The 52148-nt window shown below is 71.3% G+C and carries 45 protein-coding genes and 2 pseudogenes (1 of these 47 cut by a window edge); 17 read left to right on the top strand and 30 right to left on the bottom strand.

Features of this window, described 5'->3' with window-relative positions:
* The 3 genes from EV382_RS32520 to pcaF all read right to left on the bottom strand — a co-directional run.
* Positions 1-1435 (bottom strand): GGDEF domain-containing protein (locus EV382_RS32520; RefSeq protein ID WP_130408255.1); only part of this gene is annotated, 1435 nt, incomplete at its 3' end.
* A 4-nt stretch (positions 1436-1439) separates the two neighbouring features.
* Positions 1440-2252 carry an SAM-dependent methyltransferase gene (locus tag EV382_RS32515; RefSeq protein WP_130408253.1) on the bottom strand — a complete coding sequence of 271 codons (813 nt, stop codon included), beginning with the start codon at positions 2250-2252 and terminating at the stop codon, positions 1440-1442.
* A 110-nt stretch (positions 2253-2362) separates the two neighbouring features.
* Positions 2363-3568: a 3-oxoadipyl-CoA thiolase gene (gene pcaF / locus EV382_RS32510; RefSeq protein ID WP_130408251.1), complete on the bottom strand. Its 1206-nt coding sequence runs from the start codon at positions 3566-3568 to the stop codon at positions 2363-2365.
* Positions 3569-3675: 107 nt separating this feature from the next.
* Here pcaF and EV382_RS32505 point away from each other — a divergent pair, with 107 nt between their 5' ends.
* The 4 genes from EV382_RS32505 (at position 3676) to EV382_RS32490 (ending at position 7916) form a co-directional block, all read left to right on the top strand.
* Entirely contained in the window at positions 3676-4641 is a 966-nt protein-coding gene (locus tag EV382_RS32505; protein WP_130408249.1) for a glutathione S-transferase family protein, read from the top strand.
* Positions 4634-5317, top strand: coding sequence for a DUF998 domain-containing protein (locus tag EV382_RS32500; protein WP_130408247.1), 684 nt, complete (start codon positions 4634-4636; stop codon positions 5315-5317). The genes EV382_RS32505 and EV382_RS32500 overlap by 8 nt, the downstream gene beginning before the upstream one ends.
* A 169-nt stretch (positions 5318-5486) precedes the next feature.
* A complete protein-coding gene (locus EV382_RS32495) occupies positions 5487-6779 on the top strand; it encodes a dicarboxylate/amino acid:cation symporter (protein ID WP_208758671.1) in 1293 nt (430 codons plus the stop codon).
* A 72-nt stretch (positions 6780-6851) separates the two neighbouring features.
* Positions 6852-7916 carry an NADH:flavin oxidoreductase/NADH oxidase gene (locus EV382_RS32490; protein WP_130408243.1) on the top strand — a complete coding sequence of 355 codons (1065 nt, stop codon included), beginning with the start codon at positions 6852-6854 and terminating at the stop codon, positions 7914-7916.
* 83 nt (positions 7917-7999) lie between these two features.
* Here EV382_RS32490 and EV382_RS32485 read toward each other — a convergent pair whose 3' ends face one another.
* Positions 8000-11635, bottom strand: a complete 3636-nt coding sequence (locus tag EV382_RS32485) for an ABC transporter ATP-binding protein (RefSeq protein ID WP_130408241.1) — start codon at positions 11633-11635, stop codon at positions 8000-8002.
* Positions 11636-12667: 1032 nt separating this feature from the next.
* Between EV382_RS32485 and EV382_RS32480 the strand changes: the two genes are divergently transcribed.
* Positions 12668-13231: a hypothetical protein gene (locus EV382_RS32480; RefSeq protein WP_130408239.1), complete on the top strand. Its 564-nt coding sequence runs from the start codon at positions 12668-12670 to the stop codon at positions 13229-13231.
* Positions 13232-13463: 232 nt separating this feature from the next.
* Here EV382_RS32480 and EV382_RS32475 read toward each other — a convergent pair whose 3' ends face one another.
* Positions 13464-14303, bottom strand: coding sequence for a GNAT family N-acetyltransferase (locus EV382_RS32475; protein ID WP_130408237.1), 840 nt, complete (start codon positions 14301-14303; stop codon positions 13464-13466).
* A 5-nt stretch (positions 14304-14308) separates the two neighbouring features.
* Positions 14309-15562, bottom strand: coding sequence for an MFS transporter (locus EV382_RS32470; RefSeq protein ID WP_130408235.1), 1254 nt, complete (start codon positions 15560-15562; stop codon positions 14309-14311).
* Between the two features lie 112 nt (positions 15563-15674).
* Here EV382_RS32470 and EV382_RS32465 point away from each other — a divergent pair, with 112 nt between their 5' ends.
* Entirely contained in the window at positions 15675-16268 is a 594-nt protein-coding gene (locus EV382_RS32465; protein WP_130408233.1) for a PadR family transcriptional regulator, read from the top strand.
* 78 nt (positions 16269-16346) lie between these two features.
* Here the strand turns inward: EV382_RS32465 and ispG are convergent, their stop codons facing one another.
* From ispG to EV382_RS32425, 8 genes are all read right to left on the bottom strand, one after another.
* Entirely contained in the window at positions 16347-17519 is a 1173-nt protein-coding gene (gene ispG, locus EV382_RS32460) for a flavodoxin-dependent (E)-4-hydroxy-3-methylbut-2-enyl-diphosphate synthase (RefSeq protein ID WP_130408231.1), read from the bottom strand.
* Between the two features lie 9 nt (positions 17520-17528).
* Positions 17529-18779, bottom strand: a complete 1251-nt coding sequence (locus EV382_RS32455) for a M50 family metallopeptidase (protein WP_130408229.1) — start codon at positions 18777-18779, stop codon at positions 17529-17531.
* Entirely contained in the window at positions 18779-19990 is a 1212-nt protein-coding gene (gene dxr / locus EV382_RS32450) for a 1-deoxy-D-xylulose-5-phosphate reductoisomerase (RefSeq protein WP_130408227.1), read from the bottom strand. Before dxr ends, EV382_RS32455 begins: the two co-directional genes overlap by 1 nt.
* A gap of 183 nt (positions 19991-20173) precedes the next feature.
* Positions 20174-20833: a Uma2 family endonuclease gene (locus tag EV382_RS32445; RefSeq protein WP_130408225.1), complete on the bottom strand. Its 660-nt coding sequence runs from the start codon at positions 20831-20833 to the stop codon at positions 20174-20176.
* 111 nt (positions 20834-20944) lie between these two features.
* Complete coding sequence (locus EV382_RS32440) at positions 20945-21196, bottom strand: hypothetical protein (RefSeq protein WP_130408223.1); 252 nt, start codon at positions 21194-21196, stop codon at positions 20945-20947.
* Between the two features lie 147 nt (positions 21197-21343).
* Entirely contained in the window at positions 21344-21775 is a 432-nt protein-coding gene (locus EV382_RS32435; RefSeq protein ID WP_130408221.1) for a hypothetical protein, read from the bottom strand.
* Between the two features lie 38 nt (positions 21776-21813).
* Positions 21814-22005, bottom strand: a complete 192-nt coding sequence (locus EV382_RS32430; RefSeq protein ID WP_130408219.1) for a DUF397 domain-containing protein — start codon at positions 22003-22005, stop codon at positions 21814-21816.
* A complete protein-coding gene (locus EV382_RS32425) occupies positions 21995-22876 on the bottom strand; it encodes a helix-turn-helix domain-containing protein (RefSeq protein WP_130408217.1) in 882 nt (293 codons plus the stop codon). Before EV382_RS32425 ends, EV382_RS32430 begins: the two co-directional genes overlap by 11 nt.
* Before the next feature lie 133 nt (positions 22877-23009).
* Between EV382_RS32425 and EV382_RS32420 the strand changes: the two genes are divergently transcribed.
* Together EV382_RS32420 and EV382_RS33900 are read left to right on the top strand one after the other, a co-directional pair.
* Positions 23010-23264 (top strand): hypothetical protein, encoded by a 255-nt coding sequence (locus EV382_RS32420; protein WP_130408215.1) that lies wholly within the window; start codon positions 23010-23012, stop codon positions 23262-23264.
* A gap of 176 nt (positions 23265-23440) precedes the next feature.
* A pseudogene (locus EV382_RS33900) lies at positions 23441-23656 on the top strand (hypothetical protein); the annotation flags it as partial.
* A gap of 119 nt (positions 23657-23775) precedes the next feature.
* Here EV382_RS33900 and EV382_RS32410 read toward each other — a convergent pair.
* The 3 genes from EV382_RS32410 to EV382_RS32400 form a co-directional block, all read right to left on the bottom strand.
* Positions 23776-24021 carry a type II toxin-antitoxin system RelE family toxin gene (locus EV382_RS32410; protein ID WP_130408213.1) on the bottom strand — a complete coding sequence of 82 codons (246 nt, stop codon included), beginning with the start codon at positions 24019-24021 and terminating at the stop codon, positions 23776-23778.
* Entirely contained in the window at positions 24018-24317 is a 300-nt protein-coding gene (locus EV382_RS32405; RefSeq protein WP_208758538.1) for a type II toxin-antitoxin system Phd/YefM family antitoxin, read from the bottom strand. The genes EV382_RS32410 and EV382_RS32405 overlap by 4 nt, the downstream gene beginning before the upstream one ends.
* A 132-nt stretch (positions 24318-24449) precedes the next feature.
* Entirely contained in the window at positions 24450-28127 is a 3678-nt protein-coding gene (locus EV382_RS32400) for a CARDB domain-containing protein (protein WP_130408211.1), read from the bottom strand.
* A gap of 483 nt (positions 28128-28610) precedes the next feature.
* Between EV382_RS32400 and EV382_RS32390 the strand changes: the two genes are divergently transcribed.
* Entirely contained in the window at positions 28611-29462 is an 852-nt protein-coding gene (locus EV382_RS32390) for a YhjD/YihY/BrkB family envelope integrity protein (protein WP_130408209.1), read from the top strand.
* An 83-nt stretch (positions 29463-29545) separates the two neighbouring features.
* Here EV382_RS32390 and EV382_RS32385 read toward each other — a convergent pair whose 3' ends face one another.
* The 4 genes from EV382_RS32385 to EV382_RS32370 form a co-directional block, all read right to left on the bottom strand.
* Entirely contained in the window at positions 29546-30757 is a 1212-nt protein-coding gene (locus EV382_RS32385) for an ABC transporter permease (protein ID WP_130408207.1), read from the bottom strand.
* Positions 30754-31431, bottom strand: a complete 678-nt coding sequence (locus EV382_RS32380) for an ABC transporter ATP-binding protein (protein WP_208758670.1) — start codon at positions 31429-31431, stop codon at positions 30754-30756. The genes EV382_RS32385 and EV382_RS32380 overlap by 4 nt, the downstream gene beginning before the upstream one ends.
* A 62-nt stretch (positions 31432-31493) precedes the next feature.
* Positions 31494-32627 carry a biotin/lipoyl attachment domain-containing protein gene (locus EV382_RS32375; RefSeq protein ID WP_208758537.1) on the bottom strand — a complete coding sequence of 378 codons (1134 nt, stop codon included), beginning with the start codon at positions 32625-32627 and terminating at the stop codon, positions 31494-31496.
* Positions 32614-33216, bottom strand: coding sequence for a hypothetical protein (locus tag EV382_RS32370; protein ID WP_130408203.1), 603 nt, complete (start codon positions 33214-33216; stop codon positions 32614-32616). Before EV382_RS32370 ends, EV382_RS32375 begins: the two co-directional genes overlap by 14 nt.
* Positions 33217-33328: 112 nt before the next feature.
* Here EV382_RS32370 and EV382_RS32365 point away from each other — a divergent pair, with 112 nt between their 5' ends.
* From EV382_RS32365 to EV382_RS32355, 3 genes are all read left to right on the top strand, one after another.
* Entirely contained in the window at positions 33329-34030 is a 702-nt protein-coding gene (locus tag EV382_RS32365) for a response regulator transcription factor (RefSeq protein ID WP_208758536.1), read from the top strand.
* Positions 34020-35891, top strand: coding sequence for a HAMP domain-containing sensor histidine kinase (locus EV382_RS32360; RefSeq protein ID WP_130408201.1), 1872 nt, complete (start codon positions 34020-34022; stop codon positions 35889-35891). The genes EV382_RS32365 and EV382_RS32360 overlap by 11 nt, the downstream gene beginning before the upstream one ends.
* Before the next feature lie 125 nt (positions 35892-36016).
* Positions 36017-37612, top strand: a complete 1596-nt coding sequence (locus tag EV382_RS32355) for a phytoene desaturase family protein (RefSeq protein ID WP_130408199.1) — start codon at positions 36017-36019, stop codon at positions 37610-37612.
* 333 nt (positions 37613-37945) lie between these two features.
* Here the strand turns inward: EV382_RS32355 and EV382_RS32345 are convergent, their stop codons facing one another.
* Entirely contained in the window at positions 37946-39526 is a 1581-nt protein-coding gene (locus EV382_RS32345; RefSeq protein WP_130408197.1) for a Rieske 2Fe-2S domain-containing protein, read from the bottom strand.
* A 196-nt stretch (positions 39527-39722) separates the two neighbouring features.
* Here EV382_RS32345 and EV382_RS32340 point away from each other — a divergent pair, with 196 nt between their 5' ends.
* On the top strand, positions 39723-39944 hold the full coding sequence (locus tag EV382_RS32340) for a DUF2631 domain-containing protein (RefSeq protein WP_130408195.1): 222 nt from the start codon (positions 39723-39725) through the stop codon (positions 39942-39944).
* 86 nt (positions 39945-40030) lie between these two features.
* On the opposite strand, the gene EV382_RS32335 is transcribed toward EV382_RS32340, so the two are convergent.
* The 3 genes from EV382_RS32335 to EV382_RS32325 form a co-directional block, all read right to left on the bottom strand.
* Positions 40031-41188, bottom strand: a complete 1158-nt coding sequence (locus EV382_RS32335; RefSeq protein WP_130408193.1) for a DivIVA domain-containing protein — start codon at positions 41186-41188, stop codon at positions 40031-40033.
* 31 nt (positions 41189-41219) lie between these two features.
* Entirely contained in the window at positions 41220-42377 is a 1158-nt protein-coding gene (gene rlmN, locus EV382_RS32330) for a dual-specificity RNA methyltransferase RlmN (RefSeq protein ID WP_130408191.1), read from the bottom strand.
* Positions 42378-42481: 104 nt separating this feature from the next.
* Complete coding sequence (locus EV382_RS32325; RefSeq protein ID WP_130408189.1) at positions 42482-43861, bottom strand: phosphatidate cytidylyltransferase; 1380 nt, start codon at positions 43859-43861, stop codon at positions 42482-42484.
* Between the two features lie 385 nt (positions 43862-44246).
* Between EV382_RS32325 and EV382_RS32320 the strand changes: the two genes are divergently transcribed.
* A complete protein-coding gene (locus EV382_RS32320; protein ID WP_130408187.1) occupies positions 44247-44699 on the top strand; it encodes a hypothetical protein in 453 nt (150 codons plus the stop codon).
* A 52-nt stretch (positions 44700-44751) separates the two neighbouring features.
* Here EV382_RS32320 and frr read toward each other — a convergent pair whose 3' ends face one another.
* The 5 genes and pseudogenes from frr to EV382_RS32295 all read right to left on the bottom strand — a co-directional run bounded on the left by frr (position 44752) and on the right by EV382_RS32295 (position 49441).
* On the bottom strand, positions 44752-45309 hold the full coding sequence (gene frr, locus EV382_RS32315; protein ID WP_130408185.1) for a ribosome recycling factor: 558 nt from the start codon (positions 45307-45309) through the stop codon (positions 44752-44754).
* A 73-nt stretch (positions 45310-45382) separates the two neighbouring features.
* The gene (gene pyrH / locus EV382_RS32310) at positions 45383-46150 is read right to left on the bottom strand and encodes a UMP kinase (protein ID WP_030335195.1); all 768 of its coding nucleotides are present in this window, start codon (positions 46148-46150) and stop codon (positions 45383-45385) included.
* 161 nt (positions 46151-46311) lie between these two features.
* Complete coding sequence (gene tsf / locus EV382_RS32305) at positions 46312-47139, bottom strand: translation elongation factor Ts (RefSeq protein WP_130408183.1); 828 nt, start codon at positions 47137-47139, stop codon at positions 46312-46314.
* Between the two features lie 134 nt (positions 47140-47273).
* Positions 47274-48149, bottom strand: coding sequence for a 30S ribosomal protein S2 (gene rpsB / locus EV382_RS32300; RefSeq protein ID WP_130408181.1), 876 nt, complete (start codon positions 48147-48149; stop codon positions 47274-47276).
* A gap of 250 nt (positions 48150-48399) precedes the next feature.
* A pseudogene (locus EV382_RS32295) lies at positions 48400-49441 on the bottom strand (hypothetical protein).
* Between the two features lie 202 nt (positions 49442-49643).
* Here EV382_RS32295 and EV382_RS32290 point away from each other — a divergent pair.
* The 3 genes in view from EV382_RS32290 to EV382_RS32280 are tightly spaced (at most 30 nt apart) and all read left to right on the top strand, a layout consistent with a single transcriptional unit that may run on beyond the window.
* A complete protein-coding gene (locus EV382_RS32290; protein WP_130408177.1) occupies positions 49644-50003 on the top strand; it encodes a YraN family protein in 360 nt (119 codons plus the stop codon).
* Positions 50004-50033: 30 nt separating this feature from the next.
* Positions 50034-51554 (top strand): YifB family Mg chelatase-like AAA ATPase, encoded by a 1521-nt coding sequence (locus tag EV382_RS32285; RefSeq protein ID WP_130408175.1) that lies wholly within the window; start codon positions 50034-50036, stop codon positions 51552-51554.
* Positions 51551-52148, top strand: partial view of a DNA-processing protein DprA gene (locus EV382_RS32280; RefSeq protein ID WP_130408173.1) — the 5' end (the start) only. Its footprint extends 623 nt past the window's final position; only the first 598 of its 1221 coding nucleotides appear in the window; its start codon is at positions 51551-51553; its stop codon lies beyond the right edge, outside the window. The genes EV382_RS32285 and EV382_RS32280 overlap by 4 nt, the downstream gene beginning before the upstream one ends.

The raw sequence follows: 52148 nt of genomic DNA, 5'->3' as shown, positions 1-52148 counted from the left end.
CGACCAGCGCCGAACGGGCGATGTCGCGGGCGCCGCGCTCGGGGTCGTAGACCGCCCACCGGCCCCGGCCCGCCGCCTTGGCCCAGTAGAGCGTGGTGTCCGCCGCCTTCATCAGCTCCGACGCGGTGGTCTCCGAGGCGGGGCACTGCACGATGCCCACACTGGCCGAGACCGCCAACTGGTGCTCACCGACGTGGACCGGGGCCGCGACCGCCGCCAGCGCGGCCTCGGCGACGGCGACCGGGTCGTCGGTGTCGTCCCCGCCGTCGACGAGGATCACGAACTCGTCGCCCCCCATCCGGGCGACCAGGTGCCCGTGGTCGGCCACGCACGCGGCGAGCCGCCGGCCGATCATCACCAGGAGCCGGTCACCGAGGTCGTGGCCGAGACTGTCGTTGATCGCCTTGAAGCCGTCCAGGTCGAGGAAGCACACCCCGACCTGCTGACCGATGCGCGCGGTGTCGAGCACCCGGCCCAACGTCTCGAAGAACAGCGTCCGGTTGGGCAGCCCGGTCAGCGGGTCGTGCAGCGCCTGGAAGCGCAGCCGCTGCTGGAGTTCGTACCGCTCGGTGATGTCCTCGATCATCGCGACGGTGAATCGGGGCCGGCCCTCGTGTCGGATCAGTGAGACGGCCAGATCCGTCCACACCACCGTGCCGTCCTTGCGGTAGTAGCGCTTCTCCACCCGGGCGGCGTCGTGCTTGCCCTCGATCAGCTCCTGGTAGAGCTCCCACATCCCGGCGGCGTCGTCGGCGTGGAACAGCGCCGCCACGTTGATTTCGCGCAACTCCTCGATCGAGTAGCCGAGCATGTCGGCGAACGCCTGGTTGACGTCGATGATCCGGCCGTCCACGCCGGCGATCCCGATCCCGATCGCGGCGCCGGTGAACACCGCCCGGAACCGGGCCTCGCTCTCCCGCAGCGCCTGCTCGACCTCGTCGCGCGCCTGCCAGGCCGACCGGGCGATGCGTTCCTGCTGGCTGAAGGTGCGATCGCGCAGTGCGCGGGCGAACCCGGCAGCCAGGCCGCCCTGCATGGCCGCGATCCGATCGGCGAGGTCGGCCGGCCGGTCGCCGTCGTTCAGGACCTGGCGCGGGAAGTCCGCACCCAGCGCGTGCAGCGTCCACTCCAGCGCCTGCGGCTCGGTGAGGTGCGCCTCCACCAGTGCCCGCCCGACCTCCTCGGCCGGTCGGGCGGTGAACCGCTCCGCCCGGACCGCCTGGGCCAGCCGGATCGTGTGCACCAGCAGCAGCCGCTCGGTCTCGGCCGCGCTGAGCGGCACGAAACCGAGGCGGCGCACCGCGCGGGCCCATTCCGCGGCGTACCCCTGAGCGTCGGCCCGGCCGGCTTCGACCCCGGCGGGGTCCCGACCCGCAAAGACCCCGGCGGGGTCCCGGCCCGGATAGACCCCGGCGGGGTCCGGGACGGCGGCCACGAGATCAGCCGGCGGGCTGGTCGTACCGGGCGACGGCACCGAAGGCGCCGAACCGCTCCGGGTGCTCGTCCACGTCGGACGGTGAGTCCGGGCGCCAGAGCGGCATGTGCACCACGCCCGGCTCCAGGACGGTCCAGTCGCCGAAGAAGCCGGTGACCTGTGCGCGGGAGCGCAGGGTGATCTCGGTGTCGGTACGGGCGGAGAGGCGCTGGGCGTCCAGCATCTCCTGTGGCTGGTCCTCGAAGGTGGAGTGCGAGATGACCAGGAAACTGCCCGGCGCGGCGGCGTCCCGCAGGGTGGCCAGGATCGCCTCGGGCCCGTCGGCGTCCGGGATGAAGTGCACCACCCCGGCCAGCAGGATGCCCACCGGTCGGCTGAAGTCGATCAGCCCGAGCCGTCGGGTCTCGGCGAGGATCCGCTCCGGGTCACGCAGGTCGGCGTGGATGACCCCGGTCAGCTCGTTGCCGGCGAGCAGCTCCCGACTGTGCGCGACGGCCACCGGGTCGATGTCGACGTACACCACGCGGGCCTTGGGGTTGACCCCCTGCGCCACCTCGTGCACGTTGCCCACGGTGGGAATTCCGGAACCGATGTCGAGGAACTGGTCGATGCCGGCGTCGAGCAGCGCCCGGACGGCCCGGCGGAGGAACTCCCGACCGGACCGCATGGTGGCGGCGAGATTCGGGGTCATGCTGGCGATCTGCTCGGCCAACTGCCGGTCGATCTCGAAGTTGTGCGCCCCACCCAGAAAGTAGTCGTACACCCGGGCCGCGCTCGGCCTGGTCAGATCGATCTCGGTCGGCAGTCCGTCCGGCATCAGTGTGCTCCCCAGTTCATCGCCGCGGCGCGGGACGGCACCGGCGTACGGGCGCGCCGCAGGCACGCGCGAGCACCGGTCGACCCGCGGGTCGTGTGGTGTGGACCACTCTAGGCGGCTGACTCCAGCAACAGCGAGATGCCTTGACCAACGCCGATGCACATCGTGGCCAGAGCCCGGCGACCGCCACGACGGCGCAGCTCCAGGGCGGCGGTCAGGGCCAGCCGCGCGCCGCTGGCACCGAGCGGGTGCCCCAGCGCGATGGCCCCACCGTTGGGGTTGACGTGGTCGGCGTCCACGGGCAGCCCCAACTCGCGCAGCACCGCCACCGACTGCGCGGCGAACGCCTCGTTCAGCTCCACCACGTCCACCGCGCCCACCTCGACGCCGACACGGTCGAGGAGCTTGCGGGTGGCCGGCACCGGGCCGATCCCCATGATCCGGGGCGGCACACCGGCCGCGGCCGCGCCGACGACCCGGGCCAGCGGGGTCAGGCCGTACCGGAAAACCGCCGCCTCGCTCGCCACCAGCAGCGCCACCGCGCCGTCGTTGACGCCGGAGGAGTTGCCGGCGGTGACGGTGCCACCGTCGCGGAACGGAGTGGGCAGCGCGGCCAACTTCTCCAGTGAGGTCTCCCGGGGGTGCTCGTCCACCTCGACCAGTCGGGTCTCCCGGCGACCGGCCGGCACGGACACGGCCACGATCTCCTCGGCGAACCGGCCGTCGGCCTGCGCCTTGGCCGCCCGCTGCTGCGAGCGGTACGCGAAGGCGTCCTGCTCGGCCCGGCTGACGCCGTACTCGGCGGCGACATTCTCCGCCGTCTCCGGCATCGAGTCGACCCCCCACCCGTCGCGCATCAACGGGTTCACCAACCGCCAACCCAGGGTGGTGTCGTACACCTCGGCCGAGCGGGAGTACGCCGATGTCGCCTTCGGCATGACGAACGGCGCCCGGCTCATGCTCTCCACCCCGCCGGCGATCACCAGGTCCGCGTCCCCGGCGACGATGGACCGGGCGGCGGTGGCGAGCGCGTCCAGGCCCGAGCCGCACAGCCGGTTGACCGTGCTGCCCGGCACCTCCTGGGGCAGCCCGGCCAGCAGCGCCGCCATCCGGGCCACGTTGCGGTTGTCCTCACCGGCCTGGTTGGCGCAGCCGAGCACGACGTCGTCGACACGCGCCCAGTCCACCGACGGGTGGCGGGCGACCAGCTCACGGATCACGTGCGCGGCCAGGTCGTCGGGGCGGACGCCGGCCAGCGCGCCCGCGTACCGGCCGATCGGGGTGCGGACACCGGCCACCAGGTATGCCACGGTCATCGCGAGTCCTTAGGGGGTGCAGACGGCGGGGGGTGGGGCACGCCCACCGGGTCGCGAGGGCTGCCGGCCGCCAGGATATCCGCGCCGACAGCGGATAGGTTGACGGCATGGCCCGGCCCCAGTTCAGCGCAGAGACCAGCGGCGGTGGCGCGTTCGTCCGCCAGCCGAACCGGTTCACCGGTCGGGTCACCGCCGACTCGACCTCCCCACCCGGCGGCGGCCCGGACGAGCAGGACCGCTGGCCCCTGGAGGCCGGCCGTTACCGGCTGATCTGGTGCCGCGCCTGCCCCTGGGCGCACCGGGCGAGGATCGTGCGCGGCCTGCTCGGGCTGGACGACGCGATCTCGCTGGGCACCGTCGACCCGATCCGGGACGAACGGGGCTGGGCGTTCGCCCTCGACCCGGACGGCTTCGACCCGGTCCTCGGCGTGAGCTTCCTCTCCGAGGCGTACCTGGCCACCGACCCGGACTACACCGGCCGGGTGACCGTGCCGGCGCTCGTCGACACCCTGACCGGCCGGGTGGTCACCAACGACTATCCGCAGCTCACCCTCGACTTCTCCACGCAGTGGCGGTCGCTGCACGCGCCCGACGCGCCGGACCTCTACCCGGTCGCGCTGCGCCCCGAGATGGACGCGCTGATGGCCGAGATCCACACCGACGTGAACAACGGCGTCTACCGGTGCGGGTTCGCGACCTCCCAGGAGGCGTACGACGAGGCGTTCCGGGCGCTCTTCACCCGGCTGGACGCGCTCTCCGAGCGGCTGGTCGGGCAGCGCTACCTGATGGGCGACGCGATCACCGAGGCGGACGTACGGCTGTTCACCACGCTGGTCCGCTTCGACGCCGCGTACCACGGGCATTTCAAGTGCAACCGCAACAAGCTGACCGAGATGCCGGTGCTCTGGGCGTACGCCCGGGACCTGTTCCAGACGCCCGGTTTCGGCGATACGGTGGACTTCGACCACATCAAGCGGCACTACTACGGCACGCACCAGCAGATCAATCCGACCGGCATCGTGCCACTCGGGCCGGACGAGTCCGGCTGGAGCGCGCCGCACGGGCGTGGCTGACCCGGGTCGGTCCGCCGCGACGACCGCGCCGGGGGCCCGCGGTGACACCGCACGCCGGGTCGCCGCGTCCGCCGCGGCCGGCTGCACCCTGGCCGGTGCGGTGGCGGTGACGCTCGCCGTTGTCGCCGGTCCCGGTCCAGGGCTCACCGGGTACGTCAGTGAGGCGGGCATCGCCGGCAGCGCCCACGCCGGGGCGTACCGGATCGGGATCCTGGCCCTCGCCGGCGCGCTGCTGCTGATCGGCGCGGCGCTGCCCCCCGGGGTGTGGGCGGCGGCCCCGGCGCTGCTCGCCACCGGGGCGGTGTTCACCGCTGTGTCGGGGGCGGTGACCTGCTCCGACGGTTGCCCGTTGCCGCCGTTCGAGCGCGCGACGACGGCGGACCTGGTGCACGGTGGCGCGAGCATCGCGGCCACCGCGGCGGTGGTCTTCGCCATGATCACGCTGGCCGTCTCCGGGTCGGTCGGCCGGACCGTGCGTCGGCTGGCCGGCGGGGCGGCCGCGTTGGCGCTGCCGCTCTGCGCCACGGTGGGGCTAGCGATGCTCGTGCTCGGCCGGGGCTCGGTGGTGGGGGTGCTGGAACGGCTGATCCTCGCCCTCGCGGTGCTGTGGGGTTTGGGCACCGCCACCGCGCTGGCCCTCTGTAAGGAGCCTCACGCCGTCGGGTCCTTCCATTGAGCGGCAATCGGCGTATCGTCGTCGAGCGATGACCAACGTCTGGGACCTCACCGTCCGCCTGTATGTCGATCTCCGACTGCAGGCCAGCGGCATCTGTCCGGGCTAGCCGCGTTTCCTACGCCTGCCCCGATCGAACCGGACAATTGGATACATCCCCATGCCCTTCAGCCTGCGCAAAATTCCCTTCTCCGTGCAGATCCTGCTCGGCCTCGCTCTCGGTGTCGCGCTGGGCTTCCTGGCCCGCACCAACGACCTGAGCTGGCTGACCACCACCCTGCACACCGTCGGCAGCCTCTTCGTCCAGCTCCTCAAGCTGGCCGTGCCACCACTGGTCTTCACCGCCATCGTGGTCAGCGTGGTCAGCCTGCGCGGCGTCGCCAACGCCGCCCGGCTCGCCCTCAAGACCCTCATGTGGTTCGGCATCACCGCGCTGGTCGCGGTGAGCATCGGCATCGGCCTCGGCCTGCTCACCAACCCGGGCAAGGGCGTGACCCTCGACCTGGGCGGCGCGGCACCGCCGAAGAACACCGGTTCGTGGACCGACTTCCTCACCGGCATCGTGCCCACCAACCCGGTCGGCGCGTTCGTCGAGGGCAACGTCCTCCAGATCGTCTTCCTCGCCGTCGTCATCGGCGCCGCCGCCCTGCTCGTCGGTGAGGCCGCCGAACCGTTCGTGGCGCTCAACCGCTCCCTGCTGGAGATCGTCCAGAAGGCGCTCTGGTGGGTCATCCGGCTCGCCCCGATCGGCACCCTCGGCCTGATCGGCAACGCCGTCGCCTCGTACGGCTGGGACCTGCTGGCCCCCCTCGCGAAGTTCACCACCGCCGTCTACGTCGGCTGCGCCATCGTGCTGTTCGTGGTCTACCCGCTGGTCCTGGTCCTCGCCGGCCGGCTCAACCCGCTGCGCTTCTTCGGCGGCGCCTGGCCGGCGATCCAGCTGGCCTTCGTGTCCCGCTCCTCGGTCGGCACCATGCCGGTGACCCAGCGCTCCGTCGAGCGCCTCGGCGTGCCCCGCGAGTACGCCTCGTTCGCGGTGCCCTTCGGCGCCACCACGAAGATGGACGGCTGCGCCGCCATCTACCCGGCCCTTGCCGCGATCTTCGTGGCCCAGGTGTTCGGCGTGCACCTCGGCATCGGCGACTACCTGCTGATCGCCTTCGTCTCGGTGGTCGGCTCGGCGGCCACCGCCGGCCTGACCGGCGCGCTCGTGATGCTCACCCTGACCCTCAGCACGCTGGGCCTGCCGCTGGCCGGCGCCGGCCTGCTGCTGGCCATCGACCCGATCCTGGACATGATCCGCACCGCCACCAACGTCGCGGGGCAGGCCCTGGTGCCGACCGTGGTCGCCGCGCGCGAGGGCATTCTCGACCGCGCCGCGTACGAGTCCGCCGGCCAGCGTGACCTGACCGAACCGGAGCCGGCCGCCAACACCCGGCCCGAACTCAGCCCTGTCCCCGCCTGATCACACCACCTCCACGACGACGGGCCCCTCTCCCCCCCGGGGGCCCGTCGTCGTGTCGGAGAGGATGACCCCATGAGCTCCCTGTTCACTCCCCTGGCCCTACGCGCGGTCACCCTGCCCAACCGGATCGCCCTGGCACCGATGTGCCAGTACTCCGCCGGCCCCGACGGTCTGCCCACCGACTGGCACCTGATCCACCTCGGCAGTCGCGCGGTCGGCGGTGCCGGCCTGGTCCTGACCGAGGCGACCGCCGTGCTCCCCGAAGGCCGGATCAGCCCACAGGACACCGGCCTCTGGTCCGGGGCGCACGTCGACGCCTGGCGACCGGTGACCGCGTTCGTCGCCGCCCACGGCGCGGTGCCGGCCGTGCAACTCGCGCACGCCGGCTTCAAGGCGTCCACCTACCGCCCGTGGGCCCCGGAGCGCGGCGGTGTGCCGGACGCCGAGGGCGGCTGGACGCCCGTCGCCCCCGGCTCGGAGCCGTTCGCCGCCGACTACCGGACCCCGACCGGCCTCGACGAGGCCGGCATCGCCGGTGTGGTCGAGGCGTTCGCGGCCGGCGCCGCTCGCGCGCTGGACGCCGGCTTCGCCGCCGTGGAGATCCACGCCGCCCACGGTTACCTGCTCAACGAGTTCCTCTCGCCGCTGACCAACCACCGCACCGACTCCTACGGCGGCGACCGGGCCGCCCGGATGCGACTCACCCTGGAGGTGGCCCGCGCGGTGCGCGCCGCGGTCGGCGAGGACGTGCCGGTGCTGACCCGGATCTCCGCCACCGACTGGGTCGAGGGCGGCTGGACGATCGAGGACAGCGTGGTGCTCGCCGGCGAACTGGCCGGCGTCGGCGTCGACCTGGTCGACGCGTCCTCCGGCGGGGTGAGCGTGGACCAACGCATCCCGCTCGGCCCCGGCTACCAGGTGCCGCTGGCCGCCCAGATCCGCCGCGAGGCCGGTGTGCCCACCGGCGCGGTCGGGCTGATCGTGGAGCCCGAGCACGCCGAGCAGATCGTCACCAACGCCGAAGCCGACCTGGTGCTGCTGGGCCGGGAACTGCTGCGCGACCCGTACTGGCCGCGCCGCGCCGCCGCGAAGCTCGGCGTCGCGTACTCCGGGCCCGCCCAGTACGCCCGCGCCTGATCCCCGCCGGTGCGGGGCGGCTGCCAGCCCGGCAGCCGCCCCGCACCGTCAGCGCCACCCCGGCGCTCGGGCCGCCCCCGCGCTCAGCCGGCCAGGTGCGACCAGTCGCCCTCCAGGTCCTGCCAGGTGCCCTGGGCCGCCACCGTGCCGCCGAGCAGCACCACCACGTGGTCGGCCCGGACCAACGCGGCGCGCTTCGCGGTCGAGCCGACCACTGTCACCCCGTGGCCGCGCAACGCCTGCCACAACGCCAGCTCGGTGGTGACGTCCAACGCCGACGACACGTCGTCGGCGACCAGCAATTCGGTACGCGGGGCCAGCGCCCGAGCCAGCGCCAACCGCTGCAACTGCCCGCCGGAGAGCCGGGTGCCCTTGTGCCCGATGAGCAGGCCCAACCCACCACCGGCGGCGGCCAGGTCGTGGTCGAGCTGGGCGGTGCTGACCGCCCCGGCCGCGTCGACCTGGTGCCCGAGCGCGATGTTGTCGGCCACCGTGCCGGAGAGCACCCGGGGCAACTGACCGACATAACCGACCTGGTTGGGGCGCAGGAACAGCTCCGGCTCGGTGACCGGGTCACCGTTCCAGGCCAGCTCGCCGGTGTGGTGCACGATCCCGGCCAGCGCCCGCAGCAACGAGGACTTGCCCGACCCGACCGGCCCGACGACCAGCACCAACTGCCCCCGCTGCACGGTCAGGTCCACGTCCCGCACGGCCACCGTGCCGTCGGAGTGCACCACCGAGAAACCGCGCAGCTCCAGCTGGCGCAGCGGATGCCGGGGCGGCATGGTCGGCGCGGGCGCAGTCCCGGCGCTCAGGTCGACCTCCGGCACCCCCGCCGAGTACGCGCTCACCCCGGTCATCGCCGTCGTGCGCCGCGTCCAGACCCGCGCCGAGGGCAACTGCGAGATCAACGACGCCGTCGTCCAGGCGAACCAACGGGCCGCGCCCAGGGTGGAGACGGCCACCAGCACCGCCCCGGCGGAGAGCGAGCCGTTCAGGTAGAGCGCCCAGGCGCCGATCGGCAACAGCCCGCTGGCCATCGACGGCGTGGACCGCGCCCACACCTGCACCGAGATCTCCCGCCGCTGCCGGTCGCTGCGTAGCACGTCCAGACCTGCCAGGTGACGCAGCACCGCCGTGGTCGCGCCGGCGAGCTTCACCGTCCGCGCCGCGGAGAGCGCGGAGACCAACGCCGTGGCGAACGCGGCCCGCGCCGCCACCGTCGCCCGGGCCGCCCGCTCCAGCTTCGGCCCGAACAACGTCGCGGCCAGGCCGGAGACGACCATCGTGCCGAGGAAGAACAACCCGGGTACGACGCTGCCGGTGACCGCCGTCATGGCGACCACGAGCACCAGCGCGACCGTCTGGTCCAGCACGTTGTCGGCGAGCTGAACCACCCGCTCGGTGTCCCCACCCTGCGCCACCACCTCAGCGGGTGTGTGTGAGCTGACCCGACGCGGCCCGGTCTGGCCGTGCACCAGGCGAAGGCCGATGCGCAGCATCTGCCGCACCCACCACTGCGGGAACCAGACGTGGGTGTAGAACGGCAGCGGCAGGGTGACCAGCAGCCCGGCGACGATCCCCACCGCCGGCAGGTACGGGTTGCCGGTCCCGTCGACCAGGTCCGCCCAGAGCCAGGGCAGCACCGGGCCGTCCAACCCGAGCAGGCTGAGCCCGAGGAACAGCACGATCGCGGCCGCCCCGTACCGGGGATCGTTGGTGCAGAGCCGGAAGATCTCCCGCAGCGTCCGGGCCGGCGGCACCGGCGGCAGTGGCGGCGGATCGGCCCGGGTGGGCCCGGTCGGGTTGGTCTGCCCGGCCTGCTTCTTCAGCCCGCTCGGCTCGACCTGCTCGGTCGGCGTGACCGGGGTGGCCTGCTCCGTTGGAGTGAGCGGGGTGGTCGGCGTGAGCGGCGTGGTTGGTGCCATCGGCCCGACCAGCTCGGCCGGTTCGACCCGCGCGGGCAGCGGCTCGCCCGGCCAGGGGTCGGCCGGGGCGGGGCCGACCAGCAGGTCGGTGCCGCCGCCGCGACCGGCCGGCGCCACCGTCGCGTACGCGGCGGCGTGACTGGTCGCCAACAGTTCCGCGAAACGCGTCGACGTCTCCAACGGGCCAGCCTCGACCACCACGCCGTCGGCCAGGACGACCACCTCGTCACAGCGGCGTACAGAGGAGAGCCGGTGCGCGATGACGATGCCGATCCGGTCACGCAGCAGACGTTCGGTGGCCCGCTGCACCCGCGCCTCGGTGACCGGGTCCAGACGCGCGGTGGCCTCGTCGAGGATCACCACGTGCGGCTCCCGAACCAGGATCCGGGCGAACGCCACCAACTGCTCCTGACCGGCGGAGAGCACATGGCCGCCCTCCCCCAACCGGGTCGCCAATCCGTCCGGCAGCTCGGCGATCCAACCGGCCAGACCCAGCTCGTCCAGTGCCCGAGCCGCCGCGTCTAGCAACTCCGGGTCGAAAAGAGCGACGTTCTCGGCGAGCGTGCCGGCCAGGATCTCGGTGCGCTGCGGCACCAACGCCACCCAGCGGCGCAACTGCTCCACGTCGAGGTCACACAGGTCGGTGCCGCCGAGGAAAACGGTGCCGGGCGGCACGTCCACCGCGCGGGTGAGCACCTTCGCCAGAGTCGACTTGCCCGACCCGGTCCGTCCGATCAGCGCGTACGAGCGACCACGGGCGAAGGTGAGGCTGACCCCGCGCAGCGCCGCCCCCCGGCCACCCTCCCCGTACCCGAAGGTCAGGTCCCGGATGCGCAGGTCACCGTCGCTCGGACTGGCCCCGCCCACCGGTTCCTGCCGGGCCTTCTGGAGCAACTGCACCCGCGCCCACGCGCCGAGAGCCTCCTGGATCTCCGGCACCATCCGGCTGACATGTTCCGCGGTCGCCCCGAACGCCAGGGCCAGCAGCCAGATGGCGGTGAGCCGGGCGGCGTCGATCCGGCCGGTGGCCAACGCCCAGGCCCCACCGAGCACCACCGCACCGATACCGGCCCGGATCGTCGCGGTCGCCACCGTCGCCACCCGGGCGGACAGCACCCACACCACACTGCCCCGCGACAGCACCGCCGCGGCCCGCCGGGCGTACAACCGCAGCACGTACGGCCGAGCCAAACTGGTGCGTACGTCGTCCTGGCCGTGCACCGCCTCCTCCATGACGGCGGCCAGGTCGGACCACGCCTCCTCCTCGGCCATCCGAGCCGGGCCGATCCGCGCCGTGGGCCGCCGCAGTCCGACCGCGAGCACCACCGTGAGCAGCACCATCGCGACCCCGGCCGGCCACCACACCACCAACGCCACGACCATCGACAACAAACCCACACAGAGACCCTGGGCGAGCCGGGTGCCCTGGTTACGCACCGCCGACGCCACCTGATAGACGTCCCCGTCGATCCGGTCCAGCAGCTCACCCACCGGGGTGGTCTCCAGGGTGGGCAGATCCTGCCCGAGAGCGACGCGACAAAGCCGACGACGCACATCGGCCGACCAGTCCGCGGTCAAACCGGCCATCAACAGACTCACCGCGAGGTCGCTGAGGACCACAGCGACCAGAGCCGCCGCCAGTACGGCGAAGAACCCCGCCGACCGATGCACCAACACCGCACCAGCCAGCGCCGACGCGCCCGCCTGCCCCGCGGCACCCAACACGATCAGAACGGCCACGATCGTCATACGACGGGTAGAAGTGCCCCACAGATCACGGAGCAGGCGCATGGAAGTCCTCCGGGACGAGGGGGGCGGAGACCTCAGCCTGCCGGCACGAACCCGCCTACTCAACCGAATTTCCGGCCCCTGAGCAGGACCTTCGTCACCTCAGCCACGAGTGGCGATGGCTGACCGGTTCAGGCCCCGTCCCGCTGTCGCACTCGAGGCGAGGCTCGGCGCGGAAGGCTCGGCGCGGGGGCACTCCGCACGCGGCGCTCGATGCGAGGGCTCGGCAACGGCGCACCGGATGGGCGTTTCACCCGATTTGGCGGGAGGCTGTCATGTCACGCCGCGATCAAACTTCCTGATCCACTCGGGTTTCATGAAGTCGGGGTGTCCCGGCGTCCCGGATCCCCCGGTTTTCATGAACGCGAGTGGATCACCCAAGCGAGGGGCCGATGTGACGCCGCCGCCCTGACGTGGGTGTGGGCGGTTTGTCCGGTGACGGGTGGTTGTGGGGTGTGGTCGGGTGCACCCGTGGGCCGGAATCGCGGCGGGCCCGGGTCGTTACACACCCTGACACTCGCAGCACCACCGCCCGCCCCGCACGGGTGCGGGACGCCGGTCCCGGCAGGCTGGAATGCCAGCCTCCGCCCGGTCGTTGCAGTCCCCACGACCAACCGCACCGCCTCGACGAGGGTGCCTGGCAGGTGGGCCAACCCCCGGGAATGACCCCGGCCCGGCGGTCGTTGCAGTCCCCACGGCCAACCGCACCGCCTCGACGTGGGTGCCTGGCAGGTGGGCCAACCCCGGGAATGACCCCGGCCGCCCGGTCGTTGCAGTCCCCACGACCAACCGCACCACCTCGACGAGGTGCCCGGCAGGTGAGTCGCCCCCGGGAATGACCCCCGCCGCCTGGTCGTTACACAGGGACCCGGCGCCACGAGCCCTCCGCCCGTGAGTCGCCGACCCCGACGCCCGATAAGCGTCACCCCCCAAGACTTTCCCCTTGTTTGTGCAGCGCCGGACGAGGTGCTCACACCCCTGCCGCCGCCCCCCTTGGTGGTTCGGGTGTTCCTACCCCCGAAGGAGCTACCCCTCATGAACACGATCATCCGTAAGAGCGTGCTGTCCGTTGCTGGTCTCGCGTTCGCCGGTGGCGTCTTCGCCGGCCCGATCGCCGCCCACGCCGCCACCCCGACCGTGGACACCAAGCCCGTCGCTATGGCCGTGCAGTCGGCGCCGAAGCCGCAGGGCGACCAGTCCCACATCACCCTCAACGACGAGCAGACCGCCAACGTCAAGGCGATCATCGCCGCCACGAAGAAGGCCGGTATGCCCGAGCGCGCCGCGGTCATCTCCATCGCGACGAGCCTGCAAGAGTCCAAGCTGGAAAACCTGGGTCACCTGGGTGACATGAACGACCACGACTCGCTGGGCCTGTTCCAGCAGCGCCCGAGCTCGGGTTGGGGCACCCCGGAGCAGATCACCAACCCTGAGTACTCGACGACGGCGTTCCTCAAGGGCCTCAAGCAGGTCGACGGGTGGCAGGACATGCCCCTGACCCAGGCCGCGCAGACCGTGCAGGTGTCGGCTTACCCGGACGCCTACGCCCAGTGGGAGCAGCAGGCCACCGACCTCGTCACCCAGTACTGGAACAGCTGACCCACAACACCACAGCACCACCGCACCACCGCACGACAGCAGCACAGCAGGACACCGACCGCTGGCCGGCACCCGCAACCCGGGGTGCCGGCCAGCGGCACTTCCGCGTCCGGCGCTGCCGGCACGAGCTGCGTGGACAGTTTCCGTCACGAGCTAACGAAAACTGTCCAAGATCTGCGGAAACTCACTACCGCAGCGAACCCGCGCCGCGAACCCGCGCCGCCTCCAGCCGTCAGAAGAGAACGGTGGCCAGGGTGCCGATCGGTTGGAAGCCGCAGCGCTCGTAGACACGGCGGGCCGGCAGGTTGAAGTCGTTGACGTACAGGCTGACGGTGGGGGCGACCCGCAGCAGCGCGTCGCGGACCACCGCTGCCATGGCGGCGGTGGCGATCCCCCGGCCGCGCCACTCCGGTGCCACCCAGACGCCCTGGATCTGCGCCGTCCGCTTGGTCACCACGGCCAATTCGGCCTTGAAGACGACCTTGCCGTCGACGATGCGGGCGTACGCGCGACCGGTCCGGACCAGGTCGTTGACCCGTCGGCGGTAGCTGCGTCCGCCGTCCTCGGCCAGTGGGGAGACGCCGACTTCTTCGGTGTACATGGCTACCGCCGCCGGGAAGAGCCGGTCGACCTCGCCGGAGCGAACCTGGCGTACCTCCGGATCGGCCGGTACGGGTGGCAGCGTGTCGGTGACCAGGAGCGGCTGGTTGGGGCGAACGTCTCGCGCTGGCCCCCATGTGTCGGAGAGTCGGTCCCACAGCCCGAGCACGGCGTCGGCCCGGCCGACGATGGAGGAGCAGAGCCGTTCCTCGCCCGCGAGCAGGTCGGCGAAGGCGGCCACCGCAGCGTCGCTCGCCAATACCGGGGTCAGGTTGCCGCCGAGCCAGCAGAGTGATTCGAGGTTGCGGCGGGCCCCGTACCCCAGGACCCGGCCCTCGGCCCGCCACCAGGAGAGCCCGCGCGCGGCGATCCGCTCGGCGACCTGCGCGCCCGCGAACGGGTCATGGTCGAGCAGTCGCTCGACCGCGCGGCGCTCCGATTCCCCCAGTTGGCGTACCGGCACCGTCAGCACGAGTATCAGCCTGCCAGATCGGCACCCTGCTTCGCCGGTCGAGTGACAAGGCCGGCATCGGCTCCGCGCGGCCGGGTCCGCCCGGCCCACCGGACGACCGGGGGCACCAGGGCCCCGAGCAGGAGGAACAGGGCACCGAGTACGAGCCATCCCGGTACGCCCCAGCCGAGCGCGAGGGTGGTCACCACCACCGGCGCGAGCATTTTGCCCAGTTCGTAGCCCATGCCGTAGGTGCCCTGGTACTGCCCCTGGGCGTCGGCCGGTGCCAGCCCGAAGGAGATCCCCCAGCCGGCGGCGGAGTGCCACAGTTCCCCAGTGACGTGCGCGACCGCCCCGAGGCCGAGCAGGCCCATCGCGCCGGCGGTGGGTAGCGCGCCGCTGGCGGCGAAGAGTACGCAGGCCAGGGCGATGGCCACGCCCGCTCGACGGGCGGCGCGGGCGGCTCCGGGCAGGGTGACGGCGGTACGCGCGGCGCGTACCTGTAGGAGCACCACCAGCACGGTGTTGACCAACGTCAACGCGGAGATCATCCAGGCGGGGGCCTGGGTGTGACCGGCGATCCACAGCGGCAGGGCGATGGTGAGCAGGCTGAAGTGCATCGACATCAGCCCGTCGACCAGGGTGAAGGCGAGGAACGGGCGATCCCGTAGGGCGACCAGCCGAGGCCCCTGCGCCGGGGCGGCGACCGGGGCGACGGTGGGCAGTCGGAGGAAGATCACCGCAGCGGTCAGTGACGCCACTGCGGCGGCCAGGATCAGTGCGACGTACCCGGTTCGGGTGTCGGCGGCGATGGCGAAGCCGCCGAGGACGGCACCGACGGAGATTCCGACGTTGGTGGTGGCCCGCAGGTAGGCGCGGGTGCGGACCCGCTGGTCGGCCGGGATCGCTCCGGCGATCAGCGCGCCGCGGGCACCGCGCTCGACCGCGTCGGCGAGCGCGGTGGCGGCTCCTACCAGCACAAACGTGGGGAACGACCGGACGGCCACCAGGCCGATGGTCAGGGTGCCGGCGACGAAGAGGGCACCGACCTGCACACCGCGCGGGCCGACGCGATCGGCGAGGTAGCCGCTCGGGGTGCTGGCCAGCACCCCGACCAGGGCCGAGATGGTGAGCCCGATGCCGACCTGGGTCGCCGACAGGCCGACCGAGCGGGTGAGGAAGAGCGCGCTGGAGACGAGCCAGAGGCCCCGCCCGACGGTCTTGACCAGGGTGCCGAGGGTGAGGACCCGGGACGGACCCGGCGGAGGAAGCAGGCGCATGATCGACACCGTAGCAAGACGTACGTACGGTTTGCTACACGAGGGTTGCTGGCGATGCATTGCCGATATATCGTTGATGCATCAGCGATAGTCCTACGAGAGGGAGAACCCGATGAGGTTCCACCGACAGCACCACGCGATGCACGAGGCCCGGATGCGTGGGTTCGGCTTCCCGCCGGTCCCGCCCGGTCCGTTCGGTCACGGCCACGAACACGGACACGGCGGCCCCTGGGGTGGCCGGGGCCGTGGCCGGGGTCGGGGCCGACGCCCCAACGTCCGAGCCTCCGTGCTGGCCCTGCTCACGGAGCGGCCGATGCACGGCTACGAGATGATTCAGGAGATCGACTCCCGCACCGGCGGTGCGTGGCGGCCGAGCCCGGGCTCGATCTACCCCACCCTCCAGCTACTGGAGGACGAGGGCGTCATCGTCGCCAGCACCGAGGAGTCCGGTGGCGGGCGGAAGCGGTTCACGGTCACCGAGGCCGGTCAGGCGGAGGCCGCCGAGGCCGCGCAGACCCCACCGTGGGCGGACGTCGCCCAGGGCGCGGTGAGCAGCTGGCACGACATCCGCGACTCCGGCGCGCAGGCGATGAACGCCCTGCGCCAGGTGATGATGAACGGCACCGACGACCAGCGCGAGCGGGCCGCCCAGGTGCTCGACGAGACCCGACGCAAGCTGTACGCGATCCTCGCCGAATCCGAGTGACGCCACGACGCGGACCGCGTGACAACGAAAAGCGGCCGTTCCCCCACCCGGGGAACGGCCGCTTTTTCCAGATGGAAATCAGTGCACGGTGACGGTCGGGCCGGTGACCAGCCCGCGCAGCTCCTCGGGGAGTTCGGCGCCCATCTCGTCGGCGATCCGCAGCGCTTCCTCGATCAGGGTCTCGACGATCTGCGCCTCGGGCACGGTCTTGACGACCTGCCCCTTGACGAAGATCTGGCCCTTGCCGTTGCCGGAGGCGACGCCGAGGTCGGCCTCGCGGGCCTCGCCGGGACCGTTGACCACGCAGCCCATGACGGCGACCCGCAGCGGCACCGGCAGCCCTTCCAGGCCGGCGGTGACCTCCTCGGCGAGCTTGTAGACGTCCACCTGGGCACGCCCACAGGACGGGCAGGAGACGATCTCCAGGCCGCGCTCGCGCAGACCGAGGGACTCCAGGATCTGGTTGCCGACCTTGATCTCCTCGACCGGCGGCGCGGACAGCGACACCCGGATGGTGTCGCCGATGCCCTCGGCGAGCAGCGCACCGAAGGCGACCGCCGACTTGATGGTGCCCTGGAACGCGGGCCCGGCCTCGGTGACGCCGAGGTGCAGCGGATAGTCGCACTGCTCGGCGAGCTGCCGGTACGCCCGGATCATCACGACCGGGTCGTTGTGCTTCACCGAGATCTTGATGTCCCGGAAGCCGTGCTCCTCGAACAGCGAGCACTCCCACAGCGCCGACTCGACCAGCGCCTCGGCGGTGGCCTTGCCGTACTTCGACAGCAGCCGCTTGTCCAGTGAGCCCGCGTTGACGCCGATCCGGATCGGCACCCCCGCGTCCCCGGCGGCACGGGCGATCTCCTTGACCTTGTCGTCGAACTGGCGGATGTTGCCCGGGTTGACCCGGACCGCGGCGCAGCCGGCGTCGATCGCGGCGAAGACGTACTTGGGCTGGAAGTGGATGTCGGCGATCACCGGGATCTGCGACTTCTTGGCGATCGCGGGCAGTGCCTCGACGTCGTCCTGAGACGGCACCGCCACCCGGACGATCTGGCAACCGGACGCCGTCAACTCGGCGATCTGCTGCAACGTCGCGTTGACGTCGGAGGTGAGAGTCGTGGTCATCGACTGCACCGACACCGGCGCACCACCACCGACCGGCACCGAACCGACCATGATCTGGCGGCTGGCCCGACGGGGAGCGAGCGGCGGGGGCGGCACGGCGGGCATACCGAGACTGATAGCTGTCACTTCAGGCACTCACCTTGAGAAGAGCGTGATGGGGTTGACGACGTCCGCGGCGATGGTCAGCAGCGTGAACGCGCCACCGATCAGGATCACCGCGTACGTGAAGGGCATCAGTTTGAGGTAGTCCACCCGGCCGGGGTCGGCCCGGCCGATCCGCGCGTAGACCCAGGAGCGGGCCCGTTCGAACCAGGCGATGGCGATGTGGCCGCCGTCCACCGGGAGCAGCGGCAGCAGGTTGAACACGCCGATGAAGAAGTTCAGCGACACGAAGAGCATGAAGAAGACCAGCCAGGCGTTGTTCTCCACCGCCTCGCCGCCGAGCCGGCTGGCGCCGACCACACTGATCGGGGTGTCGATGTCCCGTTCGCCGCCGGTGAGGGCGGTCCACAGGGCGGGGACCTTCTGCGGGAGGCGCTGGAGCGCCTGGGCGGTGCCGACGGCCAGCTGACCGGTGAAGTCGGCGGTGGCGCCGAAGGCGCCGATCGGGCCGTACGTCACGCGGGTGGGGGTGCTGGGGACGAGCCCGACGCCGAGTGCGGCCACCGGCGCGGCGGCACCGGTCGGGTCGTCCAGCGGCGGGCGCTGGGTCTGCGCGAGGACCGTGCTGGCGGTGGCGGGCTGCCCGTCGCGGACGTAGGCGATCTGCGCGGTCTCGCCCGGCTTGAGCCCGCGCAGCGTGGTGAGCAGGTCGCCGTAGGAGTTGATCGCGGTGCCGTTGATCGAGGTGATCCGGTCACCGTTCTTCAACTGCGCCTGGGCGGCCGGGCTGGCCGCGTCGCCGGGGGCGCAGGCCCGCAGCGAGTTCTCCGGCACCACGCAGTCGCTGAGCCGGATGACGGCGGGCTCCTGGCGCGCCTGCGCGTCGGTGGTCGGGAAGTCGGGGTTGGGCAGGCCGGCGGAGACGGCGAGGATCCAGATCGTGATCAGCGCGAGCGCGAAGTGCGTGATCGACCCGGCGGCCATCACGATCGTCCGCTTCCAGACCGGGTAGCGCCACATCACGCGCGACTCGTCGCCCGGTTCGACGTCGTCGTCCTGCGGCGTCATCCCGACGATCTTGCAGAAGCCGCCGAGGGGGATGCCCTTGAGGCCGTACTCCGTCTCACCCCGCTGGAACGACCAGATGGTGGGGCCGAAACCGACGAAGTACTTCGTGACCTTCATCCCGAACGCCTTGGCGGTCAGCAGGTGACCCGCCTCGTGCAGGCTCACCGAGATGAGAATGGCCAGGGCGAAGAGGACCACCCCGAGCAGGTACGACATCAAGCTCCTTCCACCGAACCCGCGATGATCTCCTGCGCGTGCGCGCGTGCCCACGACTCGGCCGCGAGCACGTCCTCGACGGTACCTGGTTCGTCGAAGTCCGGAGCCTCCTCCAACACGCGTTCGAGGGTGTCGACGATGCCGAGGAACGGCAGCCGGCCCGCCACGAACGCGGCCACGCACTCCTCATTCGCCGCGTTGTAGATCGCCGGCCGGCAGCGCCCGGCCTCCCCGGCGGCCTTGGCCAGGGCGACGGCCGGGAACGCCTCGTCGTCGAGCGGCGCGAACTCCCAGGTGTGCGCGGCCGTCCAGTCGACGGCGGTGGCGGCCCCGGGCACCCGGTCCGGCCAGCCGATACCGAGCGCGATCGGCAGCCGCATGTCCGGTGGGCTGGCCTGGGCGATCGTCGACCCGTCGACGAACTCGACCATCGAGTGGATCACCGACTGCGGGTGCACCATCACGGTGATGTCGGCGTAGGGCACGTCGAACAGCTCGTGCGCCTCGATCACCTCCAGCGCCTTGTTGACCATGGTGGCGGAGTTGATCGTGACGACCGGCCCCATGTTCCACGTCGGGTGGGCGAGGGCCTGCTCGGGTGTGACCTGCGTCAACTCGTCGCGCCGCCGACCCCGGAACGGGCCGCCGCTGGCCGTCACGACCAACCGCCGCACCTCGCCGCGCATCCCGGAACGCAGGCACTGGGCCAGCGCCGAGTGCTCCGAGTCGACCGGGACGATCTGCCCCGGCCGCGTCACCGCGGCCTTGACCAGCGGGCCGCCGGCCACGAGCGACTCCTTGTTGGCAAGCGCGAGAGTACGACCACCGCGCAGCGCGGCCAGCGTAGGAGCGAGGCCCAGCGAGCCGACCACCCCGTTGAGCACGACGTCGCACGGCCACTGGGCCAGCTCGGTCATGGCGTCCGGGCCGGCCACGATCTTGGGAAGTTTGAAGTCGCCGGTGGCCCACCCGCGCCGGCTCGCCTCGGCATAGAACGCGAGTTGCAGATCCTGCGCGGCGGACGCCTTGGCCACCCCGACCGCCTCGACGCCCAGTTCGAGGGCCTGCGCGGCGAGCAACTCGACGTTTCCGCCGCCCGCACCCACGGCGACCACCCGGAACCGGTCCGGGTTGCGCCGCACGATGTCGATGGCCTGGGTGCCGATCGAGCCGGTGGACCCGAGCAGAACAAGGTCGCGGGGGGAAGTCACCCGGCCATTCTTCCCCACCCGGGCTGTACGCCCGCTGGGAGCCTCAGCCCTCCCCGTCCGCGGGCCGTCGCCAGCCAACCCCCGGCACGAGCCCGTCGTTCCCCGCCCTTGATCGACTCGGGTTTCAGGAAGTCGGGGCAACCCCGGCAACCGAACACCCCGATTTCCTGAAACCCGTGTCGATCAAGCCTGGTCGTCAGCCGACTCGGTGGTGGTCGCGTCCGGCGCCGCCTCCTCGTCCAGCAACTCGGCCGGGTCGATGGAGAACTCGAACGGCTCTCGCATCACGAAGGTGCTACCCGCCGCAGCTGCGGCCAGCGGCCGGTACTCCCCGTCGGCCAGCTCAAACAAAGCCATGGTCGGCACCCGGTTGCGCAAGTCCAGCCGGAGGAAGAACGGCACCCCGACAGCGGCGTACTCCCGGGGCCGGTCGATCACGTCCTTGCGCCGATTTCCGGGAGACACGATCTCCCCCAGCAGCACCGCCTCGGCAATGGGCACCGTCGTGCGGCCACCACCGGAGTTGCGCAGAACGGCGATGTCCGGGATGAAGAGATCATCGTCGGAGAGGACGTTGATCTCTGGGTAAACCCAGAAACCCGCCTTCCGCGCGGCGCGGTGCAGCACATACGGCAACTCACGCTCGACCGACTGATGATCGATTCCTGCATGTGGTGTCACGATCACGCTTCCGCTCAGGACCTCAACCTTGGGGCCGTTGGTCTCCGGCAACAGGTCGAGGGCGAGCTGCGCGGTCCACGGCTCGTCGTGCCACCGCAGCACGTCGAACGACGGCTCGGTGTGCTGCGGCGTCGGCTCTGGCGCGAAAGCTGCCTGGGCCATCCGGGCTCACCCCCTCAGCGGACCATCCTGCTCAGGTCAGCCTAGCCATCGCAGCCCCAGAAGCGCGTCATCGCACACCGGGTCCGTCGGTCATTTGGCCTCCGGCACGTGTCAGGCGCTGTTCGGGATCCCCCACGGATCGGCATGTTCGCCCCCGTGATGCGTCCTGACGACAAATGAGAAGCAGGCAACGAAGCCCTCTTCAGGATCGGCCGACAGAAAGATTGTGCGAACCCTGCCTGCGCGCTCATCGACTCCCGAAAAGCGCAGGATTCTGCGCCGCTCGATCTCGCTCGCCGAACTGAGGGTCAAGGAAGAGTAGACGGACTTCAGCTTCATCCCGAGAACGCCGAAGAAGAGCACCCGCGTTACCGCACCCCCGCCAGCACTGCCCCTGATCTCCAACTCAGAATGGCTGACACTGTATCGCCACGGCCGGAACTTCCCATTCAACACAACAGGGAGGGTCTCGTGGCGCGCCGGTTCGCTAGTCACAGGGATTCGCCGCCCCTACGCCGACATCGCCACTGGTCGCGGTTCGGATCGCCGCACGACGGCCAGCCAGACCGCTGCTCCGATGCAGAGGACGGCCAGCAGGGACAGCAGCACCAGGGCCGGGTTGACCCAGGCGGGCACCAGATCGTAGGTGGCGTTGCATCGGTCGTGGAGGGGGAACCATCGCGACGACTCACGCCAGTGGACTGCGCGGTAGGCACTGTCGTAGCTGACGCCGACCTGTCGGCAGGACTCCTCCGAGCTCATGGAGGAACCCGCGAACGCCCCGACGAACCAGGTGAGGGCGGTGGCGAGGATCGACAGCCCGGCCGTCGCGGCGAACCAGCCCGGAGTCTTCCACCGACCGGTGAGCAGAGGCCGGCCCCACAGCCAGAGCACGAACAGAGCGGGTACGGCGAGGCAGAGCCCGGTCGTGATGACACCCATCCTGATTCGTCAGCCTCCCGCCAGCGAGCCGGCCTTGATCATTGCACGGGCTGGCTGACCACCGTGAACTCGACGAACGCAGCCCAGGCCGAGGGGGTGAAGGTCAGCACCGGTCCGCGCCGGTCCTTGCTGTCGCGTACGCCGACCGTGTCGGCGAACCCCGCCACCTCGACGCAGTCGCCCTCGCCGCCGGACCGGGTCGACTTGCGCCAGACTCCGTCACGCACCATCGGTCATCTCCTTCGCTATGGCCGCGATCAGCTCACGGGACTCGTCGGCGCTCAACGCCCGTTCGCCGAGGGAGCGCCACGCATCTTCGTAGATCTCGATCTCGTGGGTCTTGTCAAGGTAGACCGCGCCGCACGGCCCGTCCATGTAGATCGTCGTCGGCTCCGGCTCCCGCACGTCGGACGGGAAGTCGAGCATGGTGAAGGTGCCGGCCTGCGCCCAGCGGACCAGGCCAGCGTCGAGCGGCAACACCCGGATGCCGATGTTGTGCTGCCGCGACGACATCAGCAGCGACTCCAACTGCCGGGCCATCGCGGCCCGATCACGCAGCGGCCGGCGCAGCACCGCCTCGCCCAGAATGACGTCGAGGCGCGGCGCGCGAGGTATCGCCCGAGCCAGCAGGCGTTGGCGGCGAAGCCGCACGTCGACCTTCGCCTGACGCTGCTGCTCGCCCATCTGCGGGTGGTCGGTGGCGATCACCTCGGTCATGTACTCGACCGTCTGCAACAGGCCGGGCACCAGGTCGACCTCATACTTGCGGATGCGGGTGGCTGCGGCCTCCAGGCCGACGTACAGCTTGAACCAGTCCTTGATCGCCTCGCCGTAGCTGTGCCACCAGCCGTGCGCCTTGGTCTCCCGGGCCAGCGCCCGCATCGTCTCGATGGTCTCCGGGGACGCGCCGTAGACGCGGCACATGGCCGCCACGTCGTTCGGATGCATGGAGACCTGGCCGGTCTCGTAGCGCCAGATCCGGGGTGCCGACCATTCCAATTCCTTGGCCGCCGCGGTAACTGTCACATACGCGTTTTCGCGAAGCTCTCTCAGATATCTGCCGAGTTGCCTCCGTGGAACTGTGCTGCCGGAGTCGTCCACGTCATCTCCCTGGCTGTCGTCGCGTAAGACACCTCATCCCTTGGTCCGCATTCTGCTCCGAAAGATTGCGCTAGACCAGCCCCAGAATGACCATCGTGGATGACAGCGGAATCGCCGCATTGGACGGAGAGCCATGGAGAGCAGTGACGAAGCCACCGACGATCTGCCGATGCCGCCCTACGTGACCGCAGAGGACGTCGTGTTCGCGCTTCGGGCGGTCAACGTGCACGCTCCCGAGCAACAGCCCGACGGTCAGCGGTGCCGCAAGGACCAGGCCGCGCACCCGTGCCGGCTGCACCGCTGGGGCCGTCGCGTCCTTGCGAAGCGCGGCCTGACCGACGAGCAGATCCAGACGCTACTCAACGGAGGAACGGTGGCGCTGCGATGAACAACCCGGCGGAGGATCGCCTCCCACCGCAGGTGGCCGGGCCCGCACTACGCGCGAACCACGCGACGGGCAACCGCCCACCGCCAGCAGGCCGAGCGGCCGGGCCCGCACTACGAACGAACCATGCTGCGGGCAGCCACCCACCATTACCAGCGGAACGGGCCGCGCCACGCTGGATCATCCACCTGCCGACCACGCTGACCAGCCTCGACGAGGTCACGGCCCTGGCCGTGGCGCTCTGCGACTCGCTCGGTCACCTCACCGTTGTCGACTTCGGCGAGACCACGCTCAGCGAGGAGGACGCACAGTTTCTGCGTACCCGAGTGTTCTGTGACGCCAGGCTCGACGGCGCCGGCCGCTGCCATCGACGCGACGCCCACGACGGACCCTGCGCGGCGACGCCCGACGATGATCGACTCGGCTTTACGGAAGTCGGGGTGTCCGCAGCATGCGGACACCCCGACTTCGCGGAAAGCGTGGTGATCAGGGAGTTGTGACGCGCCGGGGGTAGTTAATCGTTGTAGATGTCTTTGCGGTGCCCGACCGAGTGGATGGTCAACTCGTCACTGTCGAGACGATAGAGGATCCGGTAGTCACCGACGCGCAGACGACGACCTGACCCGTCGCGCATCTCGGTCGAACTCTGTGGCGCGGGGTCGGAGACCAGGCCGAGGATCGCGCTCAAGACGGTCAGAAAGACGTTGCGCGGCTGCTTGTGCAACCAGACCAGGACGTCCCGGTCCACCTGGACCTTCACGCCGCCTCACCGCCGGCCCGTTCGGCCAGCAGTGCTTCGACCTCACGAGGATCGACCCCGAGCGACTCGAGGGCCGCTGACAGCGGCACGAACTGCCCCTCGGCGCGGGAACGCGCTATCACCTCGGCGTCCCGGCGGTCGCGGAACGCTTCAATCTCTTCCCACTCGTCGATGCCGATCAGCACGGCGACAGGTCGTTCGTATTTGGTGATGATGACAGGCTCGTGCGTGCGCTCGATCGTCTCCAGCACCCGACCCGCGCCGTCACGAAACTCCCGCAACGTGATCGTCGTCATGGACCACACCGTACCATGCGGTACCGTTCGGCACGCCCTGCACGGCAACTCCTTGCAATGATCGACTCGGGTTTACGGAAGTCGGGGTGTCCGCAGCAGCAGGACACCCCGACTTCGCTGAAACCGTGTTGATCAGGGAGTGATGACGAACTGGGAGCCCGGTTGGATGACGATGTTGCCGTCGGCCGAGTTGGTGATTGTCACGTTCGTCAGGTTGGCGTTGCCGCGTGCGCCGCTCATCGCCAGGATGCCGGCACCGTTGTTCGACTTGTCGATCCGGACGTTGGTGATGGCGACGTTCGGCATGTTGCCGCCGCCGTTCTTGAACTGGATGCCGTCGTAGGTGGAGTCGATGATGTCGGTGTCCCGGATGGTAACCCCGACGATGTCCCGGGTGGCCGGGAAGAGGGTGATGGCACCGAACTCCTGATCCTCGTTCCAGAAGGCGCCGCCGGTGCGGTAGAGCCCGTTGTTGGCGATCAACGTCGTGCCGGAGAACGGCAGCGGGTCGTGGTCGGTCGCCAGCATGATGCCGGGGTAGTTCGCCGTGTCGTAGATCAGGTTGTTCTCGATCGAGTTGTCGTAGCCGCCGTAGATGGCGATGCCGTTGGCCCGCCAGGGCAGCTGGATGGTGTTGTTGACGAAGTGGTTGTCGTGGGCGATGTCGACGTTGCGGTCCTTGACGTACGGGTTGGCCCAGACTGCGAGCGCGTCGTCGCCGGTGGTGCGGAAGGACGAGTTGAACACCCGCGAGTTGCGCGTGCCGTTGCTGAAGTTGATGCCGTCGGCGTACGTGTTGCGGATCCGCATGCCAGTGAACTCCAGCCCGTCGGCCGGCCCCCACAGGTCGGGGATGTTGTCGTAGTCGCGACCCACCCAGACACCCACGTTGGCGTGCTCGATCCAGACGTTGCTGATCTTCGTGCCGGTACCGAAGCGACCGTTCAGGCCGACGCCGCCCTCGGCGTTGCCGTCACCGCCCCGGATCCGGCCCGAGCCGAAGATGGCGATGTCGGAGATCTGGGTGTTCTTGTCGATGTCGAACCCGAAGTTGCCCTCGTGCGGGTGGTTGATGCCGCCCGCGTTCTGCGGCTCGGTCAGCGTGTAGAGCTGCGAGTGCCACATGCCGGCGCCCCGGATGGTGACGTTGCTGATGCCGACCTGGTTGTGCGTACCCCGGTTCAGCGGGTCGTCGGTCAGGATCTTCTGCTCCTGCCGCCACTGCCCGGCCGGGATCCAGACGCAGCTGATCACGCCGTTCTGGTCGTCGGTCACCGCCCGCTGGATGGCGGCGGTGTCGTCGAGCCCGTCGTTCGGGACCGCACCGTACGACGTGATCGAGGTGCAGCCGGCCGGCTGGCTCGCCGGTGGGGCCACCTGCTCCAGATCGATCATGTCGATCACGTAGAAGGCGGCGTTGTCGCCCGCGTCGCGCTGCAACTTGAACCGGGTGCCGGCCGGGTACGACTGGCCCAGCAGCGCGTTCGACTCGTCGAAGAGACGTCGGGCGTCGGCCTGCGGGGTGTTGGTCAGCGCCTCCGGCCCGTCGGTGTTGCCGTAGAGCCAGCTGTGCTTCGACGACAGGGTCAACTTCCGGGAGAAGACGTCGTTGACGTAGAGGCTGATGGTCGCCTCGATGCCGCCGCCACCGGGCGCGTCCGGGATGGAGTTGCGCACCACGATGGCGTTGGCCTGGTTGGCCGAGGTGAACTCGACGAACTGGCCGGTGCTGGTGAGCCGGACCGACTTGCGGCCGGATGACTCGCTGGCGAAGTTGGTGTGCCCGAAGGTGCGCAGCGGGTCGGCCTCCAGCAATGTGCCCTGGTAACGGCCGGCCTCCGCCTCGTAGGAGACGTACGGGACGGCCGCCCCCCGACCGACCACGATCGACTGGCTGAGCGCGTTGTTCGTCTCGTTGGTCTCGGTGACCACGTTGGTGGCGTCGGCGGTGGCGGTGATGGTGGCCCCGCCGCTGGTGGCGGTCCAGCTGCCGCTGACCGCCACGGTGACCGTCGCGCCCGCGGCGATCGAGGCGGTGGTGGTGTTGAGGGTGGTGCTGCCCGCCACCAGCCGGGTGACGGTGGTCGCGCCGGTCGCGGCGGTGCCCCGGTTGCGGACCGTCACGGTGAAGGTGACGGACGCCCCGACGGCCGGGTTCGGCGGGTTCGCGGCGATGCCGAGCACCTGGAGGTCGGGGCCGGGGGCCTGCGCCACCACCAGCGGCGACGCCGCGGTGAAGCTGTTGTTGCCGTTGTTCTGCTCGACGATCGTGTTCGCCGGGTCGACCACCGCCGAGACGGCGTAGCTGCCCATGGGCCGCGTACCGGCGTTGACCGAGACGGTGGTCGAGGCGCCCGCGGCGAGCGCGCCCACCGTGGCGCTGCCGACGACCGTGCCGGCCAGACTGACGTTCACGGTGGTCGCACCGGCGGCGGCGGAGCCGATGTTCTGCACCACGGCCGAGATGGTGATCGGGGAGACCTCGCTGGGCGACGTGGGTGACCAGGTCACCGAGCTGACCACCAGGTCCGGGTTGGGCGCCGCCGTCCCGCACACCTCAAGCTCCGCGACCTGCCCGGACGGCGCACCGGTGTTGCCGGTGAACCGCAACTGCACGTCCGCGGTGGTCGCGCTGACCGGGATGGTCACCACGTTGGTGCCCTGGACGAACTGGTAGGCCGCCGCCGGCACCAGGCTGGTGTACGCGGACGACGCCTGGTCGCGGCCGAGAACCTGGATGGTCTGGGTACGGGTCCCCCAGGCCGGGTCCGGGTTGAGTTTCACTGTGACACCGGAGATGGAGTGGTTCGCGCCCAGCGCCACGGTCAGGTTCTGCGGGTAGCTCGCCGCGCCCTCCCAGTAGGTGCCGAGCTGCCCATCGTTCGCCTTCTCCGGGGTGAAGGTGAAGGTGGAGCCGCTCGCCGTCATGCTCTTGCCCTGCGCCACGTTGGTGCAGGCGGGCGGGTTGCTGCCGGTGCGGGTGACGGTGTTGCTGTTGCCGGACAGGTTGCCGGCGCCGTCGCGGGCGCGGACGTGATACGACACGGTCGCCGTCGCCGGTTGGGTGTCCTGATAGGTCAGGACGGTGCCCAGCGTGGCGATCAGGCTGCCGCCCCGGTAGACGTTGTAGCCGGCGAGCCCGCTGCCGCCGGAGTCGGTGGAGGCCCCCCAGTTGAGCGTGATCGTGCTGCCCGACGTGCTCTGCGACAGCGTCCCCGGGACGCTCGGCGCGGTGGTGTCCGGGGTGGTACCGCCGCCGCCGTACACCTCCAGCTCGGAGAGCTGCCCGGCCGGCCAGCCGCTGTTGGCGGTGATGGTGATCCGGACGTAACGGGTGGAGGCCGCGCTGAAGTTGATGGTGACGGTGCTGCCGCTGGCCGGGTTGAAGGTGTACGTCTGCGACCCGACCAGATCGGTAACTGACGAACCGTTGGCGCTGCCCTGCACGCTCAACGTCTGCGTCCGGGTCCCCCAACCGGAGGTCGGCAGCTTCAGCACGACCTGGTTGACGCTCTGCGACGAGCCGAGGTCGACCTGCACCCACTGCGGGAACGCGTTGTTGACGCTCTCCCAGTAGCTGCCCGCGTTGCCGTCGACGACCTTCGACGAGTCGTAGACGTCGGCGTGACCGCTCTCCTGGGTGGGACGGCCCTGCGCGAGGTTGGTGGCCGCCGGGGCGAAGCCGGCGCTCGACGCGGGATCGGCGGGGCGGGCGGTGGCCGGGTGCGCGACGGCGGTCGCCCCGGCCGTGGCGATCAGCGCGGCGGCGGCCGTGGCCGCCACCGTCCTGACCAGATTCGTTCGTCTCATCGCTGTCCTTGTCGTCGGGGGACGGTTGCCGCAGTGGCGTGACCACGGGGTGGGGGACGAGCATCAACGGGCCTCTCCAGGGAGGACCGTTGAATCTTCCGAGACCGTGCGTCAAATCGTGCACGTCTTTGTCGAGATCTTGCGCTACTTTGACCAAAGGTTACTGACGTGCTACGAGAGCGTCAACACTTCGATCACCGTGACTATTTATGTCCGTGCGCACCCTGGCGGCCGTCGCGGTCTCGGCACGGGAGGACGGTGGTCCGCACCAAACAGTGATGTCGGTGAGTCATCACGATGACGCACCGACATCACGCTCATCAGCGGGTTGGGATCGACCCCCGGTCAGCGCCGCCAGGAAGACCGGGCCAGGTCGGCCGGATCGCTGGCCCAGTCGCGCAGGATCAGGCGTTCGGTGGTGGGAACAGTCATGACCGGCGATCTTTAGGAGTGGCGGGCGCGACAACAGGGAAGGAGGACCCGATGGGCAACGGATGGCAGCGCACGAAACGGATCATCAGCGCGGCGTTCCGTCCGGTGCGCGGACGGGACCTGTCGCTGCACGCCGCGGCGATCACCTTCTACGGGGCGATCGCCGTGGTGCCGGTCGCCCTGCTGGCCATCTGGCTCACCGCACTGGTGGCCGGGGCCGACCGGGTACGCCGACTCACCTCGTACGCCGTGGAAGCCCTGCCCACCGCGATCGGCGCGCCCCGGGCGGTGGAGGCGTTGGTCGAAGCCGGGGTGGAGTTGACCCCGCTGCTGGCGCTGGCCTCCCTGCTGCCCGCCTCGCTGTACGGCGAGGGCCTGCGCCGGGCCTTCGTCTCGGTGGCAGCGACCCGCTCCGACGAGAACCTGGTCGGCTGGCGCGGCCGACTCCTGCTGCTGCCCCTGCTCGCGCCGGCCCCCGCACTGCTTCTGTCGATCCTGCTGGCGCTCCCGCTCACCACCCGCCTCGTACGCCAGGGTGGTTGGCTCGGTGCGCTCGGCGTGGTGCTGTCATTCCTGGCGGTCTGGCTGGTGCTCACGCCGGTGCTGGTGTGGGTGTTCCGGGTCGTCGGGCCGGCCGCACCGGACTGGCTCTCCACCCTCGGGGTCGGGTCGTTCACCGCGGCGAACCTCTCCGGCTTCCTGCACGGCTTCGTGCTCTTCGCCTCACTACCGCTGGACCTGGGAGTGCCCTTCGGTGGCTTCGACGACATCGGCGCCGGCGTGGCCGTACTCCTCTGGCTCTACCTGTTCCACGTGATCGTCCTGGCCGGCTACTCCGCCACCCTGGCCCTCTCCCGCTGGCGCACCACCCCCACCCCCACCCCTCACCCCAGCCCGCGTTGATCATGGAGTTAGCGTCACCCGGGTCGGCGTGTCGCGACGCTAACTCCATGATCACCGCAGCGGGGTGGGGCAGCGGGGGCCTGTCACGGGGTGGAGAGGGCTTCGGTGGGGGTTTGGCGGGCGGCTCGGATGGACGGGTAGACGCCGGCGACGACGCCGACCACGAGGGCACCGCCGACCCCGCCCAACACCGCGATCAGCGGGATCGTGGGCGGCCATCCCTGATAGCTGGCGTAGCCCAGCGTCGCGAGCACCCCGAGGACCGCACCGGCCGCGCCGCCGAGCACGCTGAGCAGCACCGACTCGGTGAGGAACTGCATCCGGATCTGGCCCCGGTTCGCGCCGAGGGCCCGGCGCAGGCCGATCTCCCGACGGCGCTCCAACACCGAGATGACCATCGTGTTCGCCACGCCGATTCCGCCGACCAGCAGGGCGACCGCCGCCAACCCGAGGAACAGCCCGGAGAAACTGCTCTCGGTGGCCCGTTTCGCGGCGAGCGCGTCGGAGGGGCGGCTGACCTGGACCATCCCGGGCAACTGCGGGTCGAGGGTGGCCGGCAGCACCGCCCGGACGTCCTCCAGGGCGTCCTCCCTGGCCCGTACGTAGACGACCGTGGGGTGCCCGTCGAAGCCGAGCATGGCCTTCGCTGCGTCCCACCCGACCAGCACCGAGCGGTCGAGATCCGGGGCGAGCGGCAACGGGTCCAGGATGCCGATCACGGTGAACCACCGCTCGCCGATGAGCACCTGAGGTGGCTGCTGCGGATCCACCGTGGCGAAGCCGAGCCGGCTCGCCGCGACGTGACCGAGGACGGCAGTCGGAAGTGCGGCCGTCCCGGCGTCCAGGGCCCGACCGGTGTGGATCCGCCCGTTGACCGTCTCCAGCAGGTCCGGCCGGGATGCGAGCACGCTGAGCCCGGACGTGTCGTACCTGTCGATCAGGTCGTTGCGACGCACGGTGGTGTGGGTGTTCGCGACCGCGCTGGCCATCTGGACCGGCCCGATCCGCGACGCCATGGCGACGGCGTTCTCGGGGAGCAGGACGGGCGGTTGCTGATCCGGCACCGGCTCGACCCGCAGCATGTTGGTGCCGAGGGCGCTGAGCTGGTTCATCAGGTCGCGTTGACTGGACGCGGGGATTCCCACCACCACGACCAGCGTGGCGATGCCGATGGAGATGCCCAGGGCGGAGAGGACCGCCCGCATCCGGCGGGTGGTCAGCCCGAGCAGACCGAGCCGGAGTACGTCGGTCGGGGCGAGCCGGGTCGACCGGATGCCCCCCGACTGCGCGCTCATGCCCCGCTCCCGGCGGCGGTGTCGGAGACGATCCGGCCGTCGCGGATCTCCACCTGCCGAGGCGTACGGGCGGCGAGATCGCGGTCGTGGGTGATCACGGCGATGGTGGTCCCCTCCGCGTTCAGGTTCATCAGCAGAGCCAGGACCGCTTCCCCGTTGCGGGTGTCGAGGGCGCCGGTCGGCTCGTCGGCCAGCACCAGCGCCGGCTCGTTGACCAGCGCACGCGCGATCGCCACCCGCTGCCGCTCCCCGCCGGAGAGCTGCCGCGGCAGGTGGTCGACCCGGTGCGCCAGGCCGACCCGGGCCAACGCCTCGATGGCGGTACGGCGGCGACGGCGGCGGGGCACCCCGGCGTAGAGCAGGCCGGTGGCGACGTTCTCGGCGGCGTCCAGCCCTTCGGTGAGGTGGAACTGCTGGAACACGAAGCCGAGCCAGCGGCCCCGCAGCGCGGAGAGCCGACGGTCGGACAGTGCGGTGACGTCCTGACCGGCGACGCGTACGCGCCCGCTGGTCGGCAGGTCGAGGGTGCCCATGATGTTCAGCAGCGTGGACTTGCCGGACCCGGACGGCCCGACGATGGCGAGCATCTCGCCCGCGCGGACGGTCAACGAGACGTCGTCCAGCGCGGTCACCCCGCCCGGGTACGTCCGGCTCACCCCCTCGACGCTGAGCACCGTCTCCGCGTACGCCGGGATCACCTCGGTCGGGGTGTCGCCGGCCCGCGTGGTCACGCCGTTCACGACGCGGTCACCACGTCGAGGCCCGCGGTCACACCGGTGCCGCTGATCTCGACGAGTCCTCGGGCGAACATCCCGGTCTCCACCGCCACCAGGTGGCCGTCGGGCAGTTGGATCGCGTATCCGCCCTCGCGCAGCGCCACCAGCGCGCCGACCGGCACCGTGAGCACGCCCTTGTGTACGGCGGTGGTGAACCGGACCTGCACCGCGGCGGCGTCCAACTTGGCGACGTCCGCCGCTCGGGTCGGCGCGACGAGGACCTCCACCGTCGGCGGGCCGTTCTGGCCACCGCCCCCGCCCGATCCGCCGCCGCTCACCGTCTGTGAGATCGAGGCGACCTTGCCGGGGATCTCGGAGCTGTCGGGCAGGGCGACGACCACGGCGGCACCGACCGTGATGGCGCCGACCTCGGTGGCGGCGACCGGGACGGTGACCAGCTTCGCCTTCTCGGTGACGGCGAGCAACTCGCCGGCGACCGGGTCACCGGGCAGCGCCGTCACCGTGCTGACCCGGGCCGGTCCGGTGAGCACGGCGACCTGCCCGACCTCGATCGTGCCGGTCGGTTCCAGGCCGACGGACTGCTGCCACTTCTTGATCGCGGCGACGATGCTCGCGGTGAGCAGGGCCTGCCCCGCGCCGATCCTGGTGCCGTCCCTGCCCCGGGACGGCTGCGACCCGGTGCGGAAGCCCAGCGCCGTCAGGTTGTCCGACACGAGCCGTACGTCGCTGCCCACCAGGCCGGGCTTGTCGAGGGTACGGAAGAGCGGGGTGCCGCCGAACAGCACCGGCACCGGTTGGTCGTTGACCCAGTAGAGCGGCTTGCCCCGGGCCACCGTGTCGCCCACCTTCGGCAGCCGGGTGACGACGCCCTCTCCCGCGCCCTTGACCACCCGCTCCGGGCCGAAGCCGAGCGTGCCGTTGAACGAGCGGGTGTCCGACAGGTCGACCCGGGCCACCTTCGTCGTCGTGACCTGCGGCGGGGCGCTCGCGACGTCGTCGCCGGGGTGACGCCGCAGGGCCAGCACCCCGACGCCCGCGCCAACGGCGACCGCCAGGGTGACCACGGCGGCCACGATCGCGGTCCGCCGTGTCGTCCGCCGGCCACTCCCCTCGGTCGGGTTACTTCTTGGCACCGAACGTCTCCATCGTGCATTCCCTGGTGACCTGGGACATGGCGTTGGCATCGAGTCCGTTGGTCGGGTCGGCGACCCCGTCGTCGTAGGTCCAGCCAGAGCTGTCCGGCAACGAGTGGATCTTCAAACCGCGCCCCCGCAGGCACTTGACGTAGTCGTTCCACTGGCTCACGTAGTTCACGTTCTTGTCCCGATCCAGCTCCGGCGGCTGGAGCGGCATCTTGTTGGCACACGCCACGTACGCCGCCTTCGGCTCCCCGCTCGGGTCGAGGGAGAGGCCGGTACCGGTCCCCGCCGCTCCGGGCGCCTGACCGGTGTTCAGCTTCACCCCGTGCTCGTGCAGGCAGATCCGGTACGTCTCCCAGAGCTGACTCTCCTCCTCGTCGCTGGTGTCGAGGCGCAGCTGTGGGCGGCCGCTGACCGCGGCACCGGTAGCGTTCGTCGGGGCGGGCGGGGTGGTCAGTGACGCCACGTCACCCGTACCGCTGGCGGTGTGCTTGTCGGCGTCCCCGCCGCAGCCGGTGAGGGCGACGGCGAGCAGCGCGACAGCGGCGAGCCCGGCGGCGACCCGATGGGTTGAGTTGGTCATGCCAGGTAGCTTCACGGCCACCTGTCAGAGACCGGTAAAGATGCGGTCGTCATCCGACAGCCCCAGCTCACGGCGTCGTTGAAGCCCTCCGCCGTCACGTACAGTCGCTGCCGTGTGCGCGTATGTGCTGGTAGCCGAGGACGACCAGAAGCAGGCCGAGCTGGCCCGCCGGTACCTGGAACGCGAGGGGCACGAGGTGCTGGTGGTGGCCGACGGGCGGGCTGCACTGGAGCAGATCCGGCAACGACCACCCGCGCTGCTGATCCTCGACGTGATGATGCCGAAGGTCGACGGACTGGACGTCTGTCGCATCCTGCGCCGGGAGTCCGACCTGCCGGTGCTCATGCTGACCGCCCGCTCGACCGAGGACGACCTGCTGCTCGGCCTCGACCTGGGCGCCGACGACTACATGACGAAGCCGTACAGCCCGCGTGAGCTGGTCGCCCGGGCCCGCAGCCTGCTGCGCCGGGGCCAGCGGACGGTGCAGCAGGCGGACCCGGTGCTGCGGGTCGGCGCCGTGCAGGTCGACCCGGTACGCCACGAGGTACGCAGCGACGGACGCCTCGTCTCCTGCACACCGGGCGAGTTCCAGCTGCTTCAGGCGATGGCCGCCCAGCCCGCCCGCGCCTTCACCCGGGAACAACTCCTGAACTACCTGCACGGGTTCGACAGGTACATCACCACTCGGACCGTCGACGTGCACGTGATGCACCTCCGCCGGAAGATCGAGCCGAACCCGCGCAAACCGGCCCGGCTGGTCACCGTCTACGGCGTCGGCTACAAGCTGGTCGAAGAGTCACCCCATGGCGGGTGAGGTTCCGCTGCGTCGCAGTCTGCTGCTGCGGCTGCTGGCGCTGGCCGTCCTCATCGCCGTCAGCTCGATCGCGGCGACCGCGTGGCTGGCCGTACGCACCACCACCGGGGCGATCCGGCAGGAGCAGGGGCAGGCGCTCGCCGACGACGCCCGCATCTACGACACCCTGCTCGGGTACGCGGCCACCCACCCGAGCTGGGACGGGGTCGACACTGCCCTGCAACCGCTCGCGCGGGACGTCGGCCGGCGGATCGCCCTGACCACCGAGGCCGGCACCCTGATCGCGGACTCGACACCCGGGGCGGGTCCGTTGCCGACCACGCCGTCGGCGACCGTCGACGCGCTCGCCGTCAACACCGCCCTGCTGCCCGGGGTCACCCCGCCGGGCAGCGGTGCGGGCGGCACCGACCGCATCGACCCCCGCGCCGCCGGCCCGTACCTGCTGACGCCCAAGGAACGCGCCGCGCTGCACGACACGGCGACGAAGACGGTCCAGTGCCTGCGCGGGCAGGTGGGGATCGACGCCACCGTCGTCGACGGCCCCACCGGACGGCCGCGAATCGACACCCCCGGCACCGACCTCGCCGAGGAATCGGCCTGCGTCCAGTCGAGGTCGAGCCTCGCGACCCGCACGGCCACCGAGAACAAGGCGCTCGCCCAGCTCAACGCCCTGGTGAGCACCTGCCTGGCGCGGCGGCAGATGGCACCCGTGCAGGTGGGCCTGAACTGGACCTGGAACACGCAGCCGACGTCCAGCACACCCGCCGCCCGACCGCTGGCCGGGGCCGACCAGGAGCACAACCGGGCGATCAGCGCCTGCGTCGGCACCAGCCGACGCGAACAGCTCCTGCCGTACGTCGCCCCGGCCGCCACCCTCTTCGTCGGCGACCCGGGTGGGCGTCCTTCGCGCACCTTCGACCTCTCCCCCGCCAACCAGACCCGCATCATCGCGGTCGCCGGTGTCGTCCTGCTGGTGACGATCGGCGTCACCGTCCTCGCCGGCATCCGGCTGACCCGCCCGCTGCACGCCCTGACCGGGGCGGCGCAGCGGATGCGCGACGGCGACGGCTCCGCCCGGGTCCGGGTGACCGGCCGCGACGAGATCGCCCGGTTGGCCGAGGTCTTCAACGACATGGCCGAGCGGCGGGAACGCCTGGAGCAGCTGCGCCGGGCGATGGTCAGCGACATCGCGCACGAGATGCGTACGCCGGTGAGCAACATCCGGGGCTGGCTCGAAGCGGTCGAGGACGGCGTGGCGGACCCGGACCGCCGGCTGCTCTCCTCGCTGCTGGAGGAGGCGACCCTGCTCCAGCACGTGATCGCCGACCTGCAGGACCTGGCCGAGGCCGACGCGGGCGCGCTGCGGCTGCACCGCGAACAGGTCTACCTCACCGACCTGCTCGCCCAGGTCGCGGAAGCGCACCGGGCCCAGGCCGACCGGGTCGGCGTCACCATCACGGTACGCACCGAGGCCGACCCGCAGGTGGACGCCGACCCGGTGCGGCTGCGCCAGGCGGTCGGCAACCTGGTCGCCAACGCGGTCCGACACACCCCGTCGGGCGGGCACGTGACGATCAGCGCCCGCGCGACCGACGCCGAGGTCATCGTCTCGGTGACCGACACCGGCAGCGGGATCAGCGCCGACGACCTGCCCCGGGTCTTCGACCGTTTCTGGCGGGCGGAGAAGTCCCGCAGCCGGCAGACCGGGGGCAGCGGCCTGGGCCTCGCCATCGTGCGCAAGCTCACCGAGGCCCACGGTGGCACAGCGAGTGCCACCAGCACCCCCGGCCGCGGCTCCACCTTCACCCTCCACCTCCCCCCACCCCCCGCCCCCACCCCTGCCCCCGCCCCTGCGCGGTGATCAAGAGGTTTGCGTCATCGAACGACCGTCGAATGACGCAAACCTCTTGATCACCGAGGATGGCGTGGGGTGGGAGGGAGTGGGAGGGGTTGAATGGTGGGTGGGGCGGACTAGGCTGCCGCGGCATGAGCAGTGAGATTCCGGCCCGCGCCGACGTCGTCATCATCGGTGCCGGGCACAACGGTCTGGTCTCCGCGATCCTGCTGGCCCGCGCCGGCCTGGACGTCCTCGTGGTGGAGGCCGCCGACGTGATCGGCGGGGCGACCCGCACCGAGAACCCGTTCCCGAAGGTGCCAGGGCTACGCCACTCCACCGGCTCGTACCTGCTCGGGTTGATGCCCCCGGAGCTGCTCGCCACACTCGACGTACGGATCCCGGTGCTGCGCCGCGACCCGCACTACTTCCTGCCCACCCCGGGCGGCCTCGGCTCGCCGTACCTCCTCTTCGGCAGTGACACCGCCGCCACCCGGGCGCAGCTCGCCGAGTTCTTCTCCCCCGCCGACGTGGCCGCCGACGACACCATGCAGGCTGAGCTGGCCGCGCTGCGGGAAGACCTCGCCCCGGCCTGGTTGGCGGAGCCGCTGAACGTCGAGGAGACCGCCGAGCGGCACGTCCGCCCGGCACTGCGCCAGGTCTTCGTCGACCTCGTACGGGGTTCCGTCGCCGACTACCTGGCCCGGTTCGAGTTCCGCTCCGAGCTGCTGGTCAGCATGTACGCGGTCACCGACGGCCTGTCCGGGCTCAACGCCGGCCCGGACGACCCCGGCACCGGTCACAACTTCCTCGTGCACAACATGTGCCGACTGCCCGGCTCCGGTGGCACCTGGATGATCGCCGAGGGCGGGATGGGCACCGTCTCGCGGACGTTCGCCGAAGCCGCACGCGCCGCCGGGGCGACGATCCGCACCGGTACGCCGGTCAGCGCGGTGACCCTGGACGGCGGCGCCGCGAGCGGAGTGGTGCTGGCCGACGGTCGGGAGGTCGCCGCCCGGGTGGTGCTCGGCGCGTGTGACCCGTACACCCTGATGGACCTGTTGCCCGACGGCGCGCTGCCGGCGCCGCTCGGCGAACGGATGGCGGCGGTCCGCCGACCCGGCACCACCCTCAAGCTCAACCTGGCGCTCACCGGGCTGCCCCGCTTCTCCTGCCTGCCGGACGGCACGCCCAGCCCGTTCGGCTCGACCATCCACCTGCTGCCCGGGTCGGCGTCGCTGGTCGGCGGGGCGGCGACCTCGCCGATGACCGCGCTGCGCGCGATGTGGGCGGATGTGCAGGCCGGGCTACTGCCGGCGGAACCCACCATCGAGTGGTACCTGCACACCACCGTCGACCCGTCGCTCTCCGACGCCGCCGGGCACCACTCGTCCGCGCTGTTCGTCCAGTCCGTCCCCTACGAGTTGGCCGGCACGACCTGGGACGCGGAACTGCCCGGCTACGTCGACCGGCTCATCGGGATCGTCGAGCGGTACGCCCCCGGCACCGCGGACCTGATCGCCGACGCGGTGCCCCTGCCCCCGCCCGGCATCGAGGCGCACTTCGGCATCAGCGGCGGGCACATCCACCACGTGGACAACACCGTCTCGTTCACCGACCGGATGCCCTACGCCACCGGCATCGACGGCGTGTACGCCGGCAGCGCCGGCTGCCACCCGGCCGGCAGCGTCATCGGCGCAGCCGGCCACAACGCAGCCCAGAAAATCCTGTCCGACCTACCCGCCTAACCCCACCCCACCCCACCCCACCCCGCCCCGCCCCGCGCCGCGCCGCGCCGCCCCGCGCCGCGCCGCGCCGCCCCGCGCCGCGCCGCGCCCCGCGTCAGCCCGGCCCGCCCTCACCCCGGTCGATCATGGAGTTGTGGCGCCCGTTGTGGGAGCGAACGCGGTATTTGTCCCCCACCACAACTCCATGATCGACGGGGTGGGGTGGGGCAGGGTGGGGTGGGGCAGGGTGGGGCAGGGCGGGGTGGGGTGGGGCAGGGTGGGGCAGGGCAGGGCGGGGTGGGGTGGGGCAGGGTGGGGTGGGGCAGGGGCGGGCGGGCGGGGGGCGGGGGGCGGTTAGGTGAGGGTTTCGCCGGCGGGGGCGGGGGTTTCGGCGTCTACTCGGTGGGCTCGGACCTTGTGGCCGACGCTGGTCAGGCAGCGGCCGCTGGGCAGGTCGAAACGCCAGCCGTGCAGCTGGCAGGTGAGCTGGTCACCCTCGACGATGCCGAAGCGGGTCAGGTCCGCCTTCAGGTGCGGGCACCGCCGCTGCACCACCCAGTCGCCCAACGTGATGTCCTCGGCGTCGGTGCTGCGCTCGTGCTCGTCGTACCAGCCCTCGGCGTACTGGAGCCGCTCCTCGGAGAGGCACTTGAAGAACGCGTAGACGAACTCGTTGTACTGGCCGATCCGGGCCGCCGAGAACCGGCAGGACAGGAAGAGCGAGTTGACCCAGTCCACCTCGCCGATGAAGAGCAGGTGCTCGATCAGCGACCGCTCGGTCCGGAACCGGTAGCGCACCTTCTCGTCCGCGTACGGCCGCACCTCCTGGCCGGGGAAGTCCACCACGATCGACTCGACGCTCTCGCCGTCGTACCCCACCAGGTCGAAACGGACCGGGCCGCCGACCCCCTTGGCCAGGTAGATCGACTCGTCGAGCAGCGGCTCGATCCGACGCTTCATCTCGGCGAGCACGTCCACCTCGGGGTGCCGCCAGGACGCCTTCTCCGCCTCGATGATGGGGCGCTTACGCTCCCGCATCTCCTCCAGGTGAGCGACCTTGTTCGCGAAGAACTCCTCCACCGCAACCGGGTGGGTGGTGCTCGCACCCTCGGTGGTGACCTCGGCGACGCTGCCCGGCAGCAGCACGATCCCGTTGGTGCCGCCGACCTTGGCGTACTCCGACAGGAAGACCGACTGGTCGGGGAAGATGTTGCCCTCGTCGCCGTGGATGTCGTTGAACTGCCACAGGGCGTCGTCGAGGAAGCACGGCGGACCGGCGATCGGGAAGACGTGCGACGCCTTCAGGTCGTCGATGTACCGCCAGGTCCGGTCGAACTGCCGGTCCCGCTTCTGCTTGCCGAAGGCGGTCTTCGCCGCCTGCGGCAGCTCGTAGACCATCGGGTACCAGATCGCACCGGAGAACTGGAGCAGGTGCGCGTGCACGTGCCCCAGCTCAGCGAAGACGCTCAGGTCGGTGGGGCGGGCGTCGTTCTGGTTGAGCAGCCGGACACCCTCGTACTCGACCCAGAGCGAGGAGTCGCCGATCGGCCCGTCCGTCGGGCTGGTCAACGCCTGAATCATGATCTTCAAGCCGCCGGGTAGCTCCACCACCTGCTCGTTGGGCGCCTTCAGGAACTTGGTGAAGCCGAGCGCCCGGAACTCGTCCTCCATCTCCGAGGTGGGGAACTCGGGGAGCAGGACCGTGGCGTCCTTCGAGACGAACTCGCGCAGGTGTTTCGCGTCGAAGTGGTCCCGGTGCAGGTGGGAGACGTACAGGTAGTCGACCTGGCCCAGGGTCTCCCAATCCAGCAGGGAATTGTCCGGGAACGGGAACCACGACGCGAAGTAGGCCGGGTTGACCCACGGGTCGCACAGGATGCTGCCCGCGGCCGTGTCGATCCGCATGCTGGCGTGCCCGGTTCCGGTCACTCGCACCGCACAGTCCCCCTCAAACAGACAATCAGGTGTACGCCAAACGCTACCGGAGCGGGTCTGACCGCCGCCCCGCGACGCCGGTAGTGCCGTTCAGCCAGGTGGGCGGGGCTGATGGCCAGGAAACCCCCACCCCACCGCTCCGGGTACGAGGCGTGCCAGACTAACCAAAGATCCGATCGCGAGGGAAGGACCGACAGTGGCAGGAAGCGAGCCGGTAACGTCGCCAGACCAGCACAAGCCCGGGCACCGCAAGGCCGGGCAGATCGGCGCCGTGCTGTCCGCACTGGCGCTGCTGGCGATGATCTGCGGCAACCACGAGGGCAGGGTCGAGGACATCTGGCTGATCGGCCTGGCCGCGCTGCTGCTGATCATCGTGATCGGCGACATCGTGCTACGGCGCAACGGTCTGCGCTCCTGACCTGACCCACCGCCGGACGACCGGCCGACGTACGCCGAGGGCCCGCCCCCACCCGGGGGACGGGCCCACGTCCGTACGCGTCGGGGTCAGCGCCCGAAGAGAATGTCCTGTACGTCCTTGAGCGCGGCGTCGACCTCAGCCTCGAAGTAGCCACCCGGCACCAGGCCGAACCGGAGCGTGTCGAGGTCCTTCGGGTCGACCGGCATCGGGTTGCGGCGCTGCATGCCACCGAGCAGCGTTTCGAAGAACCGGTCCACCTGGTCGGGGTCGTACCCGCTGCCGAAGCGGCGCACCTGGAAGCTGCGGCGGATCTGGTCTACCCGGTACAGGTCGCTGCCGGGCGGACCGGCCATCGGCGGGCCACCCATCGGCGGACCGGCCATCGGGGGACCACCCATCGGGGGGCCGCCCATCGGCGGGCCGGCCACCGCGGGCGGGCCGGCCATCGGTGGACCGCCCATGCCCTGCTGCGGCAGCGGAGGCGGGCCGGCCGGACCACGGCGCATGTCGCGCAGGTCCCGCTCCGGCATCCGGATCTCGGCGGTCATGTCGGCGCGACCGTGCCGCCCGGCCTCGAAGCCGTCGAAACGCGACTCCTCCGGGGGCGGCGGATAACCGCCGGGCCCGCGCTGGTCGTCGGGGCCGTACCCACCGCGCTGATCATCCGGGCCGTACCCACTGGGGCCGGCGGGCAGGCCGCGCTGCGGCATGCCGTGCCCACCCATCGGGCCGGGACCCATCGGACCACCGGGACCCATCGGCGGGCCGGCCGGGCCACGTGGCGCGTCGTAACCACCGCCCCGCGGGGCGTCGTACCCACCGGCGAAGGCACCGGTCGGCTCGTCGTAGCGGCCGTAGGGCGGGCCGGCCTGCGCGGGCATCGGCCGGGGCGGCATCGGCTGCGGAACCATACCCCGGTCGTCACGCATCGGCGGACCCATCCGGTCCGGTGGGCCCAGCCGGTCAGCCATCCGGGGGTCGGCACCGCGCCCGGCGCTGTTCCGCTCCTCCAGCTCGGCCAGCTGCCGCTCGACCCGATCCAGGTGCAGGTCGACCTGCCACTCGTCGTAGCCGTTGAAGCGGACCCGGAAGACGACGTCATGAACCTCCTGGGAGGCCACCGGGGCGCCGACCTGTCGGCCGTCGAGCGTCGCCTCGACCCGGTCGAGGAAGGCATCCACCTCGTCGACCTTGTATCCCCGGCGGAGCGCCTTGCGCCGGAAACGCTGACCCTGACTCGCCACTATGTCTCCTGGTCTCGTTCGCCACGCCCGGTCACGCCGGTGCCTCTCCGGCGCGGTCGGTGTTGGTGTCGTTGTCCTCGGCGGCGGCGAGTTGGCCACACGCGCCGTCGATCTCGCGACCTCGGGTGTCCCGAACTGTGGTGGACACCCCGGCTTCGCGCAACCGCCGGACGAACTCCCGCTCGACCGGCTTCGGGCTGGCGTCCCAGCGACTGCCCGGCGTCGGATTGAGCGGAATCAGGTTCACGTGGGCCAATTTGCCGGCCAACAACCGCCCGAGCAGGTCGGCTCGCCACGGCTGGTCGTTCACGTCCTTGATCATCGCGTACTCGATCGACACGCGACGGCCCGTCCGGGCGGCGTAGTCCCACGCTGCGTCCAGCACCTCGGCTACCTTCCAGCGCTGGTTTACCGGCACGAGTTCGTCGCGCAGATCATCATCGGGCGCGTGCAGGGACAGCGCAAGGGTCACTGAGAGGTCTTCGCTGGCCAGTCGGCGGATGGCCGGAACCAGGCCGACCGTGGAAACGGTGATGTGCCGCTGGGACAGGCCGAGCCCCTCCGGAGCTGGGCTGACCAGCCGACGGATCGCGGCGATCACCCGGTTGTAGTTGGCCAGCGGCTCGCCCATGCCCATGAAGACGACGCGCGACAGCCTCGGCGGGGAGCCCGCGACCACACCCGAGGCCGCCACCCCGGCCATGTACACCGCCTGGTCGACGATCTCCGCTGTCGACAGGTTGCGGGTCAGCCCGGCCTGGCCGGTCGCGCAGAACGGGCAGGCCATGCCGCAGCCCGCCTGGCTGGAGATGCAGACGGTCACCCGGTCCGGGTAACCCATCAGCACGCTCTCCACCAGCGCACCGTCGTGCAGCCGCCAGAGCGCCTTGCGGGTCGCGCCGTCGTCGCAGGCCAGCTCGCGCACCGGGTTGAGCAACGTGGGCAGCAACTGGTCGGCCAGCCGCTCCCGGGTCGCCGCGGGCAGATCGGTCATCGCCTGCGGGTCCCGGACCAACCGCCCGAAGTAGTGGTTGGAGACCTGCTTGGCCCGGAAGGCCGGCTCCCCCAGACCGGTGACCAACGCCTGGCGGCCGGCCAGGTCCAGGTCAGCGAGGTGCTGAGGGGGCATGGCGGCCCGGCGCGCGGCGGGGGCGACCGAGATGGCGGGGATCAGGGGAAGGCTCGTCATGGCTGGTCCAGTGTGTCACGCCGTCGGCGACAGGTGCCGCTCCGGAGGTGCCGAACGGGCCGCGACCGCCGGAGCCGGATGACCAGGTAGCCGTGATTCATACCTCAGCCCACCACCGGCACGAGGACCGCCAACAGCAGGTACGCCGTCGGCACCGCGAACAGAATCGAGTCCAGCCGGTCCATCAGACCGCCGTGACCGGGCAGCAGGTTGCTCATGTCCTTCACGCCGAGATCCCGCTTGATCATCGACTCGGCCAGGTCGCCGAGGACCGCCGCACAGGAGACGGCCACCCCGAACAGCGCACCCCACCAGGGGGCCACGTCGAACATCAGCCACAACAGCAACGCGCCGCCCAGGGCTGCCGCGGTGACCGAGCCGGCGAAGCCCTCCCAGGACTTCTTCGGGCTGATCGACGGGGCCATCGGGTGTTTGCCGAAGGAGACGCCGGCCGCGTACCCACCGGTGTCGGAGAGGACCACCCCGATCAGGGTGGCCAGGATGCGCAGGTGCCCGTCGTCGGGAGCCGCCGCCAGCAACGCCGCGAAACCGGCGAGGAACGGTACGTAGACGGCGATCAGGGTGGCCGCGGTGATATCCCGCTGGAAGCCGGCCGGCCCGTCACCCAGCCGCCAGATCATGGTGCCCAGCACCGTGACCAGCAGCCCCAGGCTGAGCGCGTCCGGCCCGGCGAACCAGGCCAGGCCGACGGTCAACACGCCCCCGGCGATCAGCGGCACCAGCGGCGGGTGCGCGCCGCTGCGCCGGACCGCACGGGCCATCTCCCAGCTGCCGACACCGACGGCGGCGGCGATCACCGGCAGGAACGCCAACGGGTAGAACGCCAACGGCACCACGATCAGCACGCCGAGGCCGAGCCCGACCCCGATCGCCGCGGGCAGGTTACGGCCGGCCCGCCCGGCGCCCACCTGCTGGGTGGGCGGTCGGTCGAGGCTGGCCCGCCGTCGCCCCTTCGGCCGTCGACCGGTCGCCGGCGCCTCGTCCGGCACCACCTCGGCCTGAACGGGCGCGAGCTGCTCGGTCGGGTACCCGGGGTCGTCGAAGCGGGCGGGAGGGCCGTCAACGCCGGCCAGCCCGTCGAAGCGACCACGGTCCGGGCCGACATAGGGCGGCGGCCCGTCACCGACGGCGGGAGGTCGGTCCAGGTACCGGTCGCCGCGCCCCCGGTCGTCGTACCGGGAGGGCTGGTTGCGGTCGTCCACGTGCCGGTCCCGGTCGTCGAACCGATCGTGCCGGTCGCGGTCCTCGAAGCTGACCGGGCGGCCCCGCTCCTCGTAGGGGTCCGCGGGGTGCGGGTCGGGGTGCGGCCGGACGGGCGGGTCGGCGTACAGCTCAGGGCCGGCGGCCGGACGGCGGTGCCACTGGCCGGCCTCCATCTCCTGGTCCGGCCAGGGCAGCGCCACCGGGCGCTCCGGCCGGTCCCAGCCGCGAGGCTCGCTGCCGTAGGGGTCGGGGTGGGACATCACGCACCGCGACGCGGCACGAGAACCACCACATGACGCAAGACCACAAGCATCCCCTACACGTGCGATGTTCCTCCGAATTGACCGCCCCGACGGTCGGTCGATCCCCGGTGTGCACCACCCGGTGGCCGGGAATCCTGCCGAGCCTACTGCACACACCGAACCGGCACGGCGGACGAGGCACGCCGACGGACGTCACCCCTCGCCGCTGGGCCGCCGGCCAGCGACGCCCGCCCATCCGGTACGACAGAGCGCAGGCGATCCGCAGCCGTCGATCCGACTCGTCCGGTGCTCGATCGGGTACTGAACCGACACTCCCGCCGTGGTCCGCTGGTGGGGCGCCGGCACCAGCCGGCGCGTCCGCACGGGGGAAGGGCACTCACACATGTACAAGCTCGGTCTCGCGGTGCTGACGGTGGCTGCCATGGTCCTGGCAGCACCGTCACCGGCCGCCGCCACCACCACCACCACGACACAGACCAGCATCACCATCGACCGCCACGCCAGCGAACTGTTCCCGTTCGAGCCGCCCGTCGGGGAGCCGGGCGTGACGTACCCGGCGACGAGGGTCACCGCCACCGCCGACAACTGCCCGGCCGGAATCGTCCTCATGTCGGCGTCGCTGGTGCAGGACGGCCTGCCGACCCTCTGGGCCACCGGGGGACGCGGGGCCGGCGAGATCGTCTGCGACGGCGGCACCGTCGAACTCTCGATGGCGTTCGCCCGGATCACTCCGGCACTGCACCCTGGCCGGGCCACCGCTCGCTTCTCGTTGCGGGACTGGGACACCGGCGAGCAGTTCGCCGAGAGCACCAGGACCGTCTGGATTCCCTGCTGACCTACGGCACGAGGCCCGTTCCCGACGTCGGGAACGGGCCTCGAAGCATGCTTCACACCTCGAGCAGCTCGGTTTCCTTGTGCTTCACGAGGTCGTCGATGTTGGCCACGTACCGCTGGGTCAGGTCGTCGAGTTCCTTCTCGGCGCGGCGGCCCTCGTCCTCGCCGGCCTCGCCGTCCTTGACGATCCGGTCCAGCTCTTCCTTGCCACGGCGGCGGACGTTGCGGATCGCCACCTTGGCCTCCTCGCCCTTGTGCCGCGCCACCTTGATCATGTCGCGGCGGCGCTCCTCGGTCATCTGCGGGAGCAGGATGCGCAGCTGGGTGCCCTCGTTGTTCGGGTTCACCCCGAGGTCCGAGTCGCGGATCGCCTTCTCCATGGCGTTGATCTGCGAGTTGTCGTACGGCTTGATGACGGCCATCCGCGGCTCGGGAACCGCGATGGACGCCATCTGCGTCAGCGGCGTGGGCGTGCCGTAGTAGTCGATGATGACCTTGGAGAACATGGCGGCGTTGGCGCGGCCGGTACGGATGGCGCCGAACTCCTCCTTGGCGTGCTCGACCGCACGGTCCATCTTCTCCTCGGCCTCGAGGAGGGTGTCGTCGATCACCGGTCTCCTCGCCTCCTTCTGTGCTCGTGGTGGGCTCTGCTGAAAGTCGTCAGACCGCTGCCGTCGGCGGGACTCAGGCGGTGATCAGGGTGCCGATCTTGTCGCCACCCACCGCGCGGATGATGGTGTCGTCACCCTGCGCGCCGAAGACCAACATCGGCAGGCCGTTCTCCATGCAGAGGCTGAACGCCGCCGCGTCGGCCACCCGCAGGTTGCGGCGCAGCACCTCGGAGAAGGTGATCGAGTCGAGCTTGCTGGCGGTGGGGTCGATCCGGGGGTCGGCGGTGTAGACGCCGTCCACGCCGTTCTTGCTCATCAGCACCACGTCGGCCCGGATCTCCAGCGCCCGCTGGGCGGCCACCGTGTCGGTGGAGAAGTACGGCATCCCGGCGCCGGCGCCGAAGATGACCACGCGGCCCTTCTCCAGGTGCCGGATGGCACGCAGCGGGATGTACGGCTCGGCGACCTGGGCCATCGTGATGGCGCTCTGCACCCGGGTCTCGATGCCCTCCTTCTCCAGGAAGTCCTGGAGCGCGAGGCAGTTCATCACGGTGCCGAGCATGCCCATGTAGTCCGCGCGGGCCCGGTCCATCCCGCGCTTCTGCAGCTCCGCGCCACGGAAGAAGTTGCCCCCGCCGACCACCACGGAGACCTGCACGCCGCGGCGCACCACGGTGGCGATCTGTCGGGCGATGGCCTGGACGACGTCCGGGTCGACGCCGATCGCGCCACCACCGAAGACCTCACCGGAGAGCTTCAGCACCACCCGGCGGGCACGCCCCGGCGGCGGTGCCGTCGGATCGTCCAGCTCCAGCGTCCGGTCACTCACAACCTGCGTCATCCGCCCCGCCCTTCCCCACGCGCACGCCCCGTGCGGCGCATACCGCGAACCTGCCGCTGCCGACCCTATGTGACGAGGAGGCCGCGGTGCCTGTCACGTACACCGGCGGCCTCCTCGTTGACGTCTCCTGCCCACGGGCGCGCGCGGCGCCCGGTGCCGGCTCAGGCCTGGCCGACCTCGAACCGCACGAAGCGGGTGACCTCGATGCCGGCCTCGGCCAGCACCTGCTTCACCGACTTCTTGTTGTCGGCCACCGACGCCTGCTCGACCAGGACGAAGTCCTTGAAGAAGGAGTTGACCCGGCCCTCGACGATCTTCGGCAGGGCCGCCTCGGGCTTGTTCTCCTCGCGGGCGGTCTGCTCGGCGATGCGCCGCTCGGACTCGACGACCTCGGCCGGAACCTCGTCCCGGGTGAGGTACTTCGGCCGCATGGCGGCGATCTGCATGGCCACACCACGGGCGTCGGCGTCGCCGGCCTCGTCGCTCTTGCCGGTGTACGACACGAGCACGCCAACGGCCGGCGGCAGGTCCTGGGCCTTGCGGTGCAGGTAGACCGCGGTGGTGCCCTCGACCCGGGCGAACCGGTTGAGCACCAGCTTCTCGCCGATCTTGGCGGACTGCTCCTGGATCAGGTCGGCGACGACCTTGCCGTCGAGCTCGGTGGCGAGCAGCTCCTCGGCGGTGTTCGCGCCGGAGCGCTCACCGTGCTCGACCAGCTGCTGGGCCAGCGCGATGAACGACTCGGTCTTGGCGACGAAGTCGGTCTCGCAGTTCAGCTCGAGCAGCGCCTTGCCGGAGTGGGCGACCAGACCGTTGGCGGCCGTACGACCGGCCCGCTTGCCGACGTCCTTGGCGCCCTTGACGCGCAGGATCTCGACGGCCTTGTCGAAGTCGCCCTCGGCCTCGGTCAGCGCCTTCTTGCTGTCCATCATGCCGGCGCCGGTGAGGTCGCGGAGCTTCTTGACGTCCGCGGCGGTGATTTGGGACATGGCTCTCTCTTCGGTGTTGAGACGGCGTGTGGATGGTCAGAGGTGCCGGTTACCCGGATCCGGGCGGATCGTGCCCGGCGTACCGTCGCTGCCCGCCGTTCGCGAAAACGGACGGCGGGGCAGCGACGGTGCGATCACTCCGCGGTGGCGGTCGCCGGCTGCTCGGTGGGGGCGGCCTGCTCGGCGGCAGCGGCGGGCTGCTCGGCCGGGGCGGCCGACTCGTCGGCCTTCTTCGGCTCGAGAAGCTCGCGCTCCCACTCGGTCAGCGGCTCGTCGCTCGCGACGCCCTCGGGCTTCTCGTCGTTGCCCCGGCGACGGCCGGAACGCGCGATCAGACCATCCGCGACGGCGGCGGCGACGACCTTGGTCAGCAGCTCGGCCGAGCGGATCGCGTCGTCGTTACCCGGGATCGGGAAGTCGACCTCGTCCGGGTCACAGTTGGTGTCCAGCACCGCGATCACCGGGATGCCCAGCTTGCGGGCCTCGTCGACGGCGATGTGCTCCTTCTTGGTGTCGACGATCCACACCGCGGCGGGAAGCTTCTGCATGTCCCGCAGGCCACCGAGGGTGCGGGTCAGCTTGATCTTCTCGCGGGAGAGCTGCAGGGTCTCCTTCTTGGTGTAACCGGCGGCGGTGCCGCTCAGGTCACCCAGGCCCTCCAGCTCCTTCATCCGCTGGAGCCGCTTGTACACGGTCTGGAAGTTGGTCAGCATGCCACCGAGCCAGCGGTGGTTGACGTACGGCTGGCCGACCCGGGTCGCCTGCTCGGCGATCGCCTCCTGGGCCTGCTTCTTGGTGCCGACGAACAGGATGCTGCCACCCTCGGCGACGGTCCCACGCACGAACTCGTACGCCTTCTCGATGTAGTCGAGGGTCTGGCGCAGGTCGATGATGTAGATGCCGTTGCGCTCGGTCATGATGAAGCGCTTCATCTTCGGGTTCCAGCGCCGGGTCTGGTGCCCGAAGTGGACACCACTCTCCAGCAGCTGACGCATGGTCACGACGGCCATGGTTGGGGTACTCCTCAAGGTCCCTGGTTGTCACGCCCGGCCGGTGGCCGGGCGTCCTGGCGCCTGGTCGCCGGCCCATGGTGGGCCCGATCATGATCGGGACCAGGGAGGCCGTCGCTCCACGACGATTCGTGAAGAGGGCGCGCGAGGTCGACCGCACGAGGCGGTCGCCAGTTGGCCAGTGTACGCCCCTCACCCGGTCAGCCGCCCCGGGGTGCGCGTGGGGCGCTGCTCCGGGGCGGGACGCGGGTCAGCCGGCGGCGAGCGCGGCGGCCACGAAGAGCACCAGCCCGACGGTCAGGTAGGCCGTCGGTGGGCGGAGCCAGCCTCGACCGTTGTCGGAGAGCGCCAAACCTCCGGTTCGTAGCCCGTACAGCCCGATCGCGAAGATCGGCAGTCCGGCGACCAGGGCGATGCCCGCCACCACGTTCCCGGCGTCCACCGGATCACCGGTCCCGCCCGCCAGCAGCACCCGCAGCGCGGGACCCTCAAAGATCAACACCAGCAGGGCGAAGAGTACGGCCAGCACCGGTCGACGGGTCCGATAGACGCCGTCGGCGGACGGCGGATACAGCGGGGGCTCGCCCATGGGCGGCTCGGGGCGGGGGCCGATCCCCGGCATCGGGCCGGTCGGCATCTCCAACGGGTGTGGCGTGTCGCCGCCGCGGGTCGGGTCGACGATCGGGTACCCGCCGAGCGGAGCGGGACGAGCCTGGTCAGTGAGCACGCTGGCCGGCGGCGCGCTGTCGGGGGTGGTTTCCGGCGCGGGGCCGGTCACCGGGGAACCCGCCGCGGTCGCCTCCCGGGCAGCGCGGCGTCCGGGCAGCTCACCGGAGATCTCCGAGGGGTCCCGGTCCGCCCGTCGCGACCGGCTGGCCCGGTAACCGTCCGCCTCCGGCCGTGCGGCACCCAACGGGTCGACCGCACCGAACCGCCCCGAATCAGCCTCACTCGCACCGAACCGTCCGGTCTGGTGGTCCAGGGCATCGAAGCGTCCGGAGTCCGGCTCAGGCGTACCGGCGAAGCGGCCCGGGTCGACGGCGCCGAAGCGACCGGAGTCCGGCTCGCGGCGGCGGCCGACGCCGGTGTCCTCGAGGGAGCGGCCGTCTTCCGCGCCACGCTGCTCGGGAATCTCGGCGTCCCGGTATCGCGGATCGCCCGCGCCGCGCCACTCCGACTCGCCGTAACCGCGGCCCCGCTCGTCGGGGTACCAGCGCGACTCCTGATCTTCCGGGAAACTCCGTCGTCCGTCCACGTCCGGCACCGTATGCGACCGGCCACCCGCACGCCATTTCGGCCCTGCCGGCCCCACCTCGGAAGGGTCCGGGCGGCGCGGGGGCACGAGTCGTGTCCAGGTGACGTCGCGCGGTCGGAGGCGCAACGCTGCTAGCACAGCGCAGGCATGATCGTCCGGTTGTCCACAGCACACCCGTTGTCCACAGCTGGGCCGCCGCCGGGTCGCGGTGGTCGCGCTGCGGCGGGCACCGTGCCGGCATGACGAAGCGGAACCAGGCCGTTGGCGCGTACGGCGAACGGTGCGCGGCCCGGCACCTGACCGAGGCGGGGCTGCGCCCGATCGCCAGAAACTGGCGCTGCCCGGCTGGGGAGATCGACATCATCGCGTGGGACGGGCCCGTGCTCGCCTTCTGCGAGGTGAAGACCCGCCGGGGCGCGGCTTTCGGCACCCCGGCCGAGGCGGTCGTCCCGGCCAAGGCCCGCCGGCTGCGCGGGCTCGCCGCCCAATGGCTGACCGAGACCGGTACGACCGCCGAGGAGGTGCGCTTCGACGTGCTGTCGGTGCTGCTGCCCGACACCGGTCCGGCGCAGGTCGACCACCTCAAGGGCGCGTTCTGAGATGGGCGCCCGGAGGATCGGTGACGCACCGTGAGCTACGCGAAGGTGCTCTGCGTGGGGTTGGTCGGGGTGACCGGTCACCTCGTCGAGGTGGAGGCCGACCTGGCCGCCGGCCTGCCGGCGGTGGTGATCTCCGGCCTGCCGGACACCGCCCTGCACGAGGCCCGCGACCGGGTCCGCGCCGCCGTTGTCAATTCCGGCCAACGGTGGCCCAACCGGCGGATCACCCTCAACCTGCTCCCCGCCACGCTGCCGAAATTCGGCTCGGCCTTCGACCTGGCCATCGCCGCAGCGCTGCTGGGCGGCTCGGGTGAGCTGCCGCTGCTCCCCCTGGAGGGGGTGGTGATCCTCGGCGAGCTGGGGCTCGACGGGACGGTCCGGCCGGTGCGTGGCGTACTCCCGATGGTCGCCGCCGCAGCCCGGGCCGGTGTCGCACGGGTGATCGTGCCGGTCGAGAACGCCGCCGAGGCCGCCGTCATCCCGGGGGTACGGGTGCGAGCGGTGGACACCCTGCACCGGCTGGTCGCCTTCGTCCGGGACGGGACCCCGCTGATCGAGCCACCGGCGGACGTCCCGGTGCCGCCGGTCGGTGGGCCGGATCTCGCCGAGGTCGCGGGGCAGCAGCTGGGTCGGCGCGCCCTGGAGGTCGCCGCGGCCGGCGGGCACCACGTGGCGTTGCTCGGCCCGCCGGGCGCCGGCAAGACGATGCTCGCCGAGCGGCTGCCGTCGCTCCTGCCCGAGTTGGACGACGACGCAGCGCTGGAGGTCACCGCGCTGCACTCGGTCGCCGGGCTGCTGCCGCCGGGCGGTCGGTTGCTGCGCCGCCCGCCGTTCCAGGCACCGCACCACACCGCGACCGTGCCGTCGCTGGTCGGCGGCGGCTCCGGGCTGGCCCGGCCCGGCGCGGTGTCGCTGGCCCACCGCGGGGTTCTCTTCCTGGATGAGGCCCCAGAGTTCAGCAAGGGCGCGCTGGAGGCGCTGCGCCAACCGCTGGAACACGGCCAGATCCAGCTGAGCCGCAGCGGGGGCGGCACCGTCTACCCGGCCCGCACCCAGTTGGTGCTGGCAGCCAACCCGTGTCCGTGCGCGAAGCCGGCCGGCGATGCGCACTGCGAGTGTTCGCCGCTGACCCGCCGCCGCTACCTGGGCAAACTCTCCGGGCCGCTGCTCGACCGGATCGACGTCCAGGTGCGGCTGATGCCGGTACGGGCGGCGGAGCTGATGGCGACCGACGGCAACGTCGAGCCGTCGGCGACTGTCGCTGCCCGGGTGGCGGCGGCCCGGCAGGCGGCGGCCGCCCGCTGGGCCGACCTCGGCCGGCGGCTCAACGCCGAGGTGGCGGGCCCGCTCCTGCGCCGACCGCCGTGGCGGCTGCCGGCCAAGGTCACCGTCGAGCTGCGTGGTCGGCTCGACTCCGGCTCGCTGTCGGCGCGCGGCTTCGACCGGGTGATCCGGATGGCCTGGACGATCGCCGATCTGGACGGCCGTGACCGGCCGGACCAGGACGACGTCCGGGAAGCACTTCAACTACGGACGGGGGAGGCGGCGTGAGCGCCGAGGAGGAAAACCGGCTGGCCCGGGTCGCCCTGACCTGGTTGGCCGAACCGGGCACCCGCGCGGTGCACCGGCTGGTCGAACGGCACGGCCCGGTGGCCACCCTGGATCTGCTGCTCGACGGCGGCAGTCCGGACGGCTGGTTGCACACCACTGTCGCCGCACGTTCGGCGGCCGGCGACGCGCGGGCGGTGGCGGCGGAGGCCCTGCAACGGGCGGACCGACTGGGTGCCCGGCTGGTCACGCCGGACGACGAGGAGTGGCCAAGCCCGGTCGCCGACCTGGCCACACTGCGTCTGCCGGACGTCAGCCGCCGGGTGGACGCCGAGACCGCCCCGCCGCTCTGCTTCTGGGTACGCGGAGGCTGGCCGCTCGGCGAGGCCCTGGACCGTTCGGTGGCCGTGGTGGGGGCGCGGGCGGCCACCGGCTACGGGCAACACGTCGCGACCGAGCTGGGGTACGGGCTGGCCGAGCGGGACTGGACGGTGGTGTCCGGCGGCGCGTTCGGCATCGACGCGGCCGCCCACCGAGGCGCCCTCACCGCCGGCGGCCTGACCGTCGCCGTGCTCGCCTGCGGGCTCGACCGCCCGT

The organism is Micromonospora violae, assembly GCF_004217135.1.
In the GTDB taxonomy this organism is placed as follows: Bacteria; Actinomycetota; Actinomycetes; order Mycobacteriales; family Micromonosporaceae; genus Micromonospora; species Micromonospora violae.
This window is presented reverse-complemented; position numbering and strand designations above follow the sequence as displayed.

Bases quoted from the DNA above. Each gene is read 5' to 3' on its own strand.
- EV382_RS32515 (WP_130408253.1), bottom strand. From the start codon at position 2,252: ATGCCGGACGGACTGCCGACCGAGATCGATCTGACCAGGCCGAGCGCG.
- pcaF (WP_130408251.1), bottom strand. From the start codon at position 3,568: ATGACCGTGGCATACCTGGTGGCCGGTGTCCGCACCCCGATCGGCCGG.
- EV382_RS32505 (WP_130408249.1), top strand. From the start codon at position 3,676: ATGGCCCGGCCCCAGTTCAGCGCAGAGACCAGCGGCGGTGGCGCGTTC.
- EV382_RS32490 (WP_130408243.1), top strand. From the start codon at position 6,852: ATGAGCTCCCTGTTCACTCCCCTGGCCCTACGCGCGGTCACCCTGCCC.
- EV382_RS32485 (WP_130408241.1), bottom strand. From the start codon at position 11,635: ATGCGCCTGCTCCGTGATCTGTGGGGCACTTCTACCCGTCGTATGACG.
- EV382_RS32480 (WP_130408239.1), top strand. From the start codon at position 12,668: ATGAACACGATCATCCGTAAGAGCGTGCTGTCCGTTGCTGGTCTCGCG.
- EV382_RS32470 (WP_130408235.1), bottom strand. From the start codon at position 15,562: ATGCGCCTGCTTCCTCCGCCGGGTCCGTCCCGGGTCCTCACCCTCGGC.
- EV382_RS32465 (WP_130408233.1), top strand. From the start codon at position 15,675: ATGAGGTTCCACCGACAGCACCACGCGATGCACGAGGCCCGGATGCGT.
- EV382_RS32455 (WP_130408229.1), bottom strand. From the start codon at position 18,779: ATGTCGTACCTGCTCGGGGTGGTCCTCTTCGCCCTGGCCATTCTCATC.
- EV382_RS32445 (WP_130408225.1), bottom strand. From the start codon at position 20,833: ATGGCCCAGGCAGCTTTCGCGCCAGAGCCGACGCCGCAGCACACCGAG.
- EV382_RS32435 (WP_130408221.1), bottom strand. From the start codon at position 21,775: ATGGGTGTCATCACGACCGGGCTCTGCCTCGCCGTACCCGCTCTGTTC.
- EV382_RS32430 (WP_130408219.1), bottom strand. From the start codon at position 22,005: ATGGTGCGTGACGGAGTCTGGCGCAAGTCGACCCGGTCCGGCGGCGAG.
- EV382_RS32420 (WP_130408215.1), top strand. From the start codon at position 23,010: ATGGAGAGCAGTGACGAAGCCACCGACGATCTGCCGATGCCGCCCTAC.
- EV382_RS32405 (WP_208758538.1), bottom strand. From the start codon at position 24,317: ATGACGACGATCACGTTGCGGGAGTTTCGTGACGGCGCGGGTCGGGTG.
- EV382_RS32400 (WP_130408211.1), bottom strand. From the start codon at position 28,127: ATGAGACGAACGAATCTGGTCAGGACGGTGGCGGCCACGGCCGCCGCC.
- EV382_RS32390 (WP_130408209.1), top strand. From the start codon at position 28,611: ATGGGCAACGGATGGCAGCGCACGAAACGGATCATCAGCGCGGCGTTC.
- EV382_RS32385 (WP_130408207.1), bottom strand. From the start codon at position 30,757: ATGAGCGCGCAGTCGGGGGGCATCCGGTCGACCCGGCTCGCCCCGACC.
- EV382_RS32370 (WP_130408203.1), bottom strand. From the start codon at position 33,216: ATGACCAACTCAACCCATCGGGTCGCCGCCGGGCTCGCCGCTGTCGCG.
- EV382_RS32360 (WP_130408201.1), top strand. From the start codon at position 34,020: ATGGCGGGTGAGGTTCCGCTGCGTCGCAGTCTGCTGCTGCGGCTGCTG.
- EV382_RS32355 (WP_130408199.1), top strand. From the start codon at position 36,017: ATGAGCAGTGAGATTCCGGCCCGCGCCGACGTCGTCATCATCGGTGCC.
- rlmN (WP_130408191.1), bottom strand. From the start codon at position 42,377: ATGACGAGCCTTCCCCTGATCCCCGCCATCTCGGTCGCCCCCGCCGCG.
- EV382_RS32325 (WP_130408189.1), bottom strand. From the start codon at position 43,861: ATGTCCCACCCCGACCCCTACGGCAGCGAGCCTCGCGGCTGGGACCGG.
- EV382_RS32320 (WP_130408187.1), top strand. From the start codon at position 44,247: ATGTACAAGCTCGGTCTCGCGGTGCTGACGGTGGCTGCCATGGTCCTG.
- pyrH (WP_030335195.1), bottom strand. From the start codon at position 46,150: ATGACGCAGGTTGTGAGTGACCGGACGCTGGAGCTGGACGATCCGACG.
- tsf (WP_130408183.1), bottom strand. From the start codon at position 47,139: ATGTCCCAAATCACCGCCGCGGACGTCAAGAAGCTCCGCGACCTCACC.
- rpsB (WP_130408181.1), bottom strand. From the start codon at position 48,149: ATGGCCGTCGTGACCATGCGTCAGCTGCTGGAGAGTGGTGTCCACTTC.
- EV382_RS32290 (WP_130408177.1), top strand. From the start codon at position 49,644: ATGACGAAGCGGAACCAGGCCGTTGGCGCGTACGGCGAACGGTGCGCG.